53 protein-coding genes (1 of these 53 cut by a window edge) are annotated in these 54,716 nt (G+C 72.4%); 28 read left to right on the forward strand and 25 right to left on the reverse strand.

The genetic code is table 11. The annotated features are described in order from the left end of the window. From sdhA to ABTZ91_RS34180, 4 genes are all read right to left on the reverse strand, one after another. Window positions 1–634 carry the 5' portion of a succinate dehydrogenase flavoprotein subunit gene (sdhA, locus tag ABTZ91_RS27010; protein WP_352079840.1) on the reverse strand. Its footprint begins 1,121 nt before the window's first position, so 634 of the gene's 1,755 nt are visible here — the first part of the coding sequence; the start codon lies at window positions 632–634; its stop codon lies off the left edge, out of view. Between the two features lie 25 nt (window positions 635–659). Beyond that, complete coding sequence (locus ABTZ91_RS27015; protein WP_352079841.1) at window positions 660–1,136, reverse strand: succinate dehydrogenase hydrophobic membrane anchor subunit; 477 nt, start codon at window positions 1,134–1,136, stop codon at window positions 660–662. An 8-nt stretch (window positions 1,137–1,144) separates the two neighbouring features. Further along, window positions 1,145–1,525, reverse strand: a complete 381-nt coding sequence (gene sdhC, locus ABTZ91_RS27020) for a succinate dehydrogenase, cytochrome b556 subunit (protein ID WP_189948009.1) — start codon at window positions 1,523–1,525, stop codon at window positions 1,145–1,147. Window positions 1,526–1,717: 192 nt separating this feature from the next. After that, window positions 1,718–2,455 carry a 2-oxo-4-hydroxy-4-carboxy-5-ureidoimidazoline decarboxylase gene (locus ABTZ91_RS34180; RefSeq protein WP_407078031.1) on the reverse strand — a complete coding sequence of 246 codons (738 nt, stop codon included), beginning with the start codon at window positions 2,453–2,455 and terminating at the stop codon, window positions 1,718–1,720. Between the two features lie 91 nt (window positions 2,456–2,546). Between ABTZ91_RS34180 and ABTZ91_RS27030 the strand changes: the two genes are divergently transcribed. Continuing rightward, complete coding sequence (locus ABTZ91_RS27030) at window positions 2,547–4,187, forward strand: glycoside hydrolase family 20 protein (RefSeq protein ID WP_352079842.1); 1,641 nt, start codon at window positions 2,547–2,549, stop codon at window positions 4,185–4,187. A 163-nt stretch (window positions 4,188–4,350) separates the two neighbouring features. Then, window positions 4,351–4,881 carry a hypothetical protein gene (locus ABTZ91_RS27035; protein ID WP_352079843.1) on the forward strand — a complete coding sequence of 177 codons (531 nt, stop codon included), beginning with the start codon at window positions 4,351–4,353 and terminating at the stop codon, window positions 4,879–4,881. 84 nt (window positions 4,882–4,965) lie between these two features. Here ABTZ91_RS27035 and ABTZ91_RS27040 read toward each other — a convergent pair whose 3' ends face one another. Continuing rightward, complete coding sequence (locus ABTZ91_RS27040) at window positions 4,966–5,769, reverse strand: Clp protease N-terminal domain-containing protein (protein WP_352079844.1); 804 nt, start codon at window positions 5,767–5,769, stop codon at window positions 4,966–4,968. Window positions 5,770–6,172: 403 nt separating this feature from the next. On the opposite strand from ABTZ91_RS27040, the gene ABTZ91_RS27045 reads away from it, so the two are divergent. After that, complete coding sequence (locus ABTZ91_RS27045) at window positions 6,173–6,874, forward strand: RNA polymerase sigma factor (RefSeq protein WP_352079900.1); 702 nt, start codon at window positions 6,173–6,175, stop codon at window positions 6,872–6,874. Further along, window positions 6,874–7,902, forward strand: coding sequence for a hypothetical protein (locus ABTZ91_RS27050; protein WP_352079845.1), 1,029 nt, complete (start codon window positions 6,874–6,876; stop codon window positions 7,900–7,902). The genes ABTZ91_RS27045 and ABTZ91_RS27050 overlap by 1 nt, the downstream gene beginning before the upstream one ends. A 198-nt stretch (window positions 7,903–8,100) precedes the next feature. On the opposite strand, the gene ABTZ91_RS27055 is transcribed toward ABTZ91_RS27050, so the two are convergent. Beyond that, complete coding sequence (locus ABTZ91_RS27055) at window positions 8,101–8,967, reverse strand: L,D-transpeptidase family protein (RefSeq protein WP_352079846.1); 867 nt, start codon at window positions 8,965–8,967, stop codon at window positions 8,101–8,103. 226 nt (window positions 8,968–9,193) lie between these two features. Here ABTZ91_RS27055 and ABTZ91_RS27060 point away from each other — a divergent pair, with 226 nt between their 5' ends. The 3 genes from ABTZ91_RS27060 (at window position 9,194) to ABTZ91_RS27070 (ending at window position 12,513) form a co-directional block, all read left to right on the forward strand. Continuing rightward, a complete protein-coding gene (locus ABTZ91_RS27060) occupies window positions 9,194–10,774 on the forward strand; it encodes a methylmalonyl-CoA mutase family protein (RefSeq protein WP_352079847.1) in 1,581 nt (526 codons plus the stop codon). A gap of 194 nt (window positions 10,775–10,968) precedes the next feature. Then, window positions 10,969–11,622: a leucine efflux protein LeuE gene (gene leuE, locus ABTZ91_RS27065; RefSeq protein WP_352079848.1), complete on the forward strand. Its 654-nt coding sequence runs from the start codon at window positions 10,969–10,971 to the stop codon at window positions 11,620–11,622. Window positions 11,623–11,691: 69 nt separating this feature from the next. Beyond that, entirely contained in the window at window positions 11,692–12,513 is an 822-nt protein-coding gene (locus ABTZ91_RS27070) for a MerR family transcriptional regulator (protein ID WP_352079849.1), read from the forward strand. Between the two features lie 34 nt (window positions 12,514–12,547). On the opposite strand, the gene ABTZ91_RS27075 is transcribed toward ABTZ91_RS27070, so the two are convergent. Together ABTZ91_RS27075 and ABTZ91_RS27080 are read right to left on the reverse strand one after the other, a co-directional pair. Further along, the gene (locus ABTZ91_RS27075; RefSeq protein WP_352079850.1) at window positions 12,548–13,942 is read right to left on the reverse strand and encodes a polysialyltransferase family glycosyltransferase; all 1,395 of its coding nucleotides are present in this window, start codon (window positions 13,940–13,942) and stop codon (window positions 12,548–12,550) included. A gap of 29 nt (window positions 13,943–13,971) precedes the next feature. Further along, window positions 13,972–14,967 carry a glycosyltransferase family 2 protein gene (locus ABTZ91_RS27080; RefSeq protein ID WP_352079851.1) on the reverse strand — a complete coding sequence of 332 codons (996 nt, stop codon included), beginning with the start codon at window positions 14,965–14,967 and terminating at the stop codon, window positions 13,972–13,974. Window positions 14,968–15,166: 199 nt separating this feature from the next. Between ABTZ91_RS27080 and ABTZ91_RS27085 the strand changes: the two genes are divergently transcribed. The 12 genes from ABTZ91_RS27085 to ABTZ91_RS27140 all read left to right on the forward strand — a co-directional run bounded on the left by ABTZ91_RS27085 (window position 15,167) and on the right by ABTZ91_RS27140 (window position 29,275). Next, on the forward strand, window positions 15,167–16,477 hold the full coding sequence (locus ABTZ91_RS27085) for a DUF6716 putative glycosyltransferase (protein WP_352079852.1): 1,311 nt from the start codon (window positions 15,167–15,169) through the stop codon (window positions 16,475–16,477). Next, window positions 16,477–17,676, forward strand: a complete 1,200-nt coding sequence (locus ABTZ91_RS27090; RefSeq protein ID WP_352079853.1) for an acylneuraminate cytidylyltransferase — start codon at window positions 16,477–16,479, stop codon at window positions 17,674–17,676. Before ABTZ91_RS27085 ends, ABTZ91_RS27090 begins: the two co-directional genes overlap by 1 nt. Window positions 17,677–17,690: 14 nt before the next feature. After that, window positions 17,691–18,587, forward strand: a complete 897-nt coding sequence (locus tag ABTZ91_RS27095) for an N-acetylneuraminate synthase family protein (protein ID WP_352079854.1) — start codon at window positions 17,691–17,693, stop codon at window positions 18,585–18,587. Beyond that, the gene (locus ABTZ91_RS27100; protein ID WP_407078032.1) at window positions 18,584–19,861 is read left to right on the forward strand and encodes a hypothetical protein; all 1,278 of its coding nucleotides are present in this window, start codon (window positions 18,584–18,586) and stop codon (window positions 19,859–19,861) included. The genes ABTZ91_RS27095 and ABTZ91_RS27100 overlap by 4 nt, the downstream gene beginning before the upstream one ends. A gap of 116 nt (window positions 19,862–19,977) precedes the next feature. Beyond that, window positions 19,978–21,210, forward strand: coding sequence for an amidohydrolase (locus tag ABTZ91_RS27105; protein WP_352079855.1), 1,233 nt, complete (start codon window positions 19,978–19,980; stop codon window positions 21,208–21,210). A gap of 313 nt (window positions 21,211–21,523) precedes the next feature. After that, entirely contained in the window at window positions 21,524–22,576 is a 1,053-nt protein-coding gene (locus ABTZ91_RS27110) for a BMP family ABC transporter substrate-binding protein (protein ID WP_352079856.1), read from the forward strand. A gap of 227 nt (window positions 22,577–22,803) precedes the next feature. Further along, complete coding sequence (locus tag ABTZ91_RS27115; RefSeq protein WP_352079902.1) at window positions 22,804–24,441, forward strand: ABC transporter ATP-binding protein; 1,638 nt, start codon at window positions 22,804–22,806, stop codon at window positions 24,439–24,441. Beyond that, a complete protein-coding gene (locus tag ABTZ91_RS27120) occupies window positions 24,438–25,550 on the forward strand; it encodes an ABC transporter permease (RefSeq protein WP_352079857.1) in 1,113 nt (370 codons plus the stop codon). The genes ABTZ91_RS27115 and ABTZ91_RS27120 overlap by 4 nt, the downstream gene beginning before the upstream one ends. Beyond that, window positions 25,547–26,812 carry an ABC transporter permease gene (locus tag ABTZ91_RS27125; protein ID WP_352079858.1) on the forward strand — a complete coding sequence of 422 codons (1,266 nt, stop codon included), beginning with the start codon at window positions 25,547–25,549 and terminating at the stop codon, window positions 26,810–26,812. The genes ABTZ91_RS27120 and ABTZ91_RS27125 overlap by 4 nt, the downstream gene beginning before the upstream one ends. Then, a complete protein-coding gene (locus ABTZ91_RS27130; RefSeq protein ID WP_352079859.1) occupies window positions 26,809–27,210 on the forward strand; it encodes a cytidine deaminase in 402 nt (133 codons plus the stop codon). The genes ABTZ91_RS27125 and ABTZ91_RS27130 overlap by 4 nt, the downstream gene beginning before the upstream one ends. An 83-nt stretch (window positions 27,211–27,293) precedes the next feature. Continuing rightward, the gene (locus tag ABTZ91_RS27135; RefSeq protein ID WP_352079860.1) at window positions 27,294–28,571 is read left to right on the forward strand and encodes a thymidine phosphorylase; all 1,278 of its coding nucleotides are present in this window, start codon (window positions 27,294–27,296) and stop codon (window positions 28,569–28,571) included. A gap of 116 nt (window positions 28,572–28,687) precedes the next feature. Then, window positions 28,688–29,275, forward strand: a complete 588-nt coding sequence (locus ABTZ91_RS27140; RefSeq protein WP_352079861.1) for a Uma2 family endonuclease — start codon at window positions 28,688–28,690, stop codon at window positions 29,273–29,275. On the opposite strand, the gene ABTZ91_RS27145 is transcribed toward ABTZ91_RS27140, so the two are convergent. Both ABTZ91_RS27145 and ABTZ91_RS27150 read right to left on the reverse strand, forming a co-directional pair. Then, window positions 29,265–30,353 (reverse strand): hypothetical protein, encoded by a 1,089-nt coding sequence (locus tag ABTZ91_RS27145; protein WP_352079862.1) that lies wholly within the window; start codon window positions 30,351–30,353, stop codon window positions 29,265–29,267. The genes ABTZ91_RS27140 and ABTZ91_RS27145 overlap by 11 nt on opposite strands. After that, window positions 30,350–31,015, reverse strand: a complete 666-nt coding sequence (locus tag ABTZ91_RS27150) for an HAD family hydrolase (RefSeq protein WP_352079863.1) — start codon at window positions 31,013–31,015, stop codon at window positions 30,350–30,352. The genes ABTZ91_RS27145 and ABTZ91_RS27150 overlap by 4 nt, the downstream gene beginning before the upstream one ends. A 44-nt stretch (window positions 31,016–31,059) precedes the next feature. Here ABTZ91_RS27150 and ABTZ91_RS27155 point away from each other — a divergent pair, with 44 nt between their 5' ends. Next, complete coding sequence (locus tag ABTZ91_RS27155) at window positions 31,060–31,392, forward strand: STAS domain-containing protein (protein WP_352079864.1); 333 nt, start codon at window positions 31,060–31,062, stop codon at window positions 31,390–31,392. A 95-nt stretch (window positions 31,393–31,487) separates the two neighbouring features. Further along, a complete protein-coding gene (locus ABTZ91_RS27160) occupies window positions 31,488–33,590 on the forward strand; it encodes a hypothetical protein (RefSeq protein WP_352079865.1) in 2,103 nt (700 codons plus the stop codon). Between the two features lie 67 nt (window positions 33,591–33,657). On the opposite strand, the gene ABTZ91_RS27165 is transcribed toward ABTZ91_RS27160, so the two are convergent. The 3 genes from ABTZ91_RS27165 to ABTZ91_RS27175 form a co-directional block, all read right to left on the reverse strand. Continuing rightward, window positions 33,658–34,608, reverse strand: coding sequence for a sigma-70 family RNA polymerase sigma factor (locus tag ABTZ91_RS27165; RefSeq protein ID WP_352079866.1), 951 nt, complete (start codon window positions 34,606–34,608; stop codon window positions 33,658–33,660). Window positions 34,609–34,709: 101 nt separating this feature from the next. Further along, complete coding sequence (locus ABTZ91_RS27170) at window positions 34,710–35,405, reverse strand: L,D-transpeptidase (protein WP_352079867.1); 696 nt, start codon at window positions 35,403–35,405, stop codon at window positions 34,710–34,712. A gap of 80 nt (window positions 35,406–35,485) precedes the next feature. Then, window positions 35,486–36,775, reverse strand: a complete 1,290-nt coding sequence (locus ABTZ91_RS27175; protein WP_352079868.1) for an MFS transporter — start codon at window positions 36,773–36,775, stop codon at window positions 35,486–35,488. A 62-nt stretch (window positions 36,776–36,837) separates the two neighbouring features. Here ABTZ91_RS27175 and ABTZ91_RS27180 point away from each other — a divergent pair, with 62 nt between their 5' ends. Next, on the forward strand, window positions 36,838–37,791 hold the full coding sequence (locus ABTZ91_RS27180; RefSeq protein ID WP_352079869.1) for a LysR family transcriptional regulator: 954 nt from the start codon (window positions 36,838–36,840) through the stop codon (window positions 37,789–37,791). Between the two features lie 21 nt (window positions 37,792–37,812). On the opposite strand, the gene ABTZ91_RS27185 is transcribed toward ABTZ91_RS27180, so the two are convergent. Then, a complete protein-coding gene (locus ABTZ91_RS27185) occupies window positions 37,813–38,583 on the reverse strand; it encodes an alpha/beta hydrolase (RefSeq protein ID WP_352079870.1) in 771 nt (256 codons plus the stop codon). Window positions 38,584–38,748: 165 nt separating this feature from the next. Between ABTZ91_RS27185 and ABTZ91_RS27190 the strand changes: the two genes are divergently transcribed. Further along, window positions 38,749–39,456 (forward strand): hypothetical protein, encoded by a 708-nt coding sequence (locus ABTZ91_RS27190; RefSeq protein WP_352079871.1) that lies wholly within the window; start codon window positions 38,749–38,751, stop codon window positions 39,454–39,456. Window positions 39,457–39,505: 49 nt separating this feature from the next. Here the strand turns inward: ABTZ91_RS27190 and ABTZ91_RS27195 are convergent, their stop codons facing one another. Beyond that, window positions 39,506–40,303 (reverse strand): GNAT family N-acetyltransferase, encoded by a 798-nt coding sequence (locus ABTZ91_RS27195; RefSeq protein ID WP_352079872.1) that lies wholly within the window; start codon window positions 40,301–40,303, stop codon window positions 39,506–39,508. Between the two features lie 105 nt (window positions 40,304–40,408). Here ABTZ91_RS27195 and ABTZ91_RS27200 point away from each other — a divergent pair, with 105 nt between their 5' ends. Both ABTZ91_RS27200 and ABTZ91_RS27205 read left to right on the forward strand, forming a co-directional pair. Beyond that, a complete protein-coding gene (locus ABTZ91_RS27200) occupies window positions 40,409–41,563 on the forward strand; it encodes an adenosine deaminase (RefSeq protein ID WP_352079873.1) in 1,155 nt (384 codons plus the stop codon). A 183-nt stretch (window positions 41,564–41,746) separates the two neighbouring features. Beyond that, on the forward strand, window positions 41,747–42,178 hold the full coding sequence (locus ABTZ91_RS27205; protein WP_352079874.1) for a hypothetical protein: 432 nt from the start codon (window positions 41,747–41,749) through the stop codon (window positions 42,176–42,178). Between the two features lie 75 nt (window positions 42,179–42,253). On the opposite strand, the gene ABTZ91_RS27210 is transcribed toward ABTZ91_RS27205, so the two are convergent. The 5 genes from ABTZ91_RS27210 to afsQ1 all read right to left on the reverse strand — a co-directional run bounded on the left by ABTZ91_RS27210 (window position 42,254) and on the right by afsQ1 (window position 46,088). Next, the gene (locus ABTZ91_RS27210; RefSeq protein ID WP_352079875.1) at window positions 42,254–42,454 is read right to left on the reverse strand and encodes a PspC domain-containing protein; all 201 of its coding nucleotides are present in this window, start codon (window positions 42,452–42,454) and stop codon (window positions 42,254–42,256) included. 89 nt (window positions 42,455–42,543) lie between these two features. After that, a complete protein-coding gene (locus tag ABTZ91_RS27215) occupies window positions 42,544–43,119 on the reverse strand; it encodes a VanZ family protein (protein WP_352079876.1) in 576 nt (191 codons plus the stop codon). Between the two features lie 55 nt (window positions 43,120–43,174). Next, on the reverse strand, window positions 43,175–43,846 hold the full coding sequence (locus ABTZ91_RS27220) for a hypothetical protein (RefSeq protein ID WP_352079877.1): 672 nt from the start codon (window positions 43,844–43,846) through the stop codon (window positions 43,175–43,177). Beyond that, window positions 43,843–45,414 carry a HAMP domain-containing sensor histidine kinase gene (locus ABTZ91_RS27225; RefSeq protein WP_352079878.1) on the reverse strand — a complete coding sequence of 524 codons (1,572 nt, stop codon included), beginning with the start codon at window positions 45,412–45,414 and terminating at the stop codon, window positions 43,843–43,845. Before ABTZ91_RS27225 ends, ABTZ91_RS27220 begins: the two co-directional genes overlap by 4 nt. Beyond that, window positions 45,411–46,088 carry a two-component system response regulator AfsQ1 gene (gene afsQ1 / locus ABTZ91_RS27230; protein WP_265869013.1) on the reverse strand — a complete coding sequence of 226 codons (678 nt, stop codon included), beginning with the start codon at window positions 46,086–46,088 and terminating at the stop codon, window positions 45,411–45,413. Before afsQ1 ends, ABTZ91_RS27225 begins: the two co-directional genes overlap by 4 nt. A 168-nt stretch (window positions 46,089–46,256) precedes the next feature. Here afsQ1 and ABTZ91_RS27235 point away from each other — a divergent pair, with 168 nt between their 5' ends. Further along, window positions 46,257–46,979, forward strand: coding sequence for a SigE family RNA polymerase sigma factor (locus ABTZ91_RS27235; protein ID WP_352079879.1), 723 nt, complete (start codon window positions 46,257–46,259; stop codon window positions 46,977–46,979). Window positions 46,980–47,233: 254 nt separating this feature from the next. Here ABTZ91_RS27235 and ABTZ91_RS27240 read toward each other — a convergent pair whose 3' ends face one another. After that, window positions 47,234–47,932 carry a uridine kinase gene (locus ABTZ91_RS27240; protein ID WP_352079880.1) on the reverse strand — a complete coding sequence of 233 codons (699 nt, stop codon included), beginning with the start codon at window positions 47,930–47,932 and terminating at the stop codon, window positions 47,234–47,236. A gap of 71 nt (window positions 47,933–48,003) precedes the next feature. On the opposite strand from ABTZ91_RS27240, the gene ABTZ91_RS27245 reads away from it, so the two are divergent. Continuing rightward, window positions 48,004–48,288: a hypothetical protein gene (locus tag ABTZ91_RS27245; RefSeq protein ID WP_352079881.1), complete on the forward strand. Its 285-nt coding sequence runs from the start codon at window positions 48,004–48,006 to the stop codon at window positions 48,286–48,288. Window positions 48,289–48,302: 14 nt separating this feature from the next. Here ABTZ91_RS27245 and ABTZ91_RS27250 read toward each other — a convergent pair whose 3' ends face one another. From ABTZ91_RS27250 to deoC, 4 genes are all read right to left on the reverse strand, one after another. Further along, complete coding sequence (locus tag ABTZ91_RS27250) at window positions 48,303–49,772, reverse strand: TerD family protein (RefSeq protein WP_352079882.1); 1,470 nt, start codon at window positions 49,770–49,772, stop codon at window positions 48,303–48,305. A gap of 66 nt (window positions 49,773–49,838) precedes the next feature. Continuing rightward, the gene (locus ABTZ91_RS27255) at window positions 49,839–50,729 is read right to left on the reverse strand and encodes an aldehyde dehydrogenase family protein (protein WP_352079883.1); all 891 of its coding nucleotides are present in this window, start codon (window positions 50,727–50,729) and stop codon (window positions 49,839–49,841) included. Next, window positions 50,722–52,158 carry an aldehyde dehydrogenase family protein gene (locus ABTZ91_RS27260; RefSeq protein ID WP_352079884.1) on the reverse strand — a complete coding sequence of 479 codons (1,437 nt, stop codon included), beginning with the start codon at window positions 52,156–52,158 and terminating at the stop codon, window positions 50,722–50,724. Before ABTZ91_RS27260 ends, ABTZ91_RS27255 begins: the two co-directional genes overlap by 8 nt. Before the next feature lie 5 nt (window positions 52,159–52,163). Next, window positions 52,164–53,123, reverse strand: coding sequence for a deoxyribose-phosphate aldolase (gene deoC, locus ABTZ91_RS27265; protein WP_352079885.1), 960 nt, complete (start codon window positions 53,121–53,123; stop codon window positions 52,164–52,166). Window positions 53,124–53,387: 264 nt separating this feature from the next. Between deoC and ABTZ91_RS27270 the strand changes: the two genes are divergently transcribed. Next, the gene (locus ABTZ91_RS27270) at window positions 53,388–54,602 is read left to right on the forward strand and encodes a hypothetical protein (protein ID WP_352079886.1); all 1,215 of its coding nucleotides are present in this window, start codon (window positions 53,388–53,390) and stop codon (window positions 54,600–54,602) included. Window positions 54,603–54,716 lie beyond the last annotated feature (114 nt).

Below are 54,716 nucleotides of genomic sequence, written 5' to 3' on the forward strand. Positions count from 1 at the left end.
TCACCTTGAAGAACTTGCCGGTGCCGCCGGACGCGTAGATCACGGCCTTCGCCTGGAAGACGTGGATCTCGCCGGTGGCCAGCTCGTAGGCGACCACACCGGCGGACGTCTTGACGCCGTCGACCTCGGTGATCAGCTGGTCCAGGACGTAGAACTCGTTGAAGAACTCCACGCCCTCCTTGACGCAGTTCTGGTACAGCGTCTGGAGGATCATGTGGCCCGTGCGGTCCGCGGCGTAGCAGGACCGGCGGACCGGGGCCTCGCCGTGGTTGCGGGAGTGACCGCCGAAGCGGCGCTGGTCGATGGTGCCGTTCGGGGTCCGGTTGAACGGCAGGCCCATCTTCTCCAGGTCGAGGACGGCGTCGATGGCCTCCTTCGCCAGGATCTCGGCGGCGTCCTGGTCGACCAGGTAGTCACCGCCCTTGACCGTGTCGAAGGTGTGCCACTCCCAGTTGTCCTCCTCCACGTTGGCGAGCGCGGCGGCCATGCCGCCCTGCGCGGCGCCCGTGTGGGAGCGGGTGGGGTAGAGCTTCGTCAGCACGGCGGTGCGGCTGCGCTTCGTCGCCTCGATGGCGGCGCGCATGCCGGCGCCACCGGCGCCGACGATGACGGTGTCGTACTTGTGGATCTTCATGACGTGGATTACCTCAGCCCCGTGCCTAGCGGATGTTCGGGTCGAAGGTGAAGATCACCAGCGTGCCCAGAAGGATGGTGAACACCGTGGCGGTGTACAGCAGGCCCTTGAGCCACAGGCGCGTGTTGGCCCGCTCCGCGTAGTCGTTGATGACCGTGCGGAGGCCGTTGGCGCCGTGCAGCATCGCCAGCCACAGCATCAGCAGGTCCCAGACCTGCCAGAACGGGGACGCCCAGCGGCCGGCCACGAAGGCGAAGCCGATCTTGGAGACGCCGCCGTCCAGGAAGAGCTGGATCAGCAGGTGGCCGAGGACCAGGACGACCAGGACGACACCGGACAGGCGCATGAAGAGCCACGCGGCCATCTCGAAGTTGCCTCGGGTCGCGCGCGGGGTCTTGCCGGTGCGCTTGCGGGGGGCCTCGATGTACGGGGCCGGGTTGTCCACGTCGTAGGGGGCGCCGCCCTCGACGGGACCGATCGCGGTGGAGGTGTCAGTGGACATGTCTGGCGTCAGCTCCCGAACAGTTCACGTGCGGCGTGGCCGAGGACGGGGTAGATCGAGCCCGCCATCAGCACGACCCAGATGCCCACGACGGTCCAGAGCATCTGCTTCTGGTAGCGCGGGCCCTTGGACCAGAAGTCCACGGCGATGACACGGAGACCGTTCAGCGCGTGGAAGAGGATGGCGGCGACGAGGCCGTACTCCAGCAGAGCGACGATCGGCGTCTTGTAGGTCGCGACCACCTCGTCGTACGCCTCGGGGGAGACACGGACGAGAGCGGTGTCCAGCACGTGTACGAACAGGAAGAAGAAGATGAGGACGCCGGTGACTCGGTGAGCCACCCAGGACCACATTCCTTCCCGGCCGCGGTACAGCGTTCCAGCCGGCACGGAAAAACCCTCCGGGAGCGGGGATCAGGGCCGGCCGGCTTCTCTGTCGGTCAGGCCCGGCCGGGTACGGTCCACCGGCCCCGGTCATCGTAGCGACGAGTTGTCGGTTCGCTCGCGCGGGGTCCATAGGTGTGATCAAACAGGCACGGACGGGCTATTGTTCGGCCCCGAATCGCCGCATTCCGGGCGAACTCACCACGCGGCGATCGAACGCGTGAGCCGGGTCCGGGCGAGGCGGCGGAGCTCGTCCGCGGCGATCACCCGTTCCTCCTCCCTTTCGTTGCCGAGACGTGACCTGATCCCCGCGAGGACCTGGTCGAGCCGCTCACCGGCCGGAACTCCGTCCAGGCTGATCACGAACGCGTGCCCGAAGCTGCTCTCGTACGCGGCGAGGGCGGCGCCCAGCGCCGTGCGGGCGGCCGGCGGCGCGTCCGGGTGCGGCAGCGCGGAGGTCTCGCGGGACAGGGCCTCGTCGAGATCGGCCCCCGACAGGTCGTAGCCGGCCTCGTCGGCGGCGGCGAGCAGCGCGTCCAGGGTCGGGTACGGCCGGTGCGCGGCCACCCGTTCGGCCCAGCGCCGGCTGCCGCAGCAGTCGAGCAGCAGGTTCTCGGCGACCAGGGCCGGAGCCGCGTTGAACCGCACGAGGCCGGAGAGGCCGGAGGGACCGGTGAGGCCGGAGGGGCCGCCGAGGTGCCGGGCGGTGCCCTGCTGGGCAGGTATGGCGGGGGAGACCGGGGTCCGGCAGGGGGCGGCATGGGTGTCGCTGGTCAGCGGGGACTCCGGAGGCGAAGGGCGCGAGCCAGGCGGAAGCGGGAGGGTGGCGAGGGGGGCGAGAGAGGACGGGAGGGCGCGGCGAAAACCGATGGGGTGGATGTGACTCCACGCTATCGGCGGGACGGGGGAAGTGTCCGACGGATGCGCGAATTTCACCTGGACGAGTGGGTTTCGTCGAAGGGGTGGACGGAAGTGCCGGAAAACCCCGGGATGCCGTCATTCACCCGATGAGGGAGGATTCCGAGTGATGCGGTACTCCATACGAGGGCCCCGCCGGGGCCCCGCAGTGATGGCGGCCGCGGTGGCACTGGTCACCGTGGCGGCCTGCTCCAACGGTTCTCCGTCCGCCCCGCCGGCCGTCTCCGCGCCCACGGGAAGCTCCCCGTCCGGCCCGGCCACGAGCACGGCGGCGCCACCCCCGAGCCCGACGCCGACACCGACACCGAGCCCGACGAAGACCTATCCGCTGTCCACCGCGCCCCAGGTCATCCCGGCCGTCCGCAACCACACGGCGGCCCGTGGTCCCGGCTGGAAGCCGGGACCGGACACCGGTGTGGTCGTCGCCGCGAAGGACGAGCGGGCCCTCGCCGACGAGGCCCGCCTGGTCGCGGGAGAGCTGGGCGTCCCGTACCGGGGCACCGCGGCCGCCCGGCCCGGCGACGTCAGCCTCGCCCTCGGCGGCCAGGGCGCCCCCGAGTCGTACCGCCTCGCCGTCCAGGGCGGCGGCGTCCGCATCACCGGACCCGACCAGGCCGGCGTCTTCTACGGCACCCGGACGCTCAAACAGTCCGTCAGGTCGACCGGCGCCGTGCCCGAGGGAGTCGTCACCGACGCCCCCGCCAAGCCGCAGCGGGGACTGATGGTCGACATCGCCCGCAAGCACTTCACCGCCGGCTGGATCGAGGCCCGGCTGCGCGAGATGGCCGACCTCAAGCTCAACCAGCTCGGCCTGCACTTCTCCGACGACCAGGGGTTCCGCATCGCCTCCGACAGCCACCCCGAGGTCGTCTCGGCCCAGCACCTCACCAAGGCCGAGGTCCGGCGGATCGTCGCCCTGGCGGCGAGCCTGCACATCACGGTCGTCCCCGAGATCGACTCGCCCGGACACCTCGGCGCGGTCATCGCCGCCCACCCCGACCTCCAGCTCGTCAGCGCCACCGGCCGCACCCTGCGCGGCGCCGTCGACATCTCCAAGCCCGCCGCGGCGAAGATCGTCGACGAGCTGCTGCGCGAGTACGCCGGCCTCTTCCCCGGCGGCCACTGGCACCTGGGCGCCGACGAGTACGTGGCCCTGATGTCGGCCAACCCCGAGGCCACCTATCCCCAGCTCGCCCGCGCCGCGACCGCGAAGTACGGCGCCTCCGGCCGGGTCCAGGACCTGGCGACCGGCTGGCTCAACGACCGCGCGGCCGTCGTCCGGCCGACCGGCAAGGAACTCCGGGCCTGGAACGACGGTTTCTTCACCGGCGGCGTGGTGAGCCCCGACCGGGACATCCAGGTCGCCTACTGGACCGGCAAGGAGATCGGGGCCCGGACCCCGACCTCGTACCTGAGCGCCGGCCGCAAGCTGATCAACTACAACGACGAGTACCTCTACTACGTCCTCGGCCAGCCCAATCAGTTCACGTACCCGACCGGCCGCCGCATCTACCAGGAGTGGACCCCGCTCGTCGTGCGCGGCACGTCTCCCGTCCCCGCCCGCTACGACCCGCAGATCCTGGGCGGCGTGTTCGCCGTCTGGTGCGACCTCGCGGGCGCCCAGACCCAGGCCCAGGTGGCGGAAGGCATCCGGATGCCGCTGACGGCGACGGCGCAGAAGCTGTGGGACGCGCGCAAGCCGGTGCTGGGGTGGGCGGAGTTCAGGGCGCTGGCGGGGCGGGTGCGCTGAGCGGGACGGCTCGGCACGGGCCGCCCCGAGCGGTCGTCCGTCGCCCGACCTCTATGCAGCACGCGAAGGCCACTGGCATGATTCCGGCCGCGCAGTGACGAAAACGCGCCGAACGGCGCAGTAGTGGAAGTACTGCGTCCGCATCGCTGGCGAGGAGGCGTCCATGACGTCCGTGACGAGCACGAGCCTGCAGGAACTGATCGACCGCGCCGACGCCCGTGGCCTCGCCGCCGCCGGACTCGCCTGCCTGGACCGGTGCCTGCCGCTGCTCGCGCCCGAGCGCGCCGAGGTGCTGCGGCCGGTGTGGGCCGCGGTGGCGCGCGGGGACGGTGCGCTGTGGGCCGAGGCGGTCGCCAAGGCACGGGTCGAGCTGGAGGGCGCGGGCGGCGCGGACGCGGACGCCGGCGGGGTCGTCACGATGGTGCGCGCGATGCTGGACGGCGTGCCCGCCGAGTGGGCCGAGGAGCCGCTGCGGGACTGGGCGGGACGGTGCTCCGCCGTCGCGCTCGCCGTGCACCGCCTGTACGACGCGACCGAAGCCGGTCCGCTCCACGCGGGCGAACTCCGCCGCCAGCAGGCCGTCCTGGAGGCGGCCGCGCACGGCCCGACCGGCCTGCGCCGGGCCCGCGAGCTGTCCATCGAGGGCGGTCGCGTCCTGCGGGCCGTCGTCTCGCGCCGGGCGCGGACCGCCTGAGGCGGCATGGCCCACGGCCGTGAATCCCGGTGGTGACGGAAGAGAAGGGTGGGGGCCGGGCGCCGGCCCCCACGCCCGGCCCGTTCAGGCCCCCGGCTTGGTCTCCTCCGTCTCGCCCGCGGGCTTCGTCTGCTCCGTGGGCTCCGCCGCCGGCTCCTCGATGTGCATCGAGGCGATCGCCTCGGCGATCTCCCGCTCGGCCCGCGCCTTGTCGAGGCCGAGGCCCGTGAGCGGGCCCTTGCCGTCCTCGAACTCCAGCAGGGCGAGCAGGATGTGCTCGGTGCCCACCCAGGTGTGGCCGAGGCGCAGGGCCTCGCGGAAGGTGAGCTCCAGGACCTTCTTGGCGTCCGCGTCGTAGGGGATGAGCGCGGGTACTTCGTCGGCGGCCGGCGGCAGCGTCGGGGTGACCGCCTCGCGGACGCGGTCGGGGGTGACGCCCTGGCCGGTGATCCACGTGACCGCGAGCCCCTGGGGTTCGGCGAGCAGGCCGAGCGCCAGGTGGGCCGGGACCGTCTTGGCGTTGCGGGCGGCGGTGGCCTCGTTCTGCGCGGCCATCACGACGTTGCGGGCGCGGGGGGTGAACCGGCTGAAGCCGGCGTTCGGGTCCGCCTTCGCCGCGTCGGCCTCCTTGTCGTCCTTCGGGACGAACCGCTTCTGGGCGGCCTGCCGGGTGACGCCCATGCTCTTGCCGATGTCGGTCCAGGAGGCGCCGGCCCGCCGTGCCTGGTCCACGAAGTGGCCGATGAGGTGGTCGGCGACCTCGCCGAGGTGGTCCGCCGCGATGACCGCGCCGGACAGCTGGTCGAGGGCGTCCGTGTGGGACTTCTTGATCGCGTCGATCAGGTCGTCGAGACGCACGGGACTGGTCATGCCGAGGGGAGTCGTCATGAGTGCAACCCTAGGTTGACACCCGTCCACTGTCAACCGCTAGTTGACAGCGTGCGGGTAAAAGAAAAGGGCGCCCCGTCCGAGGGCGCCCCAAAGGAAGACGACCGGGGCCGCCACCCCCCACAGGAGAGGCCCCGGTCGTCGTCCGCGGAGCCGCGGACGGCCCCGTACTCCTAACAGCGCCGCGCGTGCGTTTTCTGTCACACCGTCGCGGGAGGCCGGCTGACGCGAAGGGCGACGGTCCCGTCACACCCCGCTCGCGCCGCGCGAACGTCCGCGTTGTACAAAGAACCGGACCCGCGTGGACGCGGCGCCCGAAAAGGACGTAGCGTTCTGCTGCGCCCCGGGCGGCGTGGCGGTGACGACCAGCCGCGATGAGCGCGACGACGAACAGGTGTGGGGAGTGCTGGGGGACGAGGCGGAGCTGACGGCCGCAGTGCTCGCCGCGCAGAACGGTGACGAGGACGCCTTCCGCACCGTGTACCGCGCGGTGCATCCACGGCTCCTCGGCTACCTACGCACCCTGGTCGGCGAGGCCGACGCCGAGGACGTGGCCTCCGAGAGCTGGCTGCAGATCGCGCGCGACCTCGACCGCTTCAGCGGCGACGCCGACCGCTTCCGCGGCTGGGCCGCCCGCATCGCCCGCAACCGCGCCCTCGACCACATCCGCATGCGCGGCCGCCGTCCCGCCGTCGGCGGCGACGAGACCGAGCTCACCGACAAGCCCGCCGACTCCGACACCGCCGGCGAGGCCCTCGAAGCCCTGGCCACCGGCCGCACCATGCACCTCATCGCCCAGCTTCCGCAGGACCAGGCCGAGGCCGTCGTCCTGCGGGTCGTCGTCGGCCTGGACGCCAAGAGCGCCGCCGACACCCTCGGCAAGCGCCCCGGCGCGGTCCGTACCGCCGCCCACCGGGGCCTCAAGAAGCTCGCCGAACTCCTCGGTACGGCCGGTCACGGCGGTGACCTCCCGCCAGGCGCCGACGGTGGTCCCGACGGCGACTCCCCGCTCGACGGCGTACCTCCGCAGCGCGGTCGCCGGGCGGGGGCCGCGACGCCCGGCGGTGTGACGCAATCGCGCGCGCGGACGCAGAAGGACATGTGATGGCCGACGAGCGGTACCAGTGGCTCGACCAGGAGGCCGCGGAGCGGTTGCTGCGCGGCGAGCCGGTCGACCCCGTCGACGAGGCGTTCCGCGCGCAGGCCGAACTCCTCGCGCGCGCCCTCGACACGGCCCGTACGCCGTCGGCCGCCGCCACGGCCGGCGAACTCCCCGGCGAGGCCGCCGCGCTCGCCGCCTTCCGCAAGGCCGCCGCCGAGCGCGCGGCCGCCGTACCCGGATCCGCGGGCAAGGCCGCACCGGCCGACCTCGGCGCCGTCCGGATCGCCCCCGTCCGCACCGGCCCGCGCTGGGGACGCTCCCTGCGCTACGGTCTCGCCGCCGCGCTCGCCGCCGTCACCGTCGGCGGAGTCGCCGTCGCCGCCGGTACGGGCATGCTGCCCCTGACCTCCGAGCCCGCCTCCGGGCACTCGGTCAGGGCCGTCGACACCACCGAGCCCACCGCCTCCGGCTCGCCGGGCGGCGACACCGGCACCGGCCCCGGCACGGAAGGGCCCGGCGTCCCCGCCGACCCCGACGGCCGGACCGGCACCCCCGGCCCCACCGACGGGCCCACCACCGCCACGCCCGGACCCGGCGACACGGCCGGCGTCACCGCCGACCCGGACAAGAGCACGGCGGGCCCGGACGGCGGCGGCGCGTCCAAGGACCAGAGGATCGTCGAGGCCTGCAAGGAGTACCGCGCCGGCCGGCTGACCGACAGCGGCCGGCAGCGGATCGCGGGCTCGCTCAGGAGCGGCGAGACCGTGAAGCGGTACTGCGAGCGCGTACTGGCCGGCGCGCCCTCCACCGGTGCGACCCAGCCCTCCACGGGACGCAGCACCGGCGGCAGCACCGGCGGCTCCGGCAGTGGCACGGGCAGCGGTGGTACGGAGTCGGGCAACGCCGACGGCGACGACAAGGACGACCGAGACGACCGCGACCGCAAGGGCGGCGCCGGCGGCAGCGCCGAGGGCGGATCCAAGGGGACCGGCGGCTCCGGCACGCACGGCAAGGACCGCTCCCGTTCCTAGCCCCGCGAGCAGGGTGTGACACTTTTCGACCCGCCGACGCAGTACTGAGTGAGCCGACTGGTCATCGGCGAGCGCACGGAGCCGGGGTTCCCCCCGTACCTTCGGCTCGGCGCACCGGCGCGGGTGGGACACGTTCCCCCGGTCCCACCCGCGCCCCTTCTCCTTCTCTTCTTCCTCCTCGTGGGCCCTCGCCCCGGGTCACCAGTGCACGACGACCTTGTCGCCGACCTTCACCTGGTCGAACAGCACCGCCAGCTTCCCCTTGTCCCGCACGTTCACACAGCCGTGCGAGGCGCCGTTGTAGCCGCGGGCCGCGAAGTCCGAGGAGTAGTGGACCGCCTGGCCGCGGCTGAAGAACATCGCGTACGGCATCGGCGTGTGGTAGAGCGTCGAGGTCCAGTCCCGGGCCTTCCACTCGACCTTGAACTCGCCCTCGCGGGTCGGGGTGTTCTCCGAACCGAAGCGCACGTCGAAGGACGAGACGACCTTGCCGTCGACCATCCAGGCGAGCGTCCGGCTCTCCTTGCTGATGCACATCACCCGGCCGGTCATACAGCGCGGGTCGGGCGTGTCCAGCGTGTTGGTGGTCGCCGGCCGCAGCTCGTCGGCGGTCGGCTCGCGCGTCGCCGCCAGCAGCTTCCGCCAGGTGACCTCGTCGACCGAGCCGGTCGTCGGCAGCTCCCGCTTCCTCTGGAAGGCCTTCACCGCGGCCCCGGTCATCTTCCCGTAGAAGCCGGTGGGCGCCCGGTCGAAGGAGCCGAACTGCCGCAGCCGGGCCTGGAGCTCGCGCACCTGGGCGCTCTCGTCACCGTCGTCCATCAGGATCCTGGCCGTCGGCTCCGGCGTCCCGGTGCCGGTCGTCGGCGCGGGCGAGGACGGCTTGTCGTCCGTGCCCGGGGTGGCCGAGGACGGCGTCGGCGCCGGCGCGGCGGACCCGGTCGTCGGCGCGGACGGCGGCGTGGTGCGGGCGCCGCCGGAGCCGGCGGCCTCGGGCACGCAGCCGGCGGCCAGGGTGACGGCCGCGACGGCCAGGACGGCTCTGTGGACGACGGTCGAACGCTTCATCGGTGCCCCCCGGGAAAAGATGTGTGTACGGAGGGATGTTTCCCGGGCCCGCCCGGTTGCGCACGTGACCGAAAAGAGACGGGCATGCTGTGAGGAAGGTCCCAGCGTGCTGCTCTCCACCCGGCCGCACACCCGCCGCTACAGTCCGCAGCGAGGGCGGGTACCGCTCAGGAGCGGGTCTTGATCAGCAAGCAGTGAGCAGCAGGTCTATCGGGAGGCACAACACATGGCGCGCGAGTCGGAGTCGGGGCTGCCCATCGAGCCGGTCTACGGACCGGACGCCCTGGAGGGATGGGACCCGGCCGAGAAGCTGGGCGAACCGGGGTCGTACCCGTTCACGCGCGGCGTGTACCCGACGATGTACACCGGCCGGCCGTGGACCATGCGCCAGTACGCCGGTTTCGGCACCGCCGTGGAGTCCAACGCCCGCTACAAGCAGCTGATCGAGAACGGCACGATGGGTCTGTCGGTCGCCTTCGACCTGCCGACGCAGATGGGCCACGACTCGGACGCCCCGATCGCGCACGGCGAGGTCGGCAAGGTCGGCGTGGCGATCGACTCGATCGACGACATGCGGGTGCTGTTCGACGGGATCCCGCTCGACAAGGTGTCCACGTCGATGACGATCAACGCCCCCGCCTCCCTGCTGCTCCTGCTGTACCAGCTCGTCGGCGAGGAGCAGGGCGTCCCGGCGGACAAGCTGACGGGCACGATCCAGAACGACGTGCTGAAGGAGTACATCGCCCGCGGCACGTACATCTTCCCGCCCAAGCCCTCGCTGCGGCTGATCGCGGACATCTTCAAGTACTGCAAGGCCGAGATCCCCAAGTGGAACACGATCTCGATCTCCGGCTACCACATGGCCGAGGCGGGCGCCTCGCCGGCGCAGGAGATCGCGTTCACGCTCGCCGACGGCATCGAGTACGTGCGCACGGCGGTCGCGGCCGGCATGGACGTGGACGACTTCGCGCCCCGGCTCTCCTTCTTCTTCGTGGCCCGCACGACGATCCTGGAGGAGGTCGCGAAGTTCCGTGCGGCCCGCCGGATCTGGGCGCGGGTGATGAAGGAGGAGTTCGGCGCGAAGAACCCCAAGTCGCTGATGCTCCGCTTCCACACCCAGACCGCCGGCGTGCAGCTGACCGCCCAGCAGCCCGAGGTCAACCTGGTCCGGGTCGCCGTGCAGGGCCTCGCGGCCGTCCTCGGCGGTACGCAGTCGCTGCACACCAACTCCTTCGACGAGGCCATCGCCCTGCCGACGGACAAGTCCGCCCGCCTGGCCCTGCGCACCCAGCAGGTCCTCGCCTACGAGACCGATGTCACCGCCACCGTCGACCCGTTCGCGGGCAGCTACGTGGTGGAGAAGATGACCGACGACGTCGAGGCGGCCGCCCTGGAGCTCATGGCGAAGGTGGAGGAGCTGGGCGGCGCGGTCAACGCGATCGAGCGCGGCTTCCAGAAGAACGAGATCGAGCGCTCCGCCTACCGCATCGCGCAGGAGACCGACTCCGGCGAGCGGGTCGTCGTCGGCGTCAACCGCTACACGATCGACGTCGAGGAGCCCTACGAGCCGCTGCGCGTCGACCCGGCGATCGAGGCCCAGCAGGCCGAGCGCCTCGCCAAGCTGCGCGCCGAGCGCGACCAGGCGGCCGTGGACGCGGCGCTGGCGGAGCTCAAGAAGGCGGCCGAGGGCACGGACAACGTGCTCTACCCGATGAAGGACGCGCTCAAGGCGCGCGCCACGGTGGGCGAGGTCTGCAACGCGCTGCGCGAGGTCTGGGGCACGTACGTCCCGACGGACGCCTTCTGACCCCACCCGTCCGCCGGCCCCACCCGTCCGCCGGCCCCACCCGTCTGCCGGCCCCGCCCGTCCGCCGGCCCACCCGTCTGCCGGCCCCGCCGTCTGCTGATCCCACCCCGTCGCGCGGGACCGGCCGGCGGCCGGTCTTCCGCGATACGAAACGCCCGGGCGGAGTGTCGTACCCACGTGCGACACTCCGCTTCATGCTGGGTGTCACCGATCTGCCGACCTACCTCGCCGGGCTCGTCCTCATCATCCTGCTCCCGGGGCCGAACTCGCTGTACGTGCTGTCCGTCGCCGCCCGCAAGGGCACCCGGACCGGATACCAGGCCGCCGCCGGGGTCTTCACCGGCGACGCGGTCCTCATGACCCTCGCCGCCCTCGGCGCGGCCTCGCTGCTCCAGACCACGCCCCTGCTCTTCATGATCGTGAAGTACGCGGGTGCCGGCTATCTGGCGTGGATGGCGTACGGGATGCTGCGCGCGGCCTGGTCGATGTGGCGTGCGCGCCACGAGACGGCGGAGGAGGTCCCCGCCGAGGCACCGGCCGGCCCGGCGGAGCACCCCTACCGGCGCGCCCTGATCATCAGCCTGTTCAACCCCAAGGCGATCCTCTTCCTGATCTCCTTCTTCGTGCAGTTCGTGGACCCGTCGTACGCCTACCCGGCGCTGTCCTTCCTGGTCCTCGGCACGCTGCTCCAGCTCGGCAGCTTCCTCTACCTCACGACCCTGATATTCGGCGGCACCCGCCTCGCCGCCGCGTTCCGTCGCCGCCGGCGGCTGTCCGCGGGCGCGACCACGGCGGCCGGGGCCCTCTTCCTGGGCTTCGCCGCGAAGCTCTCGCTGGCGGGTCCCTGATCCCGGCACGGCTCGACCCCGACACCGCTTGACCCTGACACCGTGTGAGGCCGTTCCGTAGGGGGCGTCATGTTCACCATCGGAGACTTCGCCCGGCACGGGCGGGTGTCGGTCCGCATGCTGCGCCACTACGACGCCATCGGACTGCTGCGCCCGGCCCATGTCGACCCGCACAGCGGCTACCGCTTCTACGAGGCGGCCCAGCTCGCCCGGCTCAACCGTGTCATCGCGCTCAAGGAGCTCGGCTTCACCCTCGAACAGGTGCGGTCGATCCTCGACGAGCAGGTGGGCGCGGAGGAGCTGCGAGGGATGCTGCGGCTGCGGCAGGCCGAGCTGGAGACGGCCCTCGCCGAGGCGCGGGCCCGGCTCGCCCAGGTCGGTGCGCGGCTCCGAGCCATCGAGAGCGAGGGACGCATGTCCACGCAGGACGTCGTCGTGAAGAGGATCCCCGCCGTCCGGATCGCCGAGCTCAGCGGCATCGCCGCGAGCTTCGGACCCGAGGACATCGGCCCGGTCGTCGGGCCGCTGTACGAGGAGCTGTGCGCCCGCCTGGAGGCCGCCGGGGTCACCGGCTTCGGGCCGGGGATCGCGTACTACGAGGACGCGGGCCGGGGTGACGGCTCGGTCCTCGTGCACGCCGGGATGACCGTGCCCGAGGGCACGCGGGTCGAGGGCGTCGAGGTGCTCGTCCTTCCGGGTCTGGAGGAGGCGGCGACCGTCGTCCACCGGGGCTCCATGGACGAGATCCTGCCGACGGCGCAGACGCTGGCGAGCTGGATCGACACCCACGGGTACGTGTCGGCCGGTTACGCCCGCGAGCTGTATCTGGAGTGCCCCGAGGACACCAGCCGCTGGGTGACCGAGCTCCAGGAGCCGGTCACCCGCGCCTGACGCCCCTCACCGGCCGCCCCTCATGGGCGACCCCTCACCGGCCGCCCAGGGCCCGCCGCTTCAGCTTCAGGGCGCGGCGGGCCAGGCGGCGCAGCCCCGGGTGCCGGGGCACCGGGAGACCGCCGGGCAGGCCCAGGGAGGTGAGCCGGCGGCGGGTGAAGTGGTGCCGGGTGGCGGCCGCGAGCGGCCCGGACAGATGCCGTACGGCCGCCTCCCGCAGGTCGGGCCTGATCCTCGGCTGCATCGCGAAGCCGACCGCGGCGACCAGGCCCGTGAGCTCCGCCCCGTCCAGCGGCGCCCGGCCGGGCCGCTCCAGGTCGGCCCGCTCCAGGTCCGGCACGAGCGCGTCGGCGAGCAGCACGGGCACCCGGTTGCTGTTCTGGTACGGCGAGAGCCGGGCGAGCAGCGGCCGGGTGCCGACCCGGGCGGTCTCGATCCCGTAGAACACGCTCGCCGTGAACAGGGCCGTGGAGAAGCAGCCCACCACCAGCGCGGGCCGCAGCTCCCGGTAGAGCACCTCGGCGAGCACCGGCCGGTCGAGCACGGTCAGTTCGGCGCCGAGCGCCTCCGCCTCCCGCACCAGCGCCCGCGACCAGCCGTCGGGGGCCGTGGGGTGCGGCTTGAAGACCAGGCGGCGATGGCCGCGGGCGACGGCGCCCCGGACCATCCGCAGGTGCAGGTCGCCCTCCTCGGCCGCGGTGAGGAGGCCGAGGGCCGCCAGGTACTGGCCGAGCAGCAGCGCGGGGCCCGGTGCCGTGGACGTCTCGGCCGCGACCGGGCCCGACAGCTCCTCGACGACCTTGGTGAACGCCTCGGCCGGTACGGCCTCCGGGACCGCCCCGAACTCGGCGAGCAGCAGCGGCGTGAGTCCCGGCACCAGGTCCAGGTGGAGCAGCCGCCGCACCCGCTCGCCGACCAGCGGGTCGATCTTGTTGCGGGTCGGGCCGTAGCTCATCAGCCCGTCCGCGTACACGTGGATCGACGCGTCCGGGAGGAGCTGGGCGATCGTGAGCGCGGGCGCCACCTGGAGGGATTCCACGACGAGTTCGATCCGGTCGGTGCCGAGCCCCCACAGCCGCCGCAGGTGCCGCTGGAGCAGGGGCAGGTCGTCCGGCCGGGGCGTCCAGCCGCCCGGGTGGAGCGGTTCGATCGTCTCGTTCCAGTCGAGGACGTCGTCGAACCGGCCGCGCAGCCGCTCGAAGCCGGGCATCGCGTCCAGCGGGGTGGTGGTCTCGGGCACCGCCGCGTTGGTGGACACCAGCAGCAGGCGCCGCCCGGCGGGCCGGAAGCAGCCGCTGTCCAGGGCCGCGGCCAGGGTGACGGCCCCGTACAGGGTGGAGGCGTAGAAGATCTGCGTGGTGCCGGACCCGGCCTCGGACCCGCCGCCCGTGCGGGTGCTGCTCGTGCTCAGGCTCGTGCGCGTGCTCATGCGGGTGCTGCTCAGGCTCGTGCGCGTGCTCATGCGGCGTTCGTCTCCAGAGGGGCCGGTGCGGGTGCGGGGCGGCGGCGCTTGAGCCGGCGCAGCGGTCCGGCCCGTTCCTCGCCCATCGCCGTCAGCGCCTCGGCGAGGACGTCCTGCGGCATGCGCCGCAGTGCGCCCGCACTCATCGCCCGCAATTTCCGTCCGACCTCGGGTTCGAATTTCGCCATGGTTCCGATGTGATGGGAAATCACCGCGCAATAGGTCCGGACGGCCTTCGGGAGAAGCCGATCCGCGTCCGGATCATTCTTCGTCTCCTCGATCACCTGGTCGAAAGCGCGAATGAAATCGAGTTGCCGGACATCACCGATCTGCGTGAGCGAGGTGGCGACCCCGCGCCGGTAGAAGATTCCCAGATCGCCGGTGACCGCGAACGACTCCGCCTCCCGGTGCAGCCGCCAGATCCACGGCCGGTCCTCCGCCGTGCGCAGGCCGGGCGTGAAGTGCAGCAGCCCCCGGTCGAGCAGCCTCCGGTGGTACATCCCGGCCCAGGCGTACGGGTAGTCCACCGACGTCGTCCGGTCGGCCGGCAGGATCGCGTCCCGCGGTCGCAGCACCTCCCCGCGCCGCCCCACGGGCGCCCGCCGCACCGACCTGTTCCGGCCGGTCACCCGGACGTGGTCGGTGCGCAGGAAGTCGCAGCCCAGCTCCTCCATGGTGGCGACCAGAGCCGCGTAGAAGCCGGGGGAGAGCCAGTCGTCCCCGTCCAGGAACGCCACATAGGTGCCGCGGGCCGCGTCGAGACCGGTGTTGCGGGCGGTCGCGAGGCCCTCGTTGCGCGCGTGCCGGATCAGCCGCGCCCCCGGGAGCTCGCGCCCGGCCCGTTCCAGGAGCTCCGTGGTCCCGTCCGTCGAACAGTCGTCGACCAGCAGGAACTCGAAGTCCTCACGGGCGTTCGCGCGCAGGCTTCTGAGGGCGTCGGGGGCGTATGTCTGCACGTTGTAGAACGGCACGACGACGGAGAGCTTGACCACGGACACGACGCTAGGCGCCGCCCCGGCATTCGTCCTGACCGGAAAGGGGATGCCCGGTGAACACAAAGCGGCGGGCCCCTTAACCACCCCGTATCCCGTCCCCTTTCTGTCCGTTTCCCGCAATGCGTCATGGTGCTGTTAACCATTTGTTGTGGCCCAGTTGGGCCGCCAATCCCCCGGCCCTCCTAGCGTCCTCGACGTGCCATCACGCAACGAACGAGCGGCGCGCGTCGCCGTACTCGCCGACTCCGACACCCGGTGGAAATGGGGCGTGCTCACCGCACGCAGAATCGCGCCCGGGGGACCCGAGGGAACGGCCCCCACCGGATTCGTCCTGCGCGGCCGCGCCACCCCCACCGCCCGCCAGCTCGCCGAGACCGGGGTGTCCGACACCGCCCCGCGCGAGGTGACGGGGGCGGAGTTCCTGCGTGAGGTACGCGACGCGGCCGCCCGCGGCGAGGGCTACGACGTGATCGTGCTCGCCCTGGTCGGCGGCACCGTCCGCGCCCTGCTCCAGGGCCTGGCCGAACTCGCCCTGGAGCGCCGCCCGGTCCTCGTCACCGGCTATGTCGGCGTCGTCTACGAGAAGCTCGCCGACGGCCTCCTGCTGCGTCACGGCGCCGATGTCGTGCTCGCCAACTCCCGTCACGACGCCGAGCGGTTCCGCGCCGTGTACGAGGGCGTGGGTGCCGACCCGGGCGCCGTCGTCGAGGCCGCCCTGCCCTTCCTGGGCGGCGCCCCGCACACCCCCGAGGCCGGCCGCGACACCCTGGTCTTCGCCGCCCAGCCCTCCGTGCCCGTGACGCGGGCCGAACGCGCCTACGTGCTGCGCCGGCTGGTCGGGCACGCCCGGCTCCACCCGGCCCGCGAGGTGCTCCTGAAGCTCCGCTCCAGGCCGGGCGAACACACCACGCACCTGGAGGAGTTCCCGTACCAGAAGCTGGTGCGCGACCTGCCCGTGCCGCCCAACTTCCGGCTGGTGTACGGGCACATGGGCGAGGTCCTGGACCGCACCGACCTGCTGGTCACCGTCTCCTCCACGGCCGCCCTCGAAGCCCTCCACCGGCGGATCCCCACCGCGATCCTCACCGACCTCGGGGTGCGCGAGGCGCTCGGCAACCACCACTTCGTCGGCTCCGGCCTTCTCACCTCCTTCGACCGCCTCGACAAGGGCGCCGTCCCCGTCCCCGACGAGGAGTGGCTGTCCCGGCAGGGCGTCGGCGTCGGCGGCCCGGGGACCGTCCGGTACGAGCGGGCCTTCGACGCGGCCCGCGAGCGGGTCGCCGCACTCCTCGCCGGCCCGCCGCTGCCGCCGATCGCCCCGTACTACACGGCCGAGACCGCCGGCGGGTACCTGCCCGGCATCCTCGCCCGCCACCGCCTCGACGTGAGCGCGCCCGAGCCCCGCGAGAGCGGAGTGCGCCGGATCGTCCGCGAGGCGGCGCGCGGCGCGTACCGCCACGGCGTGCAGCGCGTGGCCCCCGTCATCCGCCGCCTGGGAGAACTGTGATGCCGACGACCCCGACGACCGTGCTTGCCGTGATCCCGGCCCGAGGCGGCTCCAAGGGCGTCCCCGCCAAGAACCTCGCCCCGGTGGCCGGCGTCCCCCTGGTGGGCCGCGCCGTCCGCGCCTGCCTGGCCGCCCCGCGCGTCACCGACGTCGTCGTCTCCACCGACGACCCCGCCATCGCGGAGACCGCCCGCGCCTTCGGCGCGGAGGCCGTCCAGCGCCCCGCCGACCTCTCCGGCGACACCGCCACCAGCGAGTCCGCCGTCCGGCACGCCCTGGACGCCTTCGAGGCCGCCTCCGGGCGCGCCGCCGACGTGGTGCTGCTCGTGCAGTGCACGAGCCCCTTCCTCACCGCGGAGGAGGTCGACGCCACCGCCGCGCGGATCGTCTCCGGCGAGGCCGACACGGCCTTCACCGCCGCCCCCTCCCACGGCTTCCTGTGGAGGGAGAACCCCGGCGGCGCCGACGGCGCCACCGGCGTCAACCACGACAAGGCGCACCGCCCGCGCCGTCAGGACCGCGAGCCCGAGTACCTGGAGACCGGCGCCGTCTACGCCATGGCCGCCGACGGCTTCCGCGCCCACGGCCACCGCTTCTTCGGCCGCACCGCGCTGGTCGTCACCGACCCCGCCCGTGTCTTGGAGATCGACGACCCGCACGACCTCGCCCGGGCCCGCGCGCTCGCCCCGCTGCTCGACGCGCCGGTCACCCCGACCCTCGACGACGTCGACGCCGTCGTCCTGGACTTCGACGGCACCCAGACCGACGACCGCGTCCACATCGACGCCGACGGACGCGAGTTCGTCTCCGTGCACCGCGGCGACGGCCTCGGCATCGCCGCCCTGCGCAGGGCCGGCGTCCCGCTCCTGATCCTGTCCACCGAACAGAACCCCGTCGTCGCCGCCCGCGCCCGCAAGCTCCGCGTCCCCGTGCTCCACGGCGTGGACCGCAAGGACCTCGCCCTCAAGCAGTGGTGCGACGAGCAGGGCGTCGACCCCCAGCGCGTGCTCTACGCCGGCAACGACGTCAACGACCTGCCCTGCTTCCACCTCGTCGGCTGGCCCGTCGCGGTGGGCAGCGCCCACGACTCCGTACGGGCCGCCGCCCGCGCGGTCACCCACACCCCCGGCGGCTCCGGAGCGATCCGCGAGATCGCCGCCTGGCTCCTCGGACCCGAGCTCCACACCCCCGACGCGTAAGGAACCCCCGAACCATGAGCGACACCCGTCTTCGCACCCTCGGCAGCAAGACCGCGGGCCCGGGCCGACCGGTCTACGTCACCGGCGAGATCGGCATCAACCACAACGGCGACCTGGACAACGCCTTCGCGCTCATCGACGTCGCCGCCGAGGCCGGCTGCGACGCCGTCAAGTTCCAGAAGCGCACCCCCGAGATCTGCACCCCGCGCGACCAGTGGGACATCGAGCGCGACACCCCGTGGGGCCGCATGACCTACATCGACTACCGCCACCGCGTGGAGTTCGGCGAGGACGAGTACCGCGCCATCGACGCGCACTGCCGCGAGCGCGGCATCGACTGGTTCGCCTCCCCGTGGGACACCGAGGCCGTCGCCTTCCTGGAGAAGTTCGACGTCCCCGCCCACAAGGTCGCCTCCGCCTCCCTCACCGACGACGAGCTGCTGCGCGAACTGCGCGCCACCGGCCGTACGGTCATCCTCTCCACCGGCATGTCGACGCCGAAGCAGATCCGCCACGCGGTGGAGGTCCTCGGCAGCGACAACATCCTGCTCTGCCACGCGACCTCGACCTACCCGGCCAAGGCCGAGGAGCTCAACCTGCGCGTGATCCAGACGCTCCAGGAGGAGTACCCCAACGTCCCGATCGGCTACTCCGGCCACGAGACCGGCCTCCAGACCACCCTGGCCGCCGTCGCCCTCGGCGCCGTCTTCGTCGAGCGCCACATCACCCTCGACCGCGCCATGTGGGGCTCCGACCAGGCCGCCTCCGTCGAGCCGCAGGGCCTGCAGCGCCTGGTCCGCGACATCCGCACCATCGAGACCGCGCTCGGCGACGGCGTGAAGAAGGTCTACGAGTCGGAGCTCGGCCCCATGAAGAAGCTCCGCCGGGTCCCGGGACTCGTCGCCGCATGACCGGCCGGCTGGCGTTCGTCGAGAGCCCGGTCCAGCTCCTGAACGTCCTGGAATGGGCCCACGCCACGGCCACGGCCCTCCGAGGCGCCCCGCACGCCCTCCCGGCGATGCCCGCGCAGCCGACGGGCCGCACCCCGGCTCCGGCTCCGGTCGAGGCCCCGACTGCCGCCGAGCCCCTGGCCCCCGCCGAGACCCCGGCTCCGGCCGAGGCCCTGGCTCCGGCTCGGGCCGAGGCCCCGGCTCCGGCCGAGACCCCGGCACCGGCTCGGGCCGAGGCCCCGGCCCTCGGCGACACCGCCGAGGCCGCCGACATGCTCCCGCTCGCCGCCCTCCGGCTCACCGTCGTCGTCCTGTCGCCCACCGACCCGATGTCCCGGGGCCAGCTGCGCCGCATGGCGCAGCTGGCCAGGGACGAGGGCGTCACCGTGAAGTGGCAGGACGCCCGGGACGGCAAGGGGGCCGTCGCGCGGACGCTGCGGGAGCTCGCCGGGCCCCTGCGGGCCGCCGAGCGGGTGATCGTCGGGGATCCGTTCTCGCGTTACGTCCAGCTGCTGCTCACCCTCTTCGGCCCCCGCCGGGTCACCGTCGTCGACGACGGCACCGCCACCATGGAGTTCGCCGCGCAGCTCGCCCGCGGCGAGCGGCTGGTGCGCTGGCACCGGCGGGGCAGCCGGGGGCCGCGCGAGCTGGTCCTCGCGCCGGTGACCTCGCTGGCCCGCCGCAAGCTCGCGCCCGGCCGGCACCGCACCGTGGAGATCTTCACCTCGCTGCCGGTCGAGCCGCCACCGGGCACCACGGTCCTGGCCAACGACTTCTCCTGGACCCGCTCCCGCTTCGGCCCGCCCCGGCTCACCCGCGGCGCCGACCTCGTCGGCACCTCCCTCGTGGAGACCGGCGTCGTCGACCCCGACGACTACCTGCGGGTCGTCACCGTCCTCGCCCGCACCCACGGCGCCACCCGCTACTTCGCCCACCGCCGCGAGAGCACCGAGAAACTGCACCGGATCGCGGTCGAGACCGGCCTGGAGGTCGTCCGCCCCGACCTGCCGCTGGAGCTGATCGCCCGCCGCGGCCCGATCGGCCGTACGGTCGTCAGCTTCCCGTCCACGGTCGTGCACACCCTGCCGCTGGCCCTCACCGGCACCGGCGTGAAGGTCGCCGTGTGCGAGATCGCGCCCGAGTGGCTGCGGGAGAACGCCTCACCCCGCGCCCAGGGCTTCCTGGCCGGCGTCGCCGGCACCGCCACCCGTACGGAGAGGTTGGAATTCGGCTAACCATACCCACACGGGGTGTGCGTCATACCTGTGAAACAAGATTTCTATCCCCTAACGGGCTGAAGTTTTCGTGATCAAGGGCCAGTTGATCTTCCGGGGGCCGTACCCTTCAAAAGGTGAACCAGTTGAAGTCCCGTGAGCCCGGCCCCGACGCGGCGACCGCAGCGCTGCCCGGAACGCTGACCGAACCGCTGCGTGCCGAACTGATCGCGTTCCGCCGGGATCTGCACATGCACCCCGAGCTCGGCAAGCAGGAGTTCCGGACCACCGCCGCGCTCAAGACCCGACTGGAAGCGGCGGGACTGCGCCCGAGAGTCCTGCCGGGCGGCACCGGACTCATGTGCGACATCGGCACCTGGGACCGCGTACGGCCCATGCTGGCGATCCGCGCCGACCTCGACGCGCTGCCCATCCCCGACACCAAGACCGTGCCGTACCGCTCCACGGAGCCGGGCCGGGCCCACGCCTGCGGCCACGACGTCCACACCACCGCCGCCCTCGGCGCCGGCCTCGTCCTGGCCGAGCTCGACCGGCAGGGGCGGCTGCCCGCGGCCGTACGGCTGGTCTTCCAGCCCGCCGAGGAGGTGCTGCCCGGCGGCGCCGCCGACGCCATCGCGGCGGGCGTCCTGGACGGCGTCGGCCGGATCATCGCCGTGCACTGCGACCCCAAGGTCGACGCCGGGAAGATCGGTCTGCGCCCCGGGCCCATCACCTCCGCCTGCGACCGGCTGGAGATCACCCTCGACGGCCCCGGCGGCCACACCGCCCGTCCGCACCTGACCACCGACCTGGTCACCGCCGCCGCCCGGATCGCCACCGACGTGCCCGCCGTGCTCGCCCGCCGGATCGACGCCCGCTCCGGCCTCTCGGTCACCTGGGGCCGCATCGAGGCCGGTCACGCGCCCAACGTCATCCCGCAGCACGCCGAGCTGTCCGGCACCGTCCGCTGCCTCGACCTGCCGGCCTGGCGCGAGGCGCCCGACATGGTGCACGCGGCGATCGACGAGATCGCCACCCTCCACCGCGCCAAGTCGACCGTCGACTACGTCCGCGGTGTCCCCCCGGTCGTCAACGACCCGGTGATCACCGAGCTGCTCCGCGACGCGATGTCCGCCCGGCGCGGGCCGTACGCGATCGAGGACACCGAGCAGTCGCTCGGCGGCGAGGACTTCTCCTGGTACCTGGAGCACGTGCCCGGCGCCATGGCCCGGCTCGGTGTCCGTACGCCCGGCGACACCCGGGTGCGCGACCTGCACGCGGGCGACTTCGACGTGGACGAGCGGGCCATCGGGGTGGCCGTGGAGATGTTCACGGCGGCGGCCCTTCTCGACGCCGCGCCCCAGCGCTGATCCGGGATTTCCCGCCCCGGGAAATCCGGCGGAAAATCCCGACTTCAAGTACGACTTAATGGGGGGCCGGGGCCGGTTCATCCGTCCGGCCCAGCCCCCGGCGTGTCGCCTACGGAGCCGGGCCGGTCGCCCGCACCAGCGTGTATGACGGGCGGTATCGGGGCGGACGCCGCCGGTGGCCGCCCTGGCCGGTTCGCGTCGATCCGATAACGACTCATGAACGGGTCTTTAACTGACATCTACGCGCGTTACGATCGCCGCGAAACCAGCGCCGGAAGAGGCGCTTTCGGTCAGTCTTGAAGGGACCCTCCTCTTGCGCCGGATCACCAGGATCACCACCGTGGGCATCGCCTCCGCGGCGCTCGCCCTGTCCGCCACCGCGTGCGGCAAGTCGTCGACGGACTCGGGTTCGGGCACGGACTCGAAGGCCGGCAAGGCCGCCATCGCCTACGACATCGGCGGCCGTGGCGACCAGTCCTTCAACGACGCCGCCTACGCGGGCCTGAAGAAGGCCGAGGACGAGCTCGGCGTCAAGGGTGCCGAGGCCGAGCCCTCGGAGGGTGAGGGCGACGCCGACAAGGTGCAGCGCCTCACCGCCCTCGCCCGCGCCGGCAACAACCCGGTCATCGGTGTCGGCTTCGCCTACGCCCCGGCCATCGAGAAGGTCGCCAAGGCCTACCCGAAGACCACCTTCGGCCTCATCGACGACACGTCGAAGACCGGCCCGAACATCGCCAACCTGGTCTTCAACGAGGAGCAGGGCTCCTACCTGGCCGGCGTCGCCGCCGCCAAGGCCTCCAAGACCGGCACGGTCGGCTTCATCGGCGGTGTCGAGGTCCCGCTGATCAAGAAGTTCGAGGCGGGCTTCGCCCAGGGCGTCAAGGACACCAACCCGAACGCCAAGGTGCTCACCCAGTACCTGACCCAGCCGCCGAACTTCGACGGCTTCGCCAAGCCGGACCTCGGCAAGGCCGCCGCGCAGGGCATGCTCGACCGCAAGGCCGACGTGATCTACGCCGCCGCCGGTCTCGCCGGCTCCGGTGCGATCGAGGCGACCGCCAAGGCCGGCAAGTGGGCCATCGGCGTGGACTCGGACCAGTACAACCAGAAGGGTCTGGCCGCCTACAAGGAGCGGATCCTCACCTCGGTCACCAAGGACGTCTCGGACTCCGTCTTCAACCTGATCAAGTCGGTCAAGGACGGCAAGCCGCAGACCGGTGAGGTCCGCTACGGCCTCGCGGCGGACGGCGTCGGCCTGGCCGACTCCAACCCGGAGTACAAGAAGATGACCGACCTGATCGCCGCTGTCGACAAGGCGAAGAAGGACATCGTCGACGGCAAGATCACGGTCAAGACCACGCCGTAACGGCGCCAGGTTCCCTGACCTGAGCCCGCGGGCCCGGCCACGGTGGCACCCCCACCGGAACCGGGCCCCCGGGCCATGTCGAGCCCCTTCCCCCCGTTCCGGGACCCTTTCCCGTACGGGTTTTCAATTTCCGGCAGTGCTACGCGTGTAGATGTCCCAGCGGCACGATAACTTCGCCCCGCCCTGCCCTCCCGCTCCCACTCCTTTCCGGCCAAGGAGAGTGCGCCATCAACGCGTCCAGCCCCCCTGCCGTAGAACTCCACGGCATCACCAAGCGCTTCCCCGGCGTCGTCGCCAACAAGGACATCGCCATCACCGTCCGCAAGGGCACCGTGCACGCCCTCATCGGTGAGAACGGTGCCGGCAAGTCGACCCTGATGAAGATCCTGTACGGCATGCAGAAGCCGGACGAGGGCACCATCGCCATCGACGGCGAGCAGGTCACCTTCTCCAGCCCCGCCGACGCCATCGCGCGCGGCATCGGCATGGTGCACCAGCACTTCATGCTCGCCGACAACCTCACCGTCCTGGAGAACGTCGTCCTCGGCGGCGAGAAGCTCTACGGCATCGGTGCCAGGGCCCGCAGGAAGATCATGGAGATCTCCGACGCGTACGGCCTCGGCGTGCGCCCCGACGCGCTGGTCGAGGACCTCGGCGTCGCCGACCGGCAGCGCGTGGAGATCCTCAAGGTCCTCTACCGCGGCGCCCGGATCCTCATCCTCGACGAGCCGACCGCCGTCCTCGTCCCGCAGGAGGTCGACGCGCTCTTCGACAACCTGCGCGAGCTCAAGTCCGAGGGCCTGACCGTCATCTTCATCTCGCACAAGCTGGGCGAGGTCCTGAAGGTCGCCGACGACATCACCGTCATCCGGCGCGGCACCACGGTCGGCACCGCCGACCCCAAGACCGCCACCACCAAGCAGCTCGCCGAGCTGATGGTCGGCACCGAGCTGCCCTCCCCGGAGACCCGCGAGTCGACGGTCACGGACGTGCCGATGCTGAAGGTCGAGGGACTGACGCTGAGCGAGGCCGGCGCCGCGGCCGCCGCGCCGCTGACCACCGCCGCCCCGCCGGACCCGTCCGGCGCCGTCGCGCTCCAGGAGGTCGGCGCGGGCCGCAAGCTCCTCGACGACATCTCGTTCACCATCCACAAGGGCGAGATCCTCGGCATCGCCGGTGTCGAGGGCAACGGCCAGACCGAGCTGATCGAGGCCCTCATGGGCCTGAACACCCTCGACGCGGGTGTCATCACCCTCGACGGCGAGGACATCACCAAGGTCTCGGTGCGCAAGCGCCGCGAGGGCGGCATCGGCTACATCCCCGAGGACCGCCACCGCCACGGCCTGCTCCTGGAGGCCCCGCTCTGGGAGAACCGCATCCTCGGTCACGTCACGGAGCAGCCCAACTCCAGGCGCGGCATCCTCGACCCGAAGGCCGCCCGCGAGGACACGGAGCGGATCGTGCGCGAGTACGACGTCCGCACCCCCGGCATCGACGTGACCGCGGCCTCCCTGTCCGGCGGCAACCAGCAGAAGCTGATCGTCGGCCGCGAGATGAGCCACGCCCCCAAGTTCCTGATCGCCGCCCACCCCACCCGCGGTGTGGACGTCGGCGCCCAGGCGCAGATCTGGGACGCGATCCGCGACGCCCGCCGCGAGGGCCTGGCGGTGCTGCTGATCTCCGCCGACCTCGACGAGCTGATCGGCCTGTCCGACACGCTGCGGGTCATGTACCGCGGCCGGCTGGTCGCCGACGCCGACCCCGCCACCATCACGCCCGAGGAGCTGGGCTCCGCCATGACCGGCGCGGCCACCGGCCACCTCGAAGGCACCGAAGAGCAGTCCGAAGACGGTGACGCCCGATGATGAAATTCGACAAGGACAAGCTGGTCATCGGGGCCGCGGGCCCCGTGCTCGCCCTGGTCTCCTCCTTCGTGCTCACCGTGCTGGTGCTGCTCGCCACGGGCATCGACCCGATCGAGCCGATCCGGCTGATGATCGAGAACGCCGGGTTCTCCGACATCCAGGTGCTGATCGTCAACCAGACCGGCATCTACTACCTGGCGGCGCTCGCGGTGGCCATCGGCTTCCGCATGAACCTCTTCAACATCGGCGTCGACGGCCAGTACCGCCTCGCCGCGATGCTCTCCGCCGTGGTCGGTGCCGCCGTCGAGCTGCCCGGTCCGCTGCACATCCTGCTGATCGTGCTGGTCGCGGTCCTCACCGGTGCCTTCTGGGCCGGCATCGCGGGCATCCTCAAGACCACCCGCGGTGTCTCCGAGGTCGTCTCGACGATCATGCTCAACGCCATCACGACCTCGCTGGTGGCCTGGCTGCTGCTGCCGAAGAACTTCGGCGAGCAGGTCGCCGGATCCAACAACCTCACCACCGGTGAGATCGCCGAGTCCGGCTGGTTCCCCGGCATCGACACCGGCAACGGCGTCGTCTACGGCTTCACCTTCGTCGCGCTCGCCCTCGGCGTCGTCTACTGGTTCGTCCTCAACCGCACCCGCTTCGGCTTCGACCTGCGCGCCACCGGTGCCAGCGAGTCCGCGGCCCAGGCCAGCGGCGTGGACGCCAAGAAGATGATCCTCACCTCGATGCTGATCTCGGGCGGCCTCGCCGGTCTGTCCGGCATGCCGACCCTGCTCGGCGAGACCCACACGTACAGCCTCGACTTCCCCGTCGGCGTCGGCTTCACCGCCATCGCCATCGCCCTGCTCGGCCGCAACCACCCGGTCGGCATCTTCTTCGCCGCCCTGCTCTTCGCCTTCCTGGACAAGGCCTCGTCGTCGCTCGACGTCGCCGGTTATCCGAAGGAGATCACGCAGATCATGCAGGGCATCATCGTGATCGCCGTGGTCGTCTCCTACGAGCTCGTCCGTCGTTACGGCCTCCGCCGCCAGCAGCAGAAGGTCGGCGAGCAGCTGGCCGCCGGCGGCGCCATCAAGACCGACAAGGAGGTGGCGGCATGAGCACCGGCACCGTTGCCAAGCCCAGCGCCGCGCCCAAGAAGGCGGGCGGCCGCCGCAAGCTGACCTGGCCCTGGATCCTGCTGATCGTCGCGGCCGGACTCGTGCTCTTCTCGCTGGTCCGGGTCATCTCCGGGGCCAACGACCTCACCTCCGTCGGCCAGGTCTCCGGCGCGCTCCAGCTCGCCGTCCCGATCGGCCTCGCCGGCCTCGGCGGCCTGTGGGCCGAGCGCGCGGGCGTGGTCAACATCGGCCTCGAGGGCATGATGATCCTCGGCACCTGGTTCGGCGCCTGGGCCGGCTACCAGTGGGGCCCCTGGACCGGCGTCCTCGTCGGCATCCTCGGCGGCGCGCTCGGCGGTCTGCTGCACGCGGTCATCACCGTCACGTTCAACGTCAACCACATCGTCTCCGGTGTGGCGCTGAACATCCTCGCGGTCGGCTTCACCCGCTACCTGTCCAACTTCACCTTCGCCGAGGCCGAGGGCGGCTCCTCCAAGCAGTCCCCGCGCATCGACGAGATCACCAAGATCACGATTCCGGGGCTGTCGGACTGGCTCCAGGACCTCCAGGCCAAGCACTGGTTCCTGATCTCCGACCTGGCCGGCATCCTCGGCGGCCTGGTGACCAACCTGTCGCTGCTCACCGTGGTCGCCGTCCTGCTCATCCCGGCCAGCTGGTGGCTGCTGTGGCGCACGGCCTTCGGCCTGCGGCTGCGCTCCTGCGGCGAGAACCCGGTGGCGGCCGAGTCGCTGGGCGTGAACGTCTACAAGTACAAGTACATCGCCGTCACCATCTCCGGCGGTCTCGCGGGCCTCGGCGGCGCCTTCCTCGCGATCGTCGCGACCAGCATCTACCAGGAGGGCCAGACCGGCGGCCGCGGTTACATCGGTCTCGCCGCGATGATCTTCGGCAACTGGATGCCGGGCGGCATGGCGCTGGGCGCCGGCCTGTTCGGCTTCACCGACAGCCTCAAGCTGCGCGGCGGCGCCGAGAACGTCCACGCGCTGCTCCTGCTGGTCGCGCTGCTGCTGGTGATCGCCGCACTGTGGCAGCTGTACCGGAAGAAGTACCTGACGGCCGTGATCTCCGCCGTCTTCTCGGCCGGCTTCTTCCTCTGGTACGCGCTCACCGACGAGGTCCCGAGCCAGTTCGTGGACGCCGCCCCGTACGTCACCACGCTGCTGGTGCTCGCCCTGTCGGCGCAGCGGCTGCGGATGCCGAAGGCGGACGGTCTGCCGTACCGGAAGGGCCAGGGCAAGTGACGGCCCTGGCCGAGGCCGACTGGGAGCGGCTGCGGAAGACCGCCCGGGAGGCGATGTCCCACGCGTACGCGCCCTACTCCGGCTACCCGGTCGGCGCGGCGGCGCTGGTCGACGACGGGCGGGTGGTCTCCGGCTGCAACGTCGAGAACGCCTCGTTCGGCATCGGCCTGTGCGCCGAGTGCGGGCTCGTCTCCCAGCTCCAGGCCACCGGCGGCGGCCGGCTGACGCACTTCGTGTGCGTCGACGGCCGCGGCGAGTCCCTGGTGCCGTGCGGGCGGTGCCGGCAGCTCCTGTACGAGTTCGGGGGCCCCGAACTCGTCCTGGAGACGCCCGCCGGGTTCGTCACCCTGGCGGAGATGCTCCCGCAGGCGTTCGGCCCGGACCACCTGGCGAAGTAACACCTCCGAGCGGCCCTTCCGGCACGATGGGAAGGGCCGCTCCTCCTTTCCCCTTCTATGCGCGTAGAAAGAGGCACTCTCACATGGACGTCATCTCCGTCATCCGCACCAAGCGGGACAAGGGCGAGCTGAGCCCGGAGCAGATCGACTGGGTCATCGACGCCTACACCCGCGGGGAGGTCGCCGACGAGCAGATGTCCGCCCTGGCCATGGCGATCCTGCTGAACGGCATGAACCGCGACGAGATCGCCCGCTGGACCGCGGCCATGATCGCCTCCGGCGAGCGCATGGACTTCTCCTCCCTCTCCCGGCCCACCGCCGACAAGCACTCCACCGGCGGTGTCGGTGACAAGATCACCCTCCCGCTCGCCCCGCTCGTCGCCGCCTGCGGCGCGGCCGTCCCGCAGCTCTCCGGCCGCGGCCTCGGCCACACCGGCGGCACCCTCGACAAGCTGGAGTCCATCCCCGGCTGGCGAGCGCTGCTCTCCAACGAGGAGATGCTGCACGTCCTCGACACCACCGGCGCGGTCATCTGCGCGGCCGGCGACGGCCTGGCGCCCGCCGACAAGAAGCTCTACGCCCTGCGGGACGTGACCGGCACCGTCGAGGCCATCCCGCTGATCGCCTCCTCGATCATGTCGAAGAAGATCGCCGAGGGCACCGGCTCGCTGGTCCTGGACGTCAAGGTCGGCACCGGCGCCTTCATGAAGAACATCGAGGACGCGCGCGAGCTCGCCTCCACGATGGTCGCGCTCGGCACCGACAGCGGAGTGAAGACGGTCGCCCTGCTCACCGACATGTCGACCCCGCTCGGCCTCACCGCGGGCAACGCCCTCGAGGTCCGCGAGTCCGTCGAGGTCCTCGCCGGCGGCGGCCCGGCGGACGTCGTCGAGCTGACGATCGCGCTGGCCCGCGAGATGCTCGACGCGGCCGGCATCAAGGACGCCGACCCGGCCAAGGCCCTCGCCGACGGCTCCGCGATGGACGTCTGGCGCCGCATGATCGCCGCCCAGGGCGGCGACCCGGACGCCACCCTCCCGGTCGCCCGCGAGCAGCACGTCGTCACGGCCCCGGCCTCCGGCGTCCTGACCCGCCTCGACGCCTACGACATCGGCATCGCCGCCTGGCGCCTGGGCGCCGGCCGCGCCCGCAAGGAGGACCCGGTCCAGGCCGGCGCGGGCGTCGAGCTCCACGCCAAGCCGGGCGACACGGTGACCGCGGGCCAGCCGCTGCTGACCCTGCACACGGACACGCCGGAGAAGTTCGACTACGCACTGAAGTCCCTGGAGGGCGCGTGGGACATCGCGGCGGCGGGCACGGCGTTCACGCCGAACCCGATCGTGCTCGACCGCATCGCGTGACGGGCTGATCGCCTCTGGCATGTGCCAGTGACACGTTTGGGTGAACGGGGCCGATGGACGACCGTCGGCCCCGTTCGGCATGCTGGGATCGGTGTCACACCGAAAAGGAGACCGCCATGAGTGCACTCCCCGTCGATCCCGCTCCGGGCCCGCACTGGGACGAGCTCGTCCGCTTCTGGGAGGAGTCGGACTGGCCCGAGGGCAGCAAGGTGGAGATCATCGATGGGATCATTGTCGTGACACCACCGCCGGCCGCACCTCACAACCGCATCGTCGAGAAGGTCCACCGCAGGCTGTACACCGTGGTCCCCGAGGACTGGGGCGTCTACGAGACACAGGGGGTCGCGCACCCTGCGCGGGGCCGCCTCTATGTCCCCGACCTGGTCGTCATCCCGGAAAGGGTCATGGCCGAACTGGAAGGCGGCGAGTCCGCGCCGCTCACCGAGGCCGAACTGGTCGTCGAGGTCACGTCGTTGTCCAACGCAAGCTACGACCGGCTGAACAAGGCGGCCGCGTACGCGGAGGCGAAGGTGCCCCTTTACCTCCTGATCGACCGCTTCGGCCCTGCCGGGCCGACCGTCACGCTCTACGGTGATCCGAGCGATGTCTATCAGGAAATCCAGAAGGTGAGGTTCGGAGAGGAGATCCATCTCCCCGAACCCTTCGACCTCACGATCGACACCAGCGTGTTCCCTATCGGCTGAGCCCTCGCCACTCCGCCCGCTCGTCCGGCAGCCCCAGCCCCCGCAGGGTGATCCTCCGGTTCCCGTTCGTCGCTCCCCACAGCTCCTCCCGCGCCACCATCTCCCGGGCCAGGCCCCGCTGCTGATCCGTCGGACGCTCCGGCCATCCGTCCGCGAAGGCGACCTCCAGGTACGGCCCCAGGTCCGGGCAGGGCGCCATCCGGAAGGCGTACGGGAGGGCCGCGAGAGCCGCCTCGTACAGGCGCGAGAAGTCCGGGACCCGCCGGCACAGCGCCGCGATCAGGGTCCAGCGCGGCGGCTCGCCCCCGAAGCGGGGCAGGCCCGCCAGGGCGTCGAAGTCGGTGGCCCGACGGGCCGTCGCCACCAGCTCCTCGTGCGCCGCCGGGTGCTCCGCCAACGGCGGGGTCAGCGCCGCCGCGCACCGCACCAGCGGGCTCGGGTCACCGAGGAACGGCAGCGGATCGCCGCCCAGGTGACCCAGGTCCATCACCAGCGAGGCCCGCTCCTCCACCGACTCCGCCGCAGCGGCGCGCCGCGCAAGCCGCGGCAGCAGCTCCGGTGCCCGGGGCGCCGCGTCCGGGTGGACGAGGAGGGCCGCGAGCGTCGCCCACGCGCCCGCCCGCACCTCCTCGTCCCCGTCGTCCAGGAACTCCGCCACCGGCTCCACCAGCTCCGGCAGCAGGTCCCAGCAGTCCAGCGCCGCGCCCGCGAGCACCAGGTCGCCGGTGCCGTCCTCGTCGTCCCACAGGTCGACCTGCTCGTCCTCGTCGGCCGCCGCGTAGGCGGCCGTCCACTCCCGCGTCGGCGCCGCCGCCACCCGGGCCCGCAGCTCCTCGGCCTCGTCCCCGAGCCGTACGGCCGAGGCCACGTCACGGACGAAGGAAAGCCCCAGGACCGGGGCCTCGGCGAGGCGGCCCGCCACGATCCGCAGCACCGGCGGGGTCGCGGGCCAGACCGAGCCCTGGTGCAGGATCGCCGACCACAGGTGATCGGCGGCCGCCTCCAGCGGGCCGTCCAGGATCTCGGCGGTGTCCGTCGCCGCCCCGTACGCGTGGAACAGCCTCGACCAGTCGCTCACGCCGCCACCCCGAGCAGCCCCGGCAGCAGGCGCATGTCCTCGAAGACGACCGTCCGCTCGCCCGACAGCCTCTCCGCGCGGGTCAGTCCGCCGGTGTAGCCGAAGGCGCGCATCCCGGCCGCGCGGGCGGCCTGGACGCCGTACGCGCTGTCCTCGACCACCGCACACCGCTCCGGCGCGACGCCCATGGTCGCCGCCGCGTGCAGGAAGAGGTCCGGGGCCGGTTTGCCGCGGGCCACGTCATGGGCGCTGAAGATCCGGCCCTCGAAGCGGTCGAGCAGCCCCGTACGGGTCAGGTTGCGGCGGATCGAGCGGTGGCTGCCGTTGGAGGCCAGGCAGAAGGGGACGTCCAGCGCGTCCAGGACGTCCGTCACCCCCTCGACCACCGTGAGCTCCGCGTCCAGCGCCTCCTCGTACAGCGCGCGGAACGGCTCGTGCCAGTCCTCCGGCAACGGCTCGCCGCGCCGCTCCTCGACCAGGGCCGTCCAGATCTCCTGGGGGGAGCCGACGAAGTGCTCCACCAGCTCGGCCTCCGTGAACTCGGCCCCGAGCCGCGCGAACACCTCGCGGTCCACCCGGCAGTAGATCCGCTCGCTGTCCACCAGGACGCCGTCACAGTCGAAGATCACCAGCTCGACGCGATCCACGCGATCATCAGTCATGGCGCCGATGCTAGAGGGCGGTTCGGACACACGTGCGGGCGCCGATGAGTTCCGTACCCGTCGGCGGTCTGCCCGGTGTGGACACCCCTCGCACCCTCGCACTGCGCCTCTCCGGGCGGCCCGCCCCGGACGACGTCGGCCGCCTGTGCGCCCGCCTTGCGGCGGCCGAGCCCGCCGACGTCGTGTGCGCGGTCGACGGCCTCGCGCCGGCCGGTCTGGCCGCCGTCGACGCCCTCGCCCGCATCCGGCTCGCCGCCGTCCGGCACGGGCACCGGCTGCGGATCGAGGGCGCGGGACCCGAACTGCGGGCCCTGCTCGCGTTCACGGGCCTCGACGAGGTGCTCGGACTGCCCAGGGCCGACGTTGATCAGCCGTAGGCCGCGTGATCTCATGAGCGCCGATTGAACAAGGGTGCGACCTGGGGGGCTCCGTCTCGTCCGTGCGTGCCCGAGACGGACACCCTGGAGGTCCCATGACACGCCGCCTTCTGCTGCCCCTCCTCGCCGCCCTGTTGGCGGTCCTCTGGCCGTTGTGGCCCGCGCCGCCCGCCACTGCGGCGGTCATATCGGACTGCACCGTCCCCGCCTGGCAGTCCCACGGCACCGCCTCGTCGACCTGGGCGATCTCCGGTTCCCTCGTGCACGACGGCCGCGCCTTCGTCACCAGTCGCGGCCGCAAGCCCGTCGTGATCGCCGAGTACGACCTCGGCAAGAAGACGGTCGTCGCCGGCAGCGAGCGGGAGCTCCCCGACGGCCCCGGCCCCGGCGCGCCCGAGGGCGCGTACGGACTCACCGCGTACAACGGCAAGATCTACATCGGCACGTACACCGAGGCCGCCCTCTACAGCTACGACCTCGTCACGCGCGAGGTGAAGCACCTCAGGACCATCGGGGGCGAGGGCGACTTCATCTGGAGCCTTGCCGCGGCCTCGGACGGGACCCTCTACGCGGGGACCTACAACGACGGCAAGGTGTACGAGTACAAGCCCCCGACCAACGCCCTCCGCGACCTCGGCGTCCTCGCCGCCGGCGAGCGCTATGTGCGGTCCCTGGACGTCGACGACACCAACGTCTACGCCGGACTGCTCGACACCAAGAAGATGGTCGCCATCAACCGGTCCACGGGCGCCGTCCGCGTCCTGGCCCAGGGCGGCACCGGGTTCACCACCGTCTCCGTCGGCCGCACCCGCGTGCGCGGCACCAGCGGCAGCACCCTGTACGACGTGAAGACCGACGGCACCGACCTCAGGACGGTCCCGATCGCCGACCCCGACGGCAACGCCGAGACGGCCGACATGGTCACCCTCGCGCCCGACTACACCATGTACCTGTCGACCCGCCCGAACGGCAACGTCTACGAGTACAAGACGGGTTACGCCAAGCCCCAGCACCTCGGCACCCCCGTGCCGCTGGACGAGACCCGCGGGCTCGCCCTGGACGGCACCACCCTCACCGGCTTCACCGGCTTCGGCAAGGTCTGGCGGATGGACCTCACCACCCGCCAGTCGTCCTTCGTCGAGCTGAAGAAGGCCGGGTTCAGCGAGGGCGCGGAGAAGCCCCAGTCCCTCCTGCGCTCCTCCGACGGCACGGTGTGGGTCGGCGGCCACTTCATCATGACCGTCCACCGTCCCGACGGCGGCAAGGACCACATCGAGATCCCCGGCGAGGCCAAGACGCTCGTGGAGCGGGGCGGGAAGATCTACTCGGCGCTCTACCCCAGCGGCCGCCTCATCATGATCGACCCGGCGGCGGCGGTGACCGACCCCGAGACGGGCGGGAAGACCTACCCGGTCGGCATCGTCGGCCAGCTCCCCAGCGCTCAGCAGCGGCCGTGGGACATGGAGTACGACGCGGCCCGCGACCGCATCCTGGTGGCCACCGCACCGCTCGGCACCGGCCTCCAGGGCGCGCTGAACGTCTTCCGGTTCCCCGGCCCGGCCGAGGCCGCTCCGGCGTACACGCCGGACTCGTTCCCCGTCGTCACCAACGAGAGCCTGATGAGCCTCAGCGTGGGCCCGGACGGCACCGTCTACGTGGGCACCGACGTGCGCGGCGGTGGCGGGGCCCCGTCGACGTCGTGGAACACGGCCGCCAGCGTCGCCGCCTTCGACGCCGAGTACGTCGACGCGACGACCGGCAAGAAGGGCCGGCTGCTCTGGGCCATGGACCCGTTCGCGGCGGACGGTTACGACACCCTGCAGGACATCAAGGTCCACAACGGCGTCCTGTACGGCGTCTACAAGCGCACGCCCACGGCGGCCAAGCGCTGGTTCTCCATGAACCTGGCCACCCGCCAGATCGTCCACCAGGGTGACCTGCCCGGCTACGGCGAGATCGACGTCCACAACGACAAGGTGTTCGCCTCCACCTTCTTCAACGGCGACGTGTACCTCATCGGCCCCGGCCTCACCCAGGCCCAGCAGCTGGCCACCGCCCTGGACGACGAGTGGTACACCAACCCCCAGCTCGCCTTCGTCCCGGGCACCTGGACGGCCTACGGCCTGGTCGGCCGCGACCTCGCCACCCTGCGGCTCGACCCGTCCTGCCCGAAGGTGATCGGCCCCTTCCCCTCCTGACGCACCTCCTGAGCCGAAGGGGCGGGGCCGTCACCGACGGCCCCGCCCCCGATCCGGCACCGGTGAGCTACGCCTCCAGCCGCTCCGGCAGCTCGAACAGCGGGAACCAGCGCTTGGTGTCCAGGAAGAAGTCCATCCCGCCGATCTTCCCGTCGTGCAGCTGGAGCACGATCAGCGCCCACGGGGCGTAGCCGCCCTCCGGGTCCGGGTGGTAGTGCGCGAAGGCCGGCTGGCCGTTCGCCACGGTCGGCACCAGCTTCGAGCCCCGGCACACCTCGCCGACGCCCAGCATCCAGCCCACGATGTCCTCGTGGCCGCGCAGCCACAGGTCGTACGGCGGCATGGACATCGTCGCGTCCTCGTGCAGGAGCGCCGTCAGGGCCTTCATGTCATAGCCCTCGAAGGCCGCCACATAACGCTCAAGAAGCGCCTTCTGCTCCTCGTCCAGCGGGTCCGCGCCGTCGGCGGCGGCCGGCGACTGCTCGGAGAGCGTGGCCCGGGCCCGCTGCAGCGCGCTGTTGACGGAGGCGACGGTGGTGTCGAGCAGCTCGGCGACCTCGCTCGCCTTCCACGCGAGGACCTCGCGCAGGATCAGCACCGCCCGCTGCTTCGGCGGCAGGTGCTGCAGCGCCGCCACGAACGCGAGGCGGACCGTCTCCCGCGAGACCGCCGTCTCCGCCGGGTCCGCCACCGACGGCAGCACCCGCCCGTCCGGCACCGGCTCCAGCCAGGTGATCTCCGGACGCTCGTTGAGCCGGGCCTGCGCCACCGGCGTCGGGTCCGTCAGGTCCATCGGCCGGGCCCGCCGGTTGCCGGCGCTGAGCGAGTCGAGACAGACGTTCGTCGCGATCCGGTACAGCCAGGAGCGCAGCGACGAGCGCCCCTCGAAGGAATCCAGCGAGCGCCAGGCCCGCACCATGGTGTCCTGCACCGCGTCCTCCGCCTCGAAGGCGGAGCCCAGCATCCGGTAGCAGTAACCGGTCAGCTCCGTACGGTACTTCTCCAACTGGTCGCTCATGCGGTCCACCCCACTCGCCCCTCATCGGCGCCCGTTCGGCACCGACGAGGGGAAGCTACCGCAGCCCGCCGACACCGCGGGCGAACTCCGTCGGAGTTCCGTCACGTTCCGGGCTTGCGGCCGTAGACGTAGACGTCGTCACCGTTGCGCAGCAGGCTCCAGTACGCCTTGGCGTCCTTCGTCGTCATGTTGACGCAGCCGCCCGATCCCGGCGGGTTCCACATGGACTTGGTCGTCGAGTGGAAGGCCTGGCCGCCGTCGAAGAACTGCGCGTACGGCATCGACACGTGGTAGAGCGTCGACCAGTGGTTGATGTTGCGCCAGTAGACCTTCTTCAGGCCGGTACGGGTCTCCGTGCCGTCCTTGCCCGTGCGCACCGGCACCGGGCCGTACTTCAGCCGCGAGCCGTCCTGGATCCAGGTCAGCTGCCGGGTCAGGTCGACGCAGGCGATCCGGCCCTTGTTCGTCGGACACTTCCCGTCCTTGTTCGGGTTGGTCCCGGCCGCCTTCTGCGCCAGCATCGTCGACATCGTGCGCCAGGTGATCGTCCCGGCGTACCCCATCGTCGGCGTGATGCCGTGCTTGCGCTGGAAGGCCTGGATCGCCGTGCAGTCGGCGGCCGACTGCCGGCCGTCGACCGGCCGGCCGAGGAACTTCTCCACCTGCTTCTGGTACGGGCCGGTCGTGACGTTGCACGACGCCGCCTGCGCCGGGGCGGTGCCGAGCGCCACCGTCAGCGGCACCACCAGAGACGTGACGGCGAGACCTATGCCCGCTCGTCTGCGTATTCCGTCCATGTGCGTCAACTCCCCCTTGAGTCCTGACCCGTTTGACGCTCGGGGGAGTCGAACAGTTGCAGTGCGGCGGGCACCGGTTCTCAGCAGGCGGCCGGCTGGTGCCGGCGGGCCTCGACCCGGGCGCTGTGCGAGCCGTACAGGGTGACCGACACGACGCCGAACACCGCCACCAGACCGATCAGCACGGTCCCGGCCCAGCCGCCCGCGTGGAAGGCGATCGCGCCGAGGGTGCCGCCCGCGCTGCTGCCGAGGTAGTACGCGGACTGGTAGAGCGCCGAGGCCTGCGCGCGGCCCGTCCGCGCCGTACGGCTCACCGAGGAGGAGGCGACCGCGTGCCCGGCGAAGAAACCGGCGGTGATGAGCACCAGACCCGCGAGGACGGCACCGAGCGCGTCGGCGAGCGAGAGCAGCAGACCGGCCGCGGTCGTGGAGACCGCGAGGTAGAGCGCGCCGCGCCGGCCGAGCCGGCCGACCAGGCGGCCGGCCGCCGCCGAGGAGACGGTGCCCACCAGGTAGACCAGGAAGACCGAGCCGACCACGCCCTGCGGCAGCGAGAACGGGGCCTCGACGAGCCGGTAGCCGATCACCGTGTACACGGCGCCGAACACCGTCATGAACAGCGCGCCGATCACGTACAGGCGCAGCAGCAGCGGGTCCGCCAGGTGCGTGCGGACGGTGCTCACGAGCTCCCGCGGGTTCAGCGAGCCGGGCGTGAAGTGCCGGGCCTTCGGGATGAGGAGACGGAAGGCGAGCGCGCAGACCACGGCCAGCACGCCGACGGCCGCCAGGCCCGCCCGCCAGCCCCACAGCTGGGCGGCCCAGCCGGTGACGATGCGGCCGCTCATGCCGCCGATGGAGTTGCCCGCCACGAAGAGGCCGATCGCGGCGATCAGCGCCTTCGGCCGCACCTCCTCGGCGAGGAACGCCATCGCCGAGGCCGGCACTCCGGCCAGCGCGGCGCCCTGCAGCGCCCGCAGCGCCACCAGGCTCTCCAGGTTCGGCGCGAGCGGGACGAGCAGACCGAGGACGACGGCGACCGCGAGCGAGACCGTCATCATCGAGCGCCGGCCGAAGCGCTCGGACAGCGCGCTGAGCGGCAGGACGCACAGGGCGAGCGCGCCGGTCGCGGCGGAGACCGCCCAGGAGGCGGCCGACGCGGTGGCGCCGAACTCTGCGGAGACGGCCGGGAGCAGGGCCTGGGTGGAGTAGAGGAGGGCGAAGGTGGCCACTCCGGCGGCGAACAGCGCGAGGCTCATCCGGCGGTAGCCGGGGGCGCCGGGGGAGAGGCGGGCATCGGAGGCGGGGCCGGAGTCACGGCGGGAGTCGGCGACCGCGTGGGTGGCGGCCGCCTCGGTACTGGCGGAAGGCATGTCTCGAACGTAGGCCGCCCCGTTTCATGCGTCCAATGCACGGAACTGCTGTAATCGTTCCCATGGTGCATGAGTACAGGTCACAGCATCGCCTGTCACCGAGCAGTAACGAAGAAGACATGGGACTGCTGCTCGCCCCGCGTCTCGCGTACTTCGCGGCGGTCGCCCGGCACGAGCACGTGACCCGCGCGGCGGCCGAGATGGGCGTGCCCCAGTCGACCCTGTCCCGGGCCATGGTCCGGCTCGAAGAGGACCTCGGCGTCGCCCTGTTCGCCCGCCGCGGCCGTACGGTCTCGCTCACCCCGGCCGGCCGCCGCTTCCTCTCCTCCGCCGAGCGGGCGCTCGCGGAGGTCGAGCGGGCCGCCGACTCCGTACGGGCCGACGCCGACCCCACGGCCGGCCGGGTCGCCTTCGGTTTCCTGCACACCATGGGCTCCGAGACCGTGCCCGGCCTCATCCGCGCCTTCCGGGTCGACCACCCCCGGGTCCGCTTCACCCTGGTCCAGAACTACGGCGAGGCGATGATCGAACGGCTCCGGGCCGGCGACCTCGACCTGTGCCTGACCTCCCCGGTGCCCGACGCCCCCGACCTCGTCGCGCGCCGCCTGGACGAACAGCGGCTGCGGCTCGTGGTGCCCGACGACCACCGGCTCGCCTCCCGCAAGCGGATCCGCCTCGCCGAAGCCGCCGACGAGCCCTTCGTGACCCTGGAGCCGGGCTACGGGCTGCGCCGCATCACCGACGACCTGTGCGCCCAGGCCGGCTTCAAGCCCCGCGTCGCCTTCGAGGGCGAGGAGGCCGAGACCCTGCGCGGTCTGGTCGCCGCCGGGCTCGGCGTCGCCCTCCTCCCGCCGCCCGCCGTGGCCCGCCCCGGCGTCGTCGAACTCGGCGTGACCTCCCCGCGCGCGGTCCGCGAGATCGGGGTGGCCTGGCTCGACGGCCACCCGGACACCCCGCCGGTCGCCGCCTTCAAGAAGTTCCTGCTCGGCAAGAGGGGCAGCCTGCTCCCGGAGTGACCGCCCGAGCGCCGGGCGGAGTCAGCGGAGCCGGCCGAACCCGGCCGCCAGCGGCATCCGCAGCCCCAGCGGCGGCGGCGCGGCCATCGCGTCCGCGAGCGGCCGGCTCGGGGTGCGGGCGAACAGCGCGGAGAGCACGAAGTCGGCGGCGAGCGCCCGCACCTCGTCGGCGTACTGGCGCAGCGCGTGGCCGTCCGCGTGGACCTCGAAGCGGCAGGTGGCGTGGTTGGACTTCTTGGCCCGCTCGGCGAAGCGGTACGACAGCTCCGGATCGGTGCGGGCGTCGTTCGTGCCGTGCACGACGAGCACCCGCCGGCCCACCAGCTGCCGCACCGGCTCGGGTTCGGCCGCCCGGTCCTCCTCCGGCAGCCACGGCGCGAGCGCCAGGACCGCCGCGACCCCGGTGTGCCCGCCCGCGCGCAACGCCGCCCGCGCCCCCATCCCGCGCCCCACCAGACACACCGGGACGTCGCCGTAGCGCCGTACCGCCTCCGCGACCGCCCACGACGCGTCCGCCGCGAGCTGCGCGTCGGCACCGTTCCAGCCGCGCCCCCGGTAGCGCACCACGTGCGCCACCAGACCGTCCGCGCGCCCGGCCCGCACGAGCCGCCGCCCGAGCGGCAGCACCGCCGCGTGCCCCCGCAGCGAGGGCCCCCGCCCGGACTCGGGCTCGCCGTCCGGCAGAAGCAGGACCACCCCGCCGGCCTCGGTGATCGGGTTCGTCGCTCCGACGGGCCGACCGAGCCGGGGCGTCCGACCTCCGGCCGGTCCCACGAGTGCGTTGTGCGCCATGGCGGAACAGTCTCAGAAGTCGAGGTGTATGACACCCGTACGGACGGTCAACTGATGGTGAAAGTTGCCTTGTTTTCAGCCCCGCGCAAGCTGCCCGTAGCCACTCGCCCGCCGGCCGAACGACTACCCCCGCCGAGAACTCCTCGCGGATGCGAGGATGCTGTCGTGCTGGACGCGATCGACGCGGTGGACTGGAGCGCCATACCGGGCCCTCCCGACCGGTACCAACCGGCGCGTGCGGCCCGGGGGCTGCGCGCGCTGGCAGATGCGGCGAACCCGGTGGAGGCGGCGGAAGCAGGCTTGCTGCTCGGCGGCGGCGGAGTCGTCCATGGCCACAGTGCCGCGGTGTTTCCGGCGGCCGCGGTCGCGACTCCTCTGCTCCTGGACATCGCTCAGCAGGGTCACCCGGCGGCGCGAGACACCGCGTTGACGCTGATCGACGAGGCACTGTCGTTCTCTCCCCACGGCGCGTACACGCGGGTGACGACGTCCGCCGACGCGGCGGTCCCCGTCTGCTGCGCCATCGCCCACCAGGTGCGGGCGCGCACCGCTCTCCTCGCCGGATGGGGCAAGCGGGGGCGGGCGCTGCTCGCCGATGCGGCCGAGCACTGGCGTTTCGAGATCCGCGAGTGTGTCGCCGACGGCGCGGACACGGCAGCCTTCGGGACCGTGGACGGCTGTTTGCCCAGCGGCGTGCCGGCGGTGGAACTGCACGTCGGCGGTGAGATCGCCGTGCTGGACGAGGTTGCCCTCCTGTACCCGCCCGTGGACGGCTGCCCTGACGCGTGCCTGCGGGTGACGGGACGGCGCCCGGAGGAACTGCCGCCCGGCGCCGTCCTGTTCCGGGCGGAGTGCGGTGAACGGGTGCACTGACCGGCCTGCGGAGCTCACGGGCCGCGCGGCGCACGGGCCGTCCGCCCGCCTAGGCCCGTTCGAAGCAGGCCACGCTGCCCACGGTCACGAACCCGCGCCGCTCGTACCACCGCCGCGGCCAGTCGTCGGCGAGCGCCGTCAGGAAGCGGGTGGTGCAGCCGGCCTCGGCGGCCATGAGGAGCGCCGTGTCCAGGACCACCCCGGCGTGGCCCTGCCCGAGATGGGACTCGGCCGTCACCAGGTCCTCGATCTGCGCGACCCCCGTGGCCGGGTCCATGTACAGGTCGGCCCAGGACGCCACCTCGCCCCACTCGTCGTGCGAGGCGAGGAAGCGGACGTCGTCGGCGCCCCGCCGCCGGGCCGCCCGCCGCTCCACCAGGGTCGCCACCACGTCCTCGCCGGCGTCCGGCAGGAAGCGCCGCCAGCTTGCCGCCAGCGGCCCGCGCAGTGCCGGGAGATCCACCTCGCGGGCCCCGCCGAGCTCCGGCACCGGCCCCGTGTGCAGCATCAGGTCGACCGCCGTGCGCGTGTACCCGGCCCGCAGCAGCGGCCCGGCGCACGCCTCGGCCGTCGCCGCGTCGAGCACGTACACCGCCCGGTGCGGCAGAGGGGCCAGCACCTCCTCCACCCGCGCGGGCAGCGCCTCCGGGTCGGTGGGGCGGTCGACCAGGACGTGGTTGTCCGCCCGCGACAGCCTGTAGGTGTCGTCGAGCGCGGCGAACCCGCCCGGTATCTCCACCGTCCGCTCCGCCTGGCGGCGGGTGAAGGAGGACAGGAAGGCGTGGATCCGGCGCAGTTCGGAGCCGGCCGCGCCGGAGCCGCCGGGGCCGTTCGCAACAGAGGTCATCCCGGCAGGCTAAGCGCCGCCGCCCGCCGCCCGCACCGGAAAAACGGTCCGGCGGATACGGCGCCGAGGGGCGCGCTCTACGCGCGTAGGCGCTAGAGTGCCGCAATGACGAGCCAGATCCCCAGCACCCCCACCGCGGACCAGATCCGCCGCGCCCCGAAGGTCCTCCTCCACGACCACCTCGACGGCGGACTGCGCCCCGGCACGATCATCGAACTCGCCCGTGCCCAGGGCTACGACCGTCTCCCCGAGACCGAGCCGGACAAGCTCGGCATCTGGTTCCGGGAGGCCGCCGACTCCGGCTCCCTGGAGCGCTATCTGGAGACCTTCGCGCACACCTGTGCCGTCATGCAGACCCGTGAGGCCCTCGTCCGCGTCGCCGCCGAGTGCGCCGTCGACCTCGCCGAGGACGGCGTCGTCTACGCCGAGGTCCGCTACGCCCCCGAGCAGCACCTGGAGGCCGGCCTCACCCTCGAAGAGGTCGTCGAGGCCGTCAACGAGGGCTTCCGCGAGGGCGAGCGCCAGGCCCGCGCGAGCGGGCACCGGATCCGGGTCGGCGCGCTGCTCACCGCGATGCGGCACGCGGCCCGCGCCCTGGAGATCGCCGAACTCGCCAACGCCTACCGCGACTCCGGCGTCGTCGGCTTCGACATCGCGGGCGCCGAGGCCGGCTTCCCGCCCACCCGTCACCTCGACGCCTTCGAGTACCTGAAGCGGGAGAACAACCACTTCACCATCCACGCGGGCGAGGCCTTCGGCCTGCCGTCGATCTGGCAGGCCCTGCAGTGGTGCGGCGCCGACCGCCTCGGCCACGGCGTGCGGATCATCGACGACATCGAGGTCGCCGACGACGGCTCCGTCACCCTCGGCCGGCTCGCCGCGTACGTCCGCGACAAGCGGATCCCGCTGGAGATGTGCCCCACCTCCAACCTGCAGACCGGCGCCGCCGCCTCGTACAAGGAGCACCCGATCGGTCTGCTCCGCAAGCTGCACTTCCGCACCACCGTCAACACCGACAACCGGCTGATGAGCGGCACCAGCATGAGCAAGGAATTCGAATTCCTTGTCGAGGCATTCGACTACACGCTCGACGACATGCAGTGGTTCACGGTCAATGCGATGAAATCAGCGTTCATTCCTTTCGATGAACGACTCGCGATGATCAACGATGTCATCAAGCCCGGATATGCCGAGCTGAAGTCCGAATGGCTGTTCCAGCAGACCGCCACCACCAGCGACTCTTCCCGCCGAACGGGCTGATCGCGGCCTTCGGGACGATGATCTGAGCGGCCGGGCGCACCACGCCCGGCCGCATTTCGGTGTTTGCGGGCGGGAGCGTTCGCTGGTTAGTTTGCGTAGCCACTCTGCATTCCCCGAACTGCCCTGCTCTCGGGCCCTCCCCGACGCCCCGAGACACTCGAGATTCCCGAGGAAGATTTTCTGATGAAGCAGTCTGCCGCCAAGACGCTCGGTGTCGCCGCTCTCGGTGCCGCTTTCGCCGCTGCCGCCGCCGGAACGGCCTCCGCCGCCCCGTCGTCGCTTCCGGCCGGCCCCGACGCCCTCGGCCTGGTGACCAACACCCTGCCCCTCGGCGAGGACCTGACCGAGCTTCCCTCGGGCGCCGGCGAGGCGCTGGCCGGCGGCCAGGGTGCCCTCGGCACCGGTGTGCAGGAGGGCGTGGTCAAGACCCTCCCGGGCGCGGTCGAGCAGGCCCGGACCCTCCCGGGCGAGGTCCAGGAGCACACCCGGAACCTCCCGGTCGAGGGTGCCTCGAGCGTCCTCGACGCCACCCCGCTCGACGCGGCCGGCGGCCTCCTCGGCGGCCTGCCCGTCGGCGGCCTCGGCGGACTGCCGACCGGGGGCCTCGGCCTCTGAGCCCGTACGCGCCGAGGGCGCCCCTCCCCGCACCGGGAGGGGCGCCCTCGGGCTTTGCGCGCGGCTCTCGCCGGACTACCAGGCCGTGCTCGGCGTCTTCTCCGACGGCAACAGCACCCACAGCGCCACGTACAGCAGGAACTGCGGGCCCGGCAGCAGACACGAGGCCAGGAAGATCACGCGCATCGTCGTCGCGGAGATGCCGAAGCGCCGTGCCAGCGCCGCGCACACTCCGCCGATCACGCGTCCGTCACGAGGGCGGGTCAGTGCGGCCATGTCGGGCTCCTTCGGAGTCTTGCGGGGACCGTCTCTCCGGCCCCCGATCTGTCTCCATCCTCGCCCCGCCAAGGGGACAAAGCGTCGGTCTACGGGGCGATCCCGACCCTGGGAATCGTCGGGGTCGCCCCCTGAGAAGACCGCTCCCGCCTCCTCCTGGAGGAGGACCCGCCACCCGCCGGCCGCCGCCCGCGCGGTCCCCGGCGCAGCCACGCCCGTCCCGCCGGCACGAGCAGCACATGCGCCAGCGCCACCCCCGTGGTGTTCAGGAGCACCGAGTCCACGTCCACGACCTGCCCGGGCACCGCCGTCTGCAACAGCTCCACCGCGAGCGACACCAGCGCCCCTGCGGCGGTCGTACGGGCCAGCGACGCCCACGGCGAGACGGCGAGCCGCCCGTCGGCCATCGGAAGCAGCACCCCGAGCGGGGCCAGGAGCAGCAGACCGCCCCCGATCCGCCGGGCCGCCTCGACCGGACCGAGCGCCAGGTCGAGTCTGATCCCGGCCAGCGGGGTCAGGTTCGGCGCGGTCACCCACGCCACGTCCCGCGGGCGGAGCGTCACCCAGGCGACGAGCCCCAGATGCGCGAGGAGGAGGACGAACCCCACCACGCGTACGACCTTGGCGACGCTGTCGCCGGAACCGCCGGAACCTTGACGCTGCACGCCCCCCAAGACGCGCTTCCCGGCGGAATCGGTTCCGCCGGGTCCACGGCCGCGTTCAGGAGACCGGCGCGGAGGCGCCCGGCGCCCCCGGGGAGGCGGCCGGAGCCGCCGGATCCGACGGAGCCGACGCGGCCGCCGAGACCGACGGGACCGGCGACTCCGGACGCTCCTTCAGCTCCCGCGTACAGCTGTAGCGCCGCGGCTGGTACTTCCCCGGACCGCCCAGCACCACCGACGTGCCGCCCGCACCCGCCGTGCTCTCGGCGAACGTGCACACGATCTGCGCGAGCGCCGTCGGCGGCAGGTCCTCCGGCTGCCGGCTCAGCCGCAGCGTGCCCGCCGGATCACCGCGATGACCCGCGCTCACCACCAGCGGACCCTTCACCGCCGTCGCGAACCCGGCCTGCCGCTCCTCGTCCGACGGCTCGCTCTGCAACTGGGCGAGCAGCGCCGACGCCGTACGCACCGGGTCGCCCGCCACCTTCTCCTCCGGCAGCGGCGACCGGCGCTCCACCGCCTCCAGCTGGGCCCCGCACAACAGGTACACCCGCAGCGGGAGTCCCTGCGCCGAGGAGACGCCCGCGCCGTCCGCCACGCTGCACGGCACCCGCGAGGGCGCCGCGCCCGCGTCCACCGGCACCGAGGTCGTACGGATGCCGCAGCCCGCGAGCAGTACGGCGGCGCCCACCGCGCCCAGGACCACACGGCCCGTACGGCGACGTCTCAACTCTCCTCCACCTCGCCCTGGCTGCTGCGGGTCCGCAGCTCCCGCGCGATCCCCGAGCCGTCCCGGGGCAGCCGCAGCACGAACACCGCGCCGTCCACCCGGCCGTCGTCGTCCGTCGAGTTGGCGGCCGTGATGGAACCGCCGTGGATCAGCGCGTTCTCCATGGCGATCGACAGACCGAGCCCGCTGCCGTCCGAGCGCGGCCGGGAGGCGCTCGCCTTGTAGAAGCGGTCGAAGACGTGCGGCAGGACCTCCTCGGGGATGCCGGGCCCGTGGTCGCGCACCGCGATCACCAGGTCCTCCCCGGCCTCGCGGTCCTCCCCGTCCTCGGCGGCCTTCGCCGAGGGCTCCGTGCGCACCGAGACCCGCACCGGCGAGCCGCCGTGCTTGAGGGCGTTGCCGATCAGGTTCGCCAGGATCACGTCCAGGCGGCGCGGGTCGAGCCGCGCCACGATCCCGCGCTCGGCGTCCAGGTCGACCGCGTCCAGCCAGGCCCGCGCGTCGATGCACGCGGTGATCTGGTCGGCGATGTCCACGTCGTCCAGGACCAGACGGGCGGTGCCCGCGTCGAAGCGGGTCACCTCCATCAGGTTCTCCACCAGGTCGTTCAGCCGGCGCGTCTCGCTGACCACCAGCGCCACCGCCGGGGCGATCATCGGGTCGAGCGCGTCCTGCTCGTCCTCCAGGACCTCGGTCACGGCCGTCAGCGCGGTCAGCGGGGTGCGCAACTCGTGCGACATGTCGGCGACGAAGCGGCGGCTCGCCTCCTCCCGCGCGCTCATGTCCGCGACCTTCTTCTGCAGCGACTCGGCCGCGCTGTTGAACGTACGGGACAGATCGGCCAGTTCGTCGTTGCCGGAGACCCGCAGCCGGGTGTCCAGCTTGCCCTCGCCGAGCTGCCGGGCCGCCTCACCGAGCCGGTGCACCGGCCGAAGCACGGTGGTCGCCGCGACCTGCGCGAGCAGCACCGAGCCGATCACCGCGAGACCGGTGGCGATCCCGAGCGACCAGGCCAGCGAGTTCAGGTCCGCCTTCTCCGCGGCGAGCGACTTGAACATGTAGCCGGTCGGCCCGCCGCCGTCGACCTTCGTCCCGCCGACCAGATACGGCGTCCCGTCGCGCTGCGTCCGCTGCCAGAACAGGTGGTACGGATAGTCGTTGGTGTCCGTCACCGGCCGCTTCGTCCCGACCGCCGTCCGCAGCGAGCGCGGCACGTCCGCCAGCGTGAACACGTCCGGGTTCGAGGCGCCCACGATCGGCTTGCCCGCGTCCCGCTCCCCGATGAGCAGCACGCTGTAGCCGGCGCTGCCGCTCGCCATCTGCTCGGCGGTGCGCCGCAGCTCTTCCTCGGTGGGCCGCAGCGGCAGCGTCGCCGCCCGGTTCTGCATCTCCTGCCGGAAGTCGTTCAGCGCGCTGTCCTGGGTGCGCTTGAGGACGGCCTCGCGGTTCAGCCAGTACGCGATGCCCGAGGCGGACACGGCCGCGGTGAGCGCGACCAGGGCGAAGACGACGACGAGACGGAGCCGCAGACTGGTGAACCGCAGCACCGAGATGATCCCTTTGCTCACGCAGGGACGTCCAGCCGGTAGCCCACGCCCCGTACGGTACGGATCAGGGTCGGCGACGACGGCACGTCCTCCACCTTCGCGCGCAGCCGCTGCACACAGGCGTCCACCAGCCGCGAGTCGCCCAGGTAGTCGTGCTCCCACACCAGCCGCAGCAACTGCTGCCGGGACAGCGCCTGGCCGGGCCGCCGGCTCAGCTCCAGGAGCAGCCGCAACTCGGTCGGGGTGAGCTGGAGGTCCTCGCCGTTCTTCGTCACGGTCATCGCCGAGCGGTCGATCACCAGGGAGCCGAAGGTCGCCGAGTCGGTGGCCTCCCGCTCGCCACGGCGCAGCACGGCCCGGATCCGGGCGTCGAGCACCCGGCCCTGCACCGGCTTCACCACGTAGTCGTCGGCGCCGGACTCCAGGCCCACGACCACGTCGATGTCGTCGCTGCGGGCCGTCAGCAGGATGATCGGCAGCTGGTCGGTGCGCCGGATGCGACGGCACACCTCGAAGCCGTCGATGCCCGGCAGCATCACGTCCAGTACGACCAGGTCGGGCCGCTGTTCCTTCAGCAGCTTCAGGCCGTCCTCGCCCGTCGCCGCGGTGGCCACTCGGTGGCCCTGGCGTGACAGCGAGAGTTCGAGGGCCGTGCGGATGGCGTCGTCGTCCTCGATCAGCAACAGGAAAGGCACGGCCTCATTCTGTCCCATGCGGCCGTGCGAGTTCGACCGTCCGGTCACGCCGCCGTTCCGCCCGGGCCTGTGACACGGCTGTGACAGTCGGCGGACACCGCGATGAAGTGGGCGGGGCAGGATTTTCCCCATCAAGGACCTACGGACTCCAACGACGGGGGGCGCGAGATGAACGCACTGCACAGCACCACCTCGAGCGCAGTTGTCACGCGTCTCCACGACGTCACGCGGAGCACCGAGAAGTCCGGCGGTGTGAACGGGCGGGGGTGCGTTCGCAGCGTCGGGCGTCAGCGGAAGGCGCCGTACATGGCCGCCGTCCCTGACGGGGGAGCGGTGTACGGGGAGGCCACGGGGGAGCGCTCCGGATGCTCGGAGGCCGAGTTCACGGCCTACGTGCAGGAGCGCAGGGCCTCCCTGTACGCCACCGCCTACCACCTGACCGGTGACCGTTTCGAGGCCGAGGACCTGCTCCAGAGCGCGCTGTTCTCCACGTACCGCGCCTGGGACCGCATCAGCGACAAGGCCGCGGTGGGCGGCTACCTGCGCCGCACGATGACGAACCTGCACATCAGCGCCTGGCGGCGGCGCAAGCTCAACGAGTACCCGACCGAGGAGCTGCCGGAGACGGCGGGCGAGACGGACGCGATGCGCGGCACCGAACTGCGCGCCGTGCTGTGGCAGGCCCTCGCCCGGCTGCCCGAGCTCCAGCGCACCATGCTGGTGCTGCGCTACTACGAGGGCCGCACCGACCCGGAGATCGCGGAGATCCTGGGCATCAGCGTCGGCACGGTGAAGTCGAGCATCTGGCGCTCGCTGCGGCGACTGCGCGAGGACGAGGTGCTGAGCTTCGGCCGTGACGAGGAGGAGTCCTTCGGCGAGCTGGTGGCCTGAGGGAACGGGGGGATCACGGGGGAGACACGGGGGACCGTACGCAGGTACGGGGCAACGGGGGAAACGGCGAGGGCCGGACGGGATCGGGGGATTCCTGTCCGGCCCTCGCCACACGCGCGTGCGGGCGTACGGGTCCGGGACATCTCCCTGTTCTCGGTTGCCCGCCTCGCCACACGCGCGTGCGGGCGTACGGCTGCTGGAGAGCAAGCCCTCCCGCGACGACGACCTCGCCACACGCGCGCGGGGGTACGCGGTCAGGCGCGGGCGGCCGGGACGCGGCGGCGGCCCGCGGCCGCGGCGGCCAGGCGGCCCAGCGCCTCGTCCTTGGCGCACGGGTGCGCGCCCAGGGCGGCCTGCCGGGCGACGATCGACCGCTCGGCCCGCATCAGGCGCCAGCCGCGGCGCAGCAGGAACGGGACGGACTTGCGGCCCTCCCGCAGGTCGCGGAGCAGCCGGCGGCGGAAGGTCGTCGCGGGGCGGCCGCGCAGACACAGCGCGTCGGCGAGCACCCCGAGCTCGCGGCAGCGCGCCACGATGTCGGCGGCGAAGATGCCCTCCGCCACGAACAGCGGCGTCCGCTGGATGTCGAGCGTCTCGCGGTCCACGCGGGAGCTGGTGGAGATGTCGTACACGGGCACGTCGGTCCGTCCCGTACGGCACAGCTCCGCGATCGCGGCGACGGCGGCGTCCGCGTCCCAGGAGAGCGGGGAGTCCCAGTCGATGTCCGAACTGCCCTCCACCAGGGGCAGGGAGGGGTCGTCGCCCTCCTTGTAGAAGTCGTCGAGGCGCAGCACCGGCAGGCCGGTGGCGGCGGCGAGGGACGACTTGCCGGAGCCGGAGGGGCCCGCGAGCAGGACGACCCGGGTGGGGATCGGTTGGGAACTCACGGGACACCAGTGTGAACCATTCCCCCGTGCAGGGGACCCCCGAGGTGGCCGGTTGGTATCGAGCATCACACCTCCCTTACGCTCGGTGGCCGCTCGGTCACCCGGCGAAGACCCCCGTAGTCCCTGGAAGGACCGCCATGGCGCGTCACGCACAAGCCCGGACCCCCCGCCGCAGCGCCCTGCTGAAGGCCGGGCTCACCGTCACGGCGGCCGGCGCCGCCGTGTTCGGGGCGGGCGCCGGCGCCCAGGCGGCGGAGGGCGTGGCCGTCCCGCTGCCGCCCGACTCGCTCACCCGGGTCGACGGCACGGCGGCCCTCGGCGGCGTCGGCGACGGGGTGGCGCCGCTGACGCGCCTTCAGGCCGACCCGTCGGCCGGCCTGCCGGTGGCCGGGCCCCTGAGGCAGGGGCTGCTGCCCGGCTGACCGGGCGGCGGGGCTCAGCGGCCGCGCCGCAGCCAGCTGAGCACCGTGCGGGGTTCGGGCACCTTCGCGACGACGCCGCCACCGTCGGCGTACGACTCTCCGCCGTACGCCCCCGGATCCTTCAGGCGCACGCTCCACAGCCCGTCCGACGCCGGCAGGCTGAGGACGAGCGGGCCTGCGGGGAGGGGCACCGTCTCCTTCCGTCGGCCGATCTCGTTGACGGCGTTCGTCCCCCGGGCCGGGAGGCGGGTGAGGTCGTCGTGCCCGGCCAGCTCGAAGAGGTGGACGATGAAGTTGGAGTCGCCCTCGTAGCCGAAGACGACGTCGACCGGTCCGCCGGTGTACCGCAGGACGTCCGGGCCCCTGGACTTCAGCGGCTTGCCCGTCAGCAGCGGAGCGGTCGACAGCGGCGCGACCCGCAGCCGCCATTCCCCGTCCGTCTCCAGTCGCAGCCGCAGCCGTCCGTCCTCGGGGACGGTGGTGACGACGCGGCCCCGGAAGTCGTCGATCGTGCTGCTGACCAGGTAGCGCAACTTCTTGTTGTTGCCGTCGAGGGGCCACATCCCGGTGTAGCCGGGGCCGGTGACGTCGAGTTCGACGAGGATCACGCCCGGCGGGAGACCGTCCAGGGTGATCACGTCGTTCTCGCGGCCGCGCAGCTTGCGCGGCGTGAAGTCGGAGCCGTGCCGCCACTGGCCGGTGGAGGGACGCGAAGGCTGTACGGGGAGCGCGGCCGAGGCCGGGGATTCGGGGGCCTCCTGGGCCGACGCGCGGGCCTCCAGGGCCAGGGCCCGGATCTGCTCCGGGGTCATGTCCAGGAGTTCGGCCCGGGTCGGGCGCCGAACGCGGGCCGGTGCCTGGGGCTGATCCGGTGCCTGGGGCCGGGTCCCGGGCTCGCCCTGCGCCGTGGCCGGCGCCTCGGCCCGGGCCGTGACCGGGGCGGTCGACGTGTCCGGGGCCGGGGCCTGGACCGGCGTCTCGCGCGGGGCCTCGCTCACGTCCACCCCGTGGTCCCTCGCCAGTCCCGTCAGCCCGTCGACGTACCCCTGGCCCACCGCGCGGAACTTCCAGCCGCCGGAGCGGCGGTACAGCTCCGCGAGGACCATCGCCGTCTCGTCGCCCGCGTCGGTCACCTCGTACGCCACGACCGCCGAGCCGTCGGGGCCGAAGACCTCCACGGAGAGGCCGTGCGCGTCCCGCAGGGCGCCCGCCTCCGTCGAGGCCACGAGGAGGACGCGGGTGATCGCCTCCTCAATGCGCGGAAGGTCGGCGTCGACCCACACCGTGCCGTCCTCGCTCCCGGTGAGCCGTACCGCGCCCGACGCGTGCGCGGGAGCGCCGTCGAACACGATGTCGGAGTCCCCCCGGACCCTGCCCCGCTCCGTCACGAGCAGCGCCGCGACGTCCACCCCGCTCCGGACGGCGGCGCGTAGCGCGGCCGTCGGGACGAAGGCGTTGTTCCCCTTGACCAGTCCCCTCATCATGAACGGATCTTGCGCGCGGACGGCCCCGGGTGTCCACACCCGGGGCCGTCCGACCGAAGGTCCGGCCTAGTACGAGGAGCCGCTCGCGCCCAGGCTGCCCGTGGGGTGCCAGACGGTCTTCGTCTCCAGGAACGCGGTCATGCGGTCCGTGCCCGGGGACGCGGTGAAGTCCTCGGCGCGCGGGCGCAGGACGCGCTTCAGGTTGTCCGCGGCGGCGATCTCCAGGTCGCGGGCCAGGTCGGCGTCCGCGCCCGTCAGGTCGATCGCGTTGACGTCCAGGTGGGCCGCCAGGTGGGGGCCCATCTCGGCGGCCTTGCCGGACAGGATGTTGACGACACCGCCCGGCAGGTCGGAGGTGGCCAGCACCTCGCCCAGGGACAGCGCCGGCAGCGGGGCCTTCTCGGAGGCGATCACGACCGCCGTGTTGCCGGTCGCGATGACCGGGGCGATCACGGAGACCAGGCCCAGGAACGACGACTCCTGCGGGGCGATCACGGCGACGACACCGGTCGGCTCCGGGGTGGACAGGTTGAAGTACGGGCCCGCCACCGGGTTCGCGCCGCCGACGACCTGCGCGATCTTGTCCGTCCAGCCCGCGTACCAGACCCAGCGGTCGATCGCGGCCTCGACGACCTCGGCCGCCTTGTTCTTCGACAGGCCCTCGGCGTGCGCGACCTCGTGCACGAACTGGCCCTTGCGGCCCTCCAGCATCTCCGCGACGCGGTAGAGGACCTGGCCGCGGTTGTAGGCGGTGGCGCCCGCCCAGCCGCCGAAGGCTTTGCGCGCGGCGACGACCGCGTCCCGAGCGTCCTTGCGGGAGGACAGCGGCGCGTTGGCCAGCCACTTGCCCTTGGAGTCCGTCACCTCGTACACCCGGCCGCTCTCGGAGCGGGGGAACTTGCCCCCGACGTACAGCTTGTAGGTCTTGAAGACGCTCAGACGGGTCTGATCAGACATCGAGGTAGGCCTCCAGACCGTGGCGGCCGCCCTCGCGGCCGAAGCCCGACTCCTTGTAGCCGCCGAACGGCGAGGTCGGGTCGAACTTGTTGAACGTGTTGGCCCAGACGACCCCGGCGCGGAGCTTGTTCGCCACCGCGAGGATGCGGGAGCCCTTCTCCGTCCAGATGCCCGCCGACAGGCCGTACTGGCTGTTGTTGGCCTTGGCGACGGCCTCGTCGGGGGTACGGAAGGTCAGCACGGACAGGACCGGGCCGAAGATCTCGTCGCGGGCGACGGTGTGCGCCTGGGTGACGTTCGTGAAGAGCGTCGGGGCGAACCAGTAGCCCGAGGTCGGGATCTCGCACGCGGCGGACCAGCGCTCGGCGCCCTCCGCCTCGCCCTGCTCGACCAGCTTCGTGATCCGGGCCAGCTGCTCCTCGGAGTTGATGGCGCCGATGTCGGTGTTCTTGTCCAGCGGGTCGCCGAGGCGCAGGGTGCTCAGCCGGCGCTTGAGCGAGTCGAGCAGCTCGTCGTGGACCGACTCCTGGACGAGCAGGCGCGATCCGGCGCAGCAGACCTGGCCCTGGTTGAAGAAGATGCCGTTGACGATGCCCTCGACGGCCTGGTCGATGGGCGCGTCGTCGAAGACGATGTTGGCGCCCTTGCCGCCCAGCTCCAGGGTGAGCTTCTTGTCCGTGCCGGCCACGGCCTTGGCGATGGCCCGGCCGACGGCGGTCGAGCCGGTGAAGGCGACCTTGTTCACGTCCGGGTGTTCGACCAGCGCGGCGCCGGTGTCCCCGTACCCCGGAAGGATGTTGACGACACCCTTGGGCAGCCCCGCCTGGCGGCAGATGTCCGCGAAGAACAGGGCGGAGAGCGGGGTGGTCTCGGCGGGCTTCAGGACGACCGTGTTGCCGGTCGCGAGCGCCGGGGCGATCTTCCACGCGAGCATGAGCAGCGGGAAGTTCCACGGGATGACCTGGCCGGCCACGCCCAGCGGGCGCGGGTTCGCGCCGAAGCCGGCGTGGTCGAGCTTGTCGGCCCAGCCCGCGTAGTAGAAGAAGTGCGCGGCGACCAGCGGAAGGTCGGCGTCGCGGGTCTCCTTGATCGGCTTGCCGTTGTCCAGGGTCTCCAGGACGGCCAGCTCGCGGCTGCGCTCCTGGATGATCCGGGCGATCCGGAAGAGGTACTTGGCCCGCTCGGAGCCGGGCAGCGCCGACCACTTCTCGAAGGCCCTGCGGGCCGCCTTCACCGCGCGGTCCACGTCCTCGGCGCCCGCCTGGGCGACCTCCGAGAGGACCTCCTCGGTGGAGGGGGAGACGGTCTTGAAGACCTTGCCGTCGGCCGCCTCGGTGAACTCGCCGTCGATGAACAGGCCGTAGGACGGCGCGATGTCGACGACGGACCGGGACTCGGGCGCCGGTGCGTACTCGAATGCAGATGCCATGTTGATCAGTCCACCGTCACGTAATCGGGGCCGGAGTAGTGGCCGGTCGCCAGCTTCTGACGCTGCATCAGCAGGTCGTTGAGCAGGCTGGAGGCACCGAAGCGGAACCAGTGGTTGTCCAGCCAGTCCTCGCCGACGGTCTCGTTGACCAGGACCAGGAACTTGACGGCTTCCTTGGTGTTGCGGATGCCGCCCGCGGGCTTCACGCCGATCTGGACGCCGGTCTGGGCGCGGAAGTCGCGCACGGCCTCCAGCATGAGGAGCGTGTTGGCGGGGGTGGCGTTGACCGCGACCTTGCCGGTCGAGGTCTTGATGAAGTCCGCGCCCGCCATCATGCCGAGCCAGGAGGCGCGGCGGATGTTGTCGTACGTGGACAGCTCGCCCGTCTCGAAGATCACCTTCAGGCGCGCGCGGTCGCCGCACTCCGCCTTGACGGCGGCGATCTGCTCGTACACCTCCAGGTAGCGGCCGGCGAGGAAGGCGCCACGGTCGATGACCATGTCGATCTCGTCGGCGCCGGCGGCGATGGCGTCGGCCGTGTCGGCGAGCTTCACGGGCAGCGCGGCGCGGCCGGCCGGGAAGGCGGTGGCGACGGAGGCGACCTTGACGCCGGAGCCGGCCAGGGCGGCCTTGGCGGTGGCCACCATGTCGGGGTAGACGCAGACGGCGGCGGTCGTCGGGGTCGTGCGGTCGGTCGGATCGGGACGGACGGCCTTGGCGGCGAGCGCCCGGACCTTGCCCGGGGTGTCCGCGCCTTCGAGCGTCGTCAGGTCGATCATGGAGATGGCCAGGTCGATGGCGTACGCCTTGGCCGTGGTCTTGATCGAGCGGGTGCCGAGGGACGCGGCGCGCGCCTCCAGGCCGACGGCGTCGACGCCGGGCAGCCCGTGGAGGAAGCGGCGCAGCGTGCTCTCGGACGCGGTCACGTCGGCGAAAGCAGAAGCTGCGGTTGCAGTGGTGGGCATGGTCACCAGTCGAGCATATCTACGCGCGTAGCGGCCTGTACAGGGGGCTGCTCGTACGAGCGGGCGAAAGCGCAGGTGGGGGCAGGGGAGGGGAAGGGGCGGTGAGGTCTGTCACATGCCCGTGACATGGAGCGGACAACTCCATCACCGCAGGTCAATAACGTTTCTTCTGCAGCCAGCGAGAACTCACCGGCCCCACCCGAACGAGATGTCAGCGGCATGCGGCTCTTCCCATCCGACCTTTTTGACTTCACGGGAGTCGTTATGCGCATCGCCCTCCGCACCGCCGTCGCCACCGCCCTCCTCGCGGGCCTCGCGATGACGCCGGTCGTCGCCACCGGGACCGCCCTCGCGGCGGACGGCCCGGCCGCCACCGCGGAGGACGGCGGAACGCTCGTCAGGACCGTGACGCTCGCCGACGGCACCGTTGTCAAGGTCTACAAGCTGGGCCCGACGCACTACCGCGCCGACGCCTTCCTGCACGGCCGGTCGATCGGCAGCATCGAGGCGAACGGGCGCCCCGCGGCGGCCAACAACAACGGGCATTTCGCGGTCCTCACGGAGGACGGCCGCATCATCTCCTGGCAGGGCAACTACGCCCACCCCACCAAGTCCGGCACCTACCGCCTCGCCGACGGCACGCTCGTCCAGATCGATCTGCGGTCCGACCGGACGGGCATCCAGCTGATCGCCGGCGACAAGGGTCTGGGCTGGTCGTACGTGAACGACAAGGACTTCCGCAAGGTCTTCTACATGGGCAAGGACGCCGTCGTCGTCCTCGAGTACCGCAGCGGCCTGTCCGCCTACATCGCGGGCCCGGGCAAGAAGCAGGGCGTCCCCGAGTACCTCGGCCCCGGCATCGTCACCCCGAAGCCGACCACCCCCGCCCCCCTGCCGCCGGCGAAGACCCTCAGCGGGCCGACCGTCACCGCGATCTGCACCGTCAAGGAGGAGATCGAGTCCTCGTTCGGCGCGGGCTGGGTCGTCTCCCTCACCAACGACCTGAACGAGGGCCCCTCGGCCGTCCTGCGGAAGCGCGGCTCGGCCGTCGCCACGGTCGACCGCGCGCACCCCGTCGACTCCGTCAACGGCCTGAAGATCGAGCGCGCCGACACCCTCACCCCGCGCTTCGGCCAGCGCACCCAGGGCGGCGACATGCCCTACCGCTGGAACGACTTTCCGAAGCTCCCCAAGGGCTGCGTGAAGACCGCTCCGTCCCAGAAGCCCACCACCTCGCCCTCGCCGACCCCCTCGGCCACGCCCTCGGCGTCCACCGGGACCGGCACCGGTACGGGCACGGGCACCCAGGGCGGTCAGACCAGCGTCGTGCCCAAGGGCGGGGTCGCCGCCGGTGCGGAGTTCGGCAGCGTCGAGCAGGGCAACGACACCGCGCTGCTCGCCTCCGGCGCCGGTGCCGCCGTGGTCGTCGCCGGGCTCGGCCTCACCGCCCTGCGCCGCCGCTCCGCCGCCCGCGGCTGACACCCGCGTCACACCCCACACCACGCGACACCCACACCCCAGCGGCGGGCCGCCGCTTATCAGCCGCCACCGCGGCGACGAGCAGCTCCCGCTCGACGCCCTGCAGTTCATCAC

The organism is Streptomyces sp. NPDC126499 (genome assembly GCF_040302485.1).
In the GTDB taxonomy this organism is placed as follows: domain Bacteria; phylum Actinomycetota; class Actinomycetes; order Streptomycetales; family Streptomycetaceae; genus Streptomyces.

Excerpts from the sequence above, each read along its gene's own strand:
- ABTZ91_RS27270 (WP_352079886.1), top strand. The coding sequence starts at position 53,388 with ATGCGCATCGCCCTCCGCACCGCCGTCGCCACCGCCCTCCTCGCGGGC.
- ABTZ91_RS27015 (WP_352079841.1), bottom strand. The coding sequence starts at position 1,136 with ATGTCCACTGACACCTCCACCGCGATCGGTCCCGTCGAGGGCGGCGCC.
- leuE (WP_352079848.1), top strand. The coding sequence starts at position 10,969 with ATGCTGGGTGTCACCGATCTGCCGACCTACCTCGCCGGGCTCGTCCTC.
- ABTZ91_RS27260 (WP_352079884.1), bottom strand. The coding sequence starts at position 52,158 with ATGGCATCTGCATTCGAGTACGCACCGGCGCCCGAGTCCCGGTCCGTC.
- ABTZ91_RS27055 (WP_352079846.1), bottom strand. The coding sequence starts at position 8,967 with ATGAAGCGTTCGACCGTCGTCCACAGAGCCGTCCTGGCCGTCGCGGCC.
- ABTZ91_RS27075 (WP_352079850.1), bottom strand. The coding sequence starts at position 13,942 with ATGAGCACGCGCACGAGCCTGAGCACGAGCAGCACCCGCACGGGCGGC.
- ABTZ91_RS27060 (WP_352079847.1), top strand. The coding sequence starts at position 9,194 with ATGGCGCGCGAGTCGGAGTCGGGGCTGCCCATCGAGCCGGTCTACGGA.
- ABTZ91_RS27180 (WP_352079869.1), top strand. The coding sequence starts at position 36,838 with ATGGTGCATGAGTACAGGTCACAGCATCGCCTGTCACCGAGCAGTAAC.
- ABTZ91_RS27250 (WP_352079882.1), bottom strand. The coding sequence starts at position 49,772 with ATGATGAGGGGACTGGTCAAGGGGAACAACGCCTTCGTCCCGACGGCC.
- ABTZ91_RS27100 (WP_407078032.1), top strand. The coding sequence starts at position 18,584 with ATGACCGGCCGGCTGGCGTTCGTCGAGAGCCCGGTCCAGCTCCTGAAC.
- ABTZ91_RS27245 (WP_352079881.1), top strand. The coding sequence starts at position 48,004 with ATGGCGCGTCACGCACAAGCCCGGACCCCCCGCCGCAGCGCCCTGCTG.
- ABTZ91_RS27175 (WP_352079868.1), bottom strand. The coding sequence starts at position 36,775 with ATGCCTTCCGCCAGTACCGAGGCGGCCGCCACCCACGCGGTCGCCGAC.
- ABTZ91_RS27205 (WP_352079874.1), top strand. The coding sequence starts at position 41,747 with ATGAAGCAGTCTGCCGCCAAGACGCTCGGTGTCGCCGCTCTCGGTGCC.
- ABTZ91_RS27140 (WP_352079861.1), top strand. The coding sequence starts at position 28,688 with ATGAGTGCACTCCCCGTCGATCCCGCTCCGGGCCCGCACTGGGACGAG.
- ABTZ91_RS27090 (WP_352079853.1), top strand. The coding sequence starts at position 16,477 with ATGCCGACGACCCCGACGACCGTGCTTGCCGTGATCCCGGCCCGAGGC.
- ABTZ91_RS27195 (WP_352079872.1), bottom strand. The coding sequence starts at position 40,303 with ATGACCTCTGTTGCGAACGGCCCCGGCGGCTCCGGCGCGGCCGGCTCC.
- ABTZ91_RS27070 (WP_352079849.1), top strand. The coding sequence starts at position 11,692 with ATGTTCACCATCGGAGACTTCGCCCGGCACGGGCGGGTGTCGGTCCGC.
- ABTZ91_RS27155 (WP_352079864.1), top strand. The coding sequence starts at position 31,060 with ATGAGTTCCGTACCCGTCGGCGGTCTGCCCGGTGTGGACACCCCTCGC.
- ABTZ91_RS27240 (WP_352079880.1), bottom strand. The coding sequence starts at position 47,932 with ATGCTCGATACCAACCGGCCACCTCGGGGGTCCCCTGCACGGGGGAAT.
- ABTZ91_RS27170 (WP_352079867.1), bottom strand. The coding sequence starts at position 35,405 with ATGGACGGAATACGCAGACGAGCGGGCATAGGTCTCGCCGTCACGTCT.
- ABTZ91_RS27095 (WP_352079854.1), top strand. The coding sequence starts at position 17,691 with ATGAGCGACACCCGTCTTCGCACCCTCGGCAGCAAGACCGCGGGCCCG.
- ABTZ91_RS27135 (WP_352079860.1), top strand. The coding sequence starts at position 27,294 with ATGGACGTCATCTCCGTCATCCGCACCAAGCGGGACAAGGGCGAGCTG.
- ABTZ91_RS27165 (WP_352079866.1), bottom strand. The coding sequence starts at position 34,608 with ATGAGCGACCAGTTGGAGAAGTACCGTACGGAGCTGACCGGTTACTGC.
- ABTZ91_RS27255 (WP_352079883.1), bottom strand. The coding sequence starts at position 50,729 with ATGTCTGATCAGACCCGTCTGAGCGTCTTCAAGACCTACAAGCTGTAC.
- ABTZ91_RS27235 (WP_352079879.1), top strand. The coding sequence starts at position 46,257 with ATGAACGCACTGCACAGCACCACCTCGAGCGCAGTTGTCACGCGTCTC.
- deoC (WP_352079885.1), bottom strand. The coding sequence starts at position 53,123 with ATGCCCACCACTGCAACCGCAGCTTCTGCTTTCGCCGACGTGACCGCG.
- ABTZ91_RS27050 (WP_352079845.1), top strand. The coding sequence starts at position 6,874 with ATGGCCGACGAGCGGTACCAGTGGCTCGACCAGGAGGCCGCGGAGCGG.
- ABTZ91_RS27030 (WP_352079842.1), top strand. The coding sequence starts at position 2,547 with ATGCGGTACTCCATACGAGGGCCCCGCCGGGGCCCCGCAGTGATGGCG.
- ABTZ91_RS27125 (WP_352079858.1), top strand. The coding sequence starts at position 25,547 with ATGAGCACCGGCACCGTTGCCAAGCCCAGCGCCGCGCCCAAGAAGGCG.
- ABTZ91_RS27035 (WP_352079843.1), top strand. The coding sequence starts at position 4,351 with ATGACGTCCGTGACGAGCACGAGCCTGCAGGAACTGATCGACCGCGCC.
- ABTZ91_RS27120 (WP_352079857.1), top strand. The coding sequence starts at position 24,438 with ATGATGAAATTCGACAAGGACAAGCTGGTCATCGGGGCCGCGGGCCCC.
- ABTZ91_RS27210 (WP_352079875.1), bottom strand. The coding sequence starts at position 42,454 with ATGGCCGCACTGACCCGCCCTCGTGACGGACGCGTGATCGGCGGAGTG.
- ABTZ91_RS27150 (WP_352079863.1), bottom strand. The coding sequence starts at position 31,015 with ATGACTGATGATCGCGTGGATCGCGTCGAGCTGGTGATCTTCGACTGT.
- ABTZ91_RS27160 (WP_352079865.1), top strand. The coding sequence starts at position 31,488 with ATGACACGCCGCCTTCTGCTGCCCCTCCTCGCCGCCCTGTTGGCGGTC.
- ABTZ91_RS27200 (WP_352079873.1), top strand. The coding sequence starts at position 40,409 with ATGACGAGCCAGATCCCCAGCACCCCCACCGCGGACCAGATCCGCCGC.
- ABTZ91_RS27185 (WP_352079870.1), bottom strand. The coding sequence starts at position 38,583 with ATGGCGCACAACGCACTCGTGGGACCGGCCGGAGGTCGGACGCCCCGG.
- ABTZ91_RS27040 (WP_352079844.1), bottom strand. The coding sequence starts at position 5,769 with ATGACGACTCCCCTCGGCATGACCAGTCCCGTGCGTCTCGACGACCTG.